The sequence below is a fragment of the Citrobacter sp. Cpo032 genome, assembly GCF_030332975.1.
GTDB lineage: Bacteria > Pseudomonadota > Gammaproteobacteria > Enterobacterales > Enterobacteriaceae > Citrobacter > Citrobacter portucalensis.
The window spans coordinates 459,765-505,136 of record NZ_JAOWGU010000036.1 but is presented as its reverse complement, the minus strand read 5'-3'; the positions used below and the strand labels follow the sequence as shown (position 1 = coordinate 505,136).

The following is a 45,372-nucleotide window of genomic DNA, read 5'->3' as shown; positions in this document are numbered from 1 at the left end:
TGAATCGCCACGGGTTTAACAGACACCTCGGAGTCATTTAAGATGACTTAAAGAGAGGTGCCCATGAGCGGTAAACGTTATCCCGAAGAGTTTAAAATTGAAGCAGTCAAACAGGTTATTGATCGCGGTCATTCTGTTTCCAGCGTTGCAACACGTCTCGATATCACCACCCACAGCCTTTACGCCTGGATAAAGAAGTACGGTCCGGACTCATCCACTAATAAAGAACAGTCAGATGCTCAGGCCGAGATCCGCCGACTCCAGAAGGAGTTGAAGCGGGTTACTGACGAACGGGACATATTAAAAAAAGCCGCGGCGTACTTCGCAAAGCTGTCCGACTGAGGTACGCCTTTATTCGTGACAACTCCCGTTGCTGGCCTGTTCGTCTGCTCTGCAGGGTGCTGGATGTTCATCCCAGTGGCTTTTACGCCTGGTTTAAGCAACCGTATTCTCAGCGCCACCAGGTAGATCTGAGACTGACGGGACAGATCAAACAGTTCTGGCTGGAGTCCGGTTGCGTTTATGGTTATCGCAAGATCCATCTGGACTTGCGGGATAGCGGTCAACAGTGCGGAGTGAACAGAGTCTGGCGACTGATGAATCGTGCCGGGATAAAGGCTCAGGTCGGGTACCGGAGCCCGTGGGCACGCAAAGGCGAGGCCAGTATCGTATCGCCCAACAGGCTCCAGCGACAGTTCAATCCGGATGCTCCGGATAAGCGTTGGGTAACGGACATAACCTACATCAGGACCCACGAAGGCTGGCTGTATCTTGCTGTGGTTGTTGATCTGTTCTCACGCAAAATTATCGGCTGGTCAATGCAATCCCGGATGACAAAGGACATTGTCCTGAACGCACTGCTGATGGCTGTATGGCGGCGTAATCCCCAAAAACAGGTGCTGGTTCATTCGGACCAGGGCAGTCAGTACACAAGCCATGAGTGGCAGTCGTTCCTGAAATCACACGGCCTGGAGGGGAGCATGAGCCGTCGCGGTAACTGTCACGATAATGCGGTTGCAGAAAGCTTTTTCCAGTTGCTGAAACGCGAACGGATAAAGAAAAAGATCTACGGAACGCGGGAAGAAGCCCGCAGCGATATTTTTGATTACATCGAAATGTTTTATAACAGTAAGCGTCGGCATGGTTCGAGCAATCAGATGTCACCGACAGAATATGAAAACCAGTATTATCAACGGCTCGGAAGTGTCTAGATTATCCGTGGCGATTCAGTAAGCATGGATTACATATCCTGCCCTCACACACCTGGGGAACGAAATAACAACTCCACTATTGTTTACCATCAAAATATTGAGATTGAAAATCGTCATGTCATTCTTATTGATGATGCAATAGAATCAGGTGGTACAATGAAGCGCCTTATTAAATATATCTTAGATAATTTCAATCCAGCATCCCTGTCTGTTGCCGTCCTCTTCGTCAAACCTGGAAGAGTGAATATTCCTGTAAAACAGTATTTTGCCTATGAAATGGAGAGTGATGATCTACTCATTGGCTATGGTATGCCATGGGATAATAAATATCGCAATCGGCCCAATATTACTAAATTAATGAAATAACCAGTCGTGCACTTATGTTAAGTGGGGATCGGTTACGGATAAATTGCCTTTAATGGTTAATTTTCTGGATCACTTTTCTGTGTGCTCGCAGATTCAATTCCCGCCAGCCCCACAAAAACAGTCAGTTAAGAAAAGTTACAACACTGACAGTAGACCGAAACAATGTCCGCTGTTGGCACTGAGCAGTCGTATGAGGAGGTACTGTTTTTCACGTGAAATTTGAATAGTTGAAGGCCATAAGTACTGATGATGAGAGGCTTGAATAACCTGTGTGGCTTTGGAGTGGTTTTACCCCACTTGAAGCGTGATTTGGGGGCATCTTTTGGAGCAGGGACATAAAAAGGGACACATTAATAGCTGCTATAACCCGCTATTAACTGTCCCAGTAATTGTTTATCGTAATGATTTATATGTTTTTTTTTGAGTTTTGAAATGATTGTATTTTGTTAATTTTGCAGAATGCTATTTACTCAGGCTGTGCGTCGGGCGAGTCACACCTGATTGTTAAACTGCGTGATGTTTTTACATTTCTACGTGCTGGAGTCACTTAAATAATTACACAGCAACTTCCATAAGTAATGAGCAGCCGGTGTAAAACGATGATCGGAACTACGCAATACATGCCACTGACACTCTCTGGCAATATGATGATCAATCGGTATTGCCGTCAATTCCCCAGGATAAGAATTTGCATTAGCGGTTTGTTCTGTCATAAAAGCAATCCCCAGTCCCGCACGGCACAGGGCTATTGCGCTGGTAAACAAATTACAGCAGTAGGATGGCCTGAACATAATCGCTTCATCGCGAAACATCGCAGTGAGATATCGCTGAAGCCCAAAATTGTCATGCATAGCAATCAGGCGATGCCGGGAAAGTTCCTGAAGCGTTATTTTCTTTAAATCAGAAATAGCATGATCCTTCCTGACAATGGCACAAATGGCTCCCCGATTATAGCTATATCGTTTAAGTGCCGGTTGCCCAACGGGACCAAATCCCACGGCCATATCCACTTCACCTCTTGCAATGAGTTCCATCGACGTTTCCATGTTGCCAGAAGTGATATCTACAAACACATTCGGGTAGATTTGGGCAAAATCGCTCACGACGTGGGTAATGATTTCCTGGACCATCCCTTGTCCAACGCGCAGCGTAACTGTCCCTCCACGCATATGGCGCATATCGCTGAGTTGCCGCTCAAGTTCATTGCGTTTTTGTTGAGTAATGGCGTAGTCATCAGCCAGTAATCTTCCCGCCTCGGTGAGGACAACGTTACGTCCTCTTTTCTCCAACAATGGCAGCTGTATTGTTCTTTCCAGAAGAGAGATTTGGCGACTGACAACCGAAGGGTTAAAGCCAAGGATGTCGGCGGCTCTGCGGATCCCACCGTACAATCCGACCATATATAAATAACGGATCGCTTTTTCTGGATAGGTGCTCAATGTCATGTTTTTTCCATTATTGTTGACCTGAAAGCAACAATAATAGCATAGGAGCCTGATTCTTTTTCAACCGGGATTCATCACATACTAATGCTAAATACCTATGCGGAGAGTGTGGCAATGAAGAGCGTTGTTAATTACTTACAGAAACATACTGACCTTATCATGGAAGATATCAGCGATTTGGTACTGGCTGAGTCTCCTTCAACTGATAAAGCTGCTGTTGACCACTGTGGTGACGTTTTAAAAGCTATTTTCGAAAAGCGTCTGGGTATACAGGCTGAAACTGAAAAACAGACACATTACGGTAACCAGTTAAAATTTGTTCTGGGAAAAGAGGGCCCGCAAACCACAATTTTGGGGCATTTTGATACGGTCTGGGATAAAGGGGTACTCTCACTTCGCGAAGAAGAGGGGAAATGGTATGGCCCGGGGATCCTCGATATGAAAGCCGGGATGATTCAGTCTATCTGGGCGGTTCGTGCGTTAAAAGAGAGCGGGCATCTCGGTGGTAAGCGCATTGTTTTCCTGTGCAATAGTGATGAAGAACTCGGAAGTCCAAGTTCGAAGGAATGGATTATCCGTAATGCTACAGGATCTGAGCAAGTATTGGTTGTTGAACCGGCGACAACTCATGGTGATTTAAAAATTGCCCGTAAAGGCACTGGCCGTTACCGCATTGCTATCACAGGTCTTGCTGCGCATGCAGGCAATAATCCTGATGAGGGGGTTAGTGCTATTGAGGAAATGGCTTTTCAGATCCTCAAATTGCGAGAGTTGAATGATCCTGAGCGCGGTACCACCGTTAACGTTGGTATTGTACGGGGTGGCAGTCGGGTCAATGTCGTCGCGGATTCTGCCGAATTAGAAATTGATACCAGAGTGGAAAATCAGTCAGAAGCTGCACGGATCCATGATGCTATCACCCGTTTGACACCTCATTTGCAGGGTAGCCAACTCAGGGTTGAAGGAGGGCAAACTCGCCCACCGATGGAACGTTCTTCAGCTTCCGAACAGCTATTTGAAAAAGCGCAAAAGATTGCGGAAATACTGGGCATTACGATTACCGCGAAATCGGCTGGAGGTGGTAGTGATGGAAACTTCACCGCGGCGTTAGGTATTCCTACATTAGATGGCCTTGGTGCGACAGGAGCCGGTATCCATGCGCTCCATGAGCATATATTACCCGTAAATATCGTTACCAGAACCGTACTGGTTGCTGGAATGATGCTTAACGATATTAATTCTGATGATGGGGCATAATTTTAGCTAAATACATCATGCACACTCAACGACATTATTGTTTGTTATCCTCATGTAACCACTGTGGCTATATGGATTATTGATATCTTGACGAATAAATAACGGGAAATATCCATGAGTGCTTTTATTATTGCGATAGTTATTACTGTCGTTGCGGCTTGGTTAATTATCAAGAATTACCAGCCGCAAACTGTTTTGCTGTTAGCGGGGCTTTCCTTGTTAACAATTACAGCCATTTTCTACCCTGAAAAAAGTATCTTATATGGAAATGCAAAATCCACAGGGTCTGTCTGGATTGATATATTTGCTTTTGTAAAAGGTTCATTATCAACGCAGGTAGCAGGGATCGGTTTGATTATTATGGCGGCCGGTGGTTTCGCCAGCTATATGGATCATATTAAAGCTTCAAAGGCCATGGTTGATGTCTGCATTCGGCCGCTGGAGGCTTTAAAAGCACCTTACCTGATCCTTGCCATCGGCTACATTTTTGCGCAATTGCTCCATGTTGCCATCTCCAGTGCTGCGGGCCTTGCAATGTTATTGCTGGTGACATTTTTCCCGGTTTTGGTTCGGCTTGGGGTAAGTAAGGCTGCTGCCGCGGCTATGATTGGCATGTGTGCCTTTATGGATCTTGGGCCGGCCGTTGGCACCGCGAACTTAGCTGCTGAATATGCTGGCATGGAAACAGCACTGTATTTTGCTCATTATCAGATGCCGGTAGCTGCGGCGGTGATGGTTGTCGTTTCTATATTAATCTATTTTACGGCGAAATATTTTGACAAAAAAGATGGACATGTTGTTGCGTCACAATGTGCTGTGCAACCCGAGATTGCTGAAAAAGATGACGTGCCAGCACCTAAGTTCTACGGGTTATTGCCCATTTTTCCTGTCGTTCTGGTATTGGTGTTCAGTCCGTTGGTTGTTGATACCATTAAAGTAGATGTCGTGACTGCAATGGTTATCGGAACTATTGTCGCCTTTATTTTTGAGCTATGTGTAAAACGAAACTTTAAAGAGTGCTGCAAAGGAGTACAAGTCTTCTTTAAAGGTATGGGGAGTATGTTTACCAGTATCGTTTCATTACTGGTATGCGCCGAAATTTTCGCACAGGGATTACAAAAAATTGGTGCAGTGGATTATTTACTCGATGCGACACATAACGCTGGCTTTGGTTTCACCAGCATGACGATTGTAATGGCATGTTTGGTCGGGGTAACGGCCGTACTGACAGGGTCGGGGGTTGCAGCCTTCTTTTCATTTGCCGGTATGGCGCAGTCTATTGCAACAAAATTTGGTATGAACGCCGTACATATGCTTCTGCCAATGCAACTGATGGCTGGGATGGGACGCGCAATGTCGCCTGTTGCCGGTATTATTATTGCCGTCAGTAAATCGGGAGAGTGTTCCCCATTTATGATCGTGCGCAGAACGGTCATTCCGGCACTTGGTGGAATCATAACTATGCTAATCGCTAATACGCTAATTTCCAGTATGTAAGAGTAACTGAATACGGAAGGTTTTTATCTGGATGAACACTATGTTAAATGAAAATGTGGATAATTTGCTCTATATTCCTTACTCAGGTTCTGTTCTACTCGAATCTCCTCTTCTTAATAAAGGAAGTGGTTTTAGCGAAGAGGAACGAGTGATATTCAATCTGGAAGGATTGCTACCCAATGCAGTTGAAACAATTGAAGAGCAATCCCATCGAGCATATCGCCAGTTTAGCGATTTTAAGTCTGCTATTGCACAGCATATCTACCTTAGGAACATTCAGGACACTAACGAAACACTATTCTATTATCTGGTGAATAAACATTTAGCAGAAATGCTACCTATTATTTATACACCTGTTGTTGGCCATGCATGCGAACATTTTTCTGATATTTACCGTAGGGCCAGAGGGTTATTTATCGCATGGCCGGATCGCCATAAAATCGATGATATATTGCACAATGCCACGAAACAGCATATTCGTGTCATCGTCGTCACCGATGGTGAACGGATCCTGGGACTTGGGGATCAAGGTATTGGCGGCATGGGGATTCCAATCGGCAAACTGTCTTTGTATACCGTCTGCGGTGGTATAAATCCGGCAAATACATTACCCATTCTGCTGGATGTTGGAACCAATAATTCTCAACTGCTAAATGATCCTCTTTATATGGGATGGCGTCACCCAAGAATTACCGGGGAAGAATATTTTGAGTTTGTGGATATGTTCATAAACGCGGTTAAACGTCGATGGCCTGAGGTCCTACTGCAATTCGAGGATTTTGCTCAGCAAACGGCACTTCCTCTTCTGGAGCGATACAGAGATGAGATGTGCTGTTTTAATGACGACATCCAGGGAACTGCTGCCGTCGCGCTAGGATGTTTAATGGCGGCAAGCTCAGTCTCCGGTCGTTCATTATGCGAGCAAACAGTTGTATTTCTGGGGGCCGGATCGGCTGGTTGCGGTATTGCGGAGCATATTATTCAGCAGATGATCGCTGAAGGCTTGTCTGAAGTGGAAGCTCGCGCCAGAATTTATATGGTGGATCGGTTCGGATTGTTGACTGATGACCAGGCAAACCTTCCACCTTTTCAGCGACAACTGTCACAGCCTCGAACGATCGTCGAAAGCTGGGGTGTGGAAAGCGAAAAAATGACGCTGATGGATGTTGTTTGTCACGCGCATCTTACGGTGTTGATAGGTGTTACCGGCCAACCAGGCTTGTTTTGCGAAGCTATTATTAGGGAAATGTACAATTACTGTAAGCTCCCAATAATCATGCCGTTATCCAACCCAACTTCACGGGTCGAGGCGAGGCCGGAAGATATTATTGAATGGACAGAGGGAAACGCCATTGTTGCAACGGGAAGTCCATTTAATCCCGTAATATACAAAGGAAAGGAGTATCCCGTTGCACAATGTAATAATGTTTACATCTTCCCTGGTATTGGTCTAGGGTGTCTGGCAAGCCGCGCCACACGAATTACAGAAAATATGTTAATAACGGCAAGCCGAACGTTAGCCTCTTTTTCGCCAATGAAAAGCAATAAAGATTCTCCATTATTACCGGATATAAATAATATTCAGGAGGTAACAAAGGCCATTGCCTTTAGTGTTGGTATTGCAGCGCAACGCGATGGCGTAGCCATTCGTATACCGGAGGAATCATTACGAGGCAAAATTGACGAGATTTTTTGGCATCCGCAGTATCGTCAATACAGACGGACCTCATACTGACGCTAATCAACCCCCTCTCTGGAGGGGGATTGACGCCACTCATCGATAGGGAGGTTGGATTTTGACACAATGCATCTTATTCTCAACGCAAGACACCCTTGCTGACCGATGGCGAAGCTCATGGGATATTAACCCGTTACTCAGGGAAGGCGGCAATGACAGATTATTGGTGGAAAGACCTGGTTGATCGTAATAACCAGTGGCAAGGGTTGGAACTGATCTTCAAAGAAAATCAAAGAACTGAGCCAGCGATGGAAATGCTCAGTGGCCATTTTGGGCGTATGGCATTGCAGCTCGCTGGAGAGCCGTTATTCTGGGCTTCAATGCTTGAAGATCATTCCGGCGTTTGGCTGGTTTTTAATGCAGATCATCCACGGAGCCAGGAGATATTACCTGCGGTAACTTCTGAAGATATTGAACGGATAAAAGCCAAAGGCGAGCAGGTGCGGATCGGCGAATGGTGCCGGTATTTTGTTCGTCAGTTAATGAATGCGCCAACACCATTACTCTCACCGCAGCGTTGGTTGATAAGACCGATGTTACCGATTCAATGTTCATCGCGCTATTCCAGTCCCCAACCCATTGCGTTAGAAAACTGGCGTTTCTCAGCGCCAGAAAGCACTGAAAATATTAACTGCCAGTGGACGCTGTACGGTGAAGATTTCCCAGATCTGACGCAGCCGGAAAACGTCAGATTGCTTGACTGGTGGTGGGGCGGTTATTTGCTGCGGGGGCGTTATGCCATTCAACCCAATACGGGGAGATTAAAATGGTGGCGTAAAAAATGCCGAGAGGGGACGTTGCCGCCGATACTGGTCTGGTATATCGCCGGATTAGGATCTTATGTGATCCTTGATGGGCATTATCGATTACAGGCGGCGATTGAAGAGCAGATCCCCCCTTTATTTCTGGTGTTGAGCGAGCTTAATGAAACGGAATATCCTGCCGATGCTGCCCATCAGGCGCGTATCGTTCAGTCGCTGGAAAAGCAGCTGGCTAACAACCCCAATTACAGTGTCAATGCGGTAAATCAGACGCTGATTAGTCTCTATGACAGACGATATCTTTACGCGTCAACGCATAGCCGCGCTACTCTCGGTGAGGGAACCCAATGGGTTACGGAGGTGGAACGTTATCTGCAAAAACATCATCTTGATGCGTATCGGGACAAGATTTTTCAGCGGGTTAAAGGAGATTGATTTTTACCCTAAATTTTTTCGATAAAACGCGAGCCAGCTTCTGATAACTCCCGGCGGTGGCATTCAGACGGGAGTCATCGTTACTTATCGCTCCTGTTGCAACTCGATATCAGAACACCGGCAAACCCAGTCCTTGCTTCACTTCTCTTAATGTCTGCTGCGTAATCTCGTGCGCCTGCTCGCTTCCTTTTTTGAGCATCGCCATCAGCATGCCTTTATCCTGAATGTAGGTTGCACGCCGCTCGCGCATTGGCGCGATGAGTTCTTGCAAGCACACTTCCAGCTCGTTTTTGCATGTCCGGTCACCCAGTCCACCCCGTTGGTAATGCGTTTTCATTTCCGCCACTTTTGCTTTATCCGGATGAAAAGCATCGAGGTAAGTGAATACCATATTGCCGTCTATTTGCCCTGGGTCGGACACTTTCAGATGATTAGGGTCGGTGTACATTGCGCTAACCGCGCGGTGAATGGTTTCTTCGCTGGCTGACAGGAGCAATGTGTTACCAAGCGATTTTGACATTTTGGCATTTCCGTCGATCCCTGGAAGGCGGCTGGTTTCACTCAGCAGCGCTTTGCAGTGCGATAGGACGGGGGCCGGTAACAGGCTATTCATCTTATGCACTATCTCATTAGTCTGTTCAATCATTGGCAACTGATCGTCGCCGACGGGAACGACTTCGGCTTTGAAGGCCGTAATATCTGCCGCCTGACTGATGGGATAAACCAGAAAACCAACCGGTAACGAGCGGGCGAACCCTTTCTGCGCAATTTCGTTTTTGACCGTAGGATTACGCTCCACGCGAGCCACGGTGACGATGTTCATATAAAGCGCGGTTAACTCTGCGAGAGCAGGCAGTGCAGATTGCAGACAGATGGTGGTAAGTGACGGGTCTATTCCTGCAGCAAGATAGTCGGCAAGTACTTCGGGAATATTGTTGCGGATCTTTTGCGGTGTGCTGCCGTTATCGGTTAACCCTTGTAGGTCAGCCACCAATATAAACTGCTGATAATCGTGTTGCAGCGTGGCGCGCTGGCGCAATGACCCCACATAATGGCCAAGATGCAGCGGGCCGGTGGGACGATCGCCAGTGAGGATGATGGTTTTATTGTTCATGTAAGACTCCTTAGTCATAAAACCGAAAGGGGTCTCTAAATGCAAATAACCGCCTTTCGGCGGTTATTTAAAATGAGGAAAACACATTCTGACCGCCTTTAAGAAGGCAGCCACCACAGGTTGTGATTAAAACCGTTGATATCGTGTTTTGTGTTCATCCAATTAACATACCACCTGGCGTAGAGGTAAAGCAATGCCCGAAGTGCTGGCGCATATCAGCTCGCTTCCAGCATGCCAAAGCTCACAATGCGCGAACGACCTAACTCTTTCGCGCGGTACAGTGCGACATCTGCGGCGCGTAACAGGTTGTCGCTCTGGGCATGCTGCGGGTAACTGGCGACACCTATAGAGACATCCACGTGTCCAATATCGGAAACGCCAAAGCGCAGCGACAGTTCGCGTACGCCGTTGTAGATTTCCGTAGCAAAGCGGTTAGCGGCCTGTTCATCCGTATTGGCCAGCAGTACCAGAAACTCTTCACCGCCGTAGCGGAAGGCCATGCCGCTGTCGTGGACAACGCGCTGAATAGTCGCAGCGATACTTTTGATTACGCTATCGCCAGCCTCATGGCCAAAGCGGTCATTAATACTTTTAAAATGATCGATATCGATCATCAGGCAACTGATTGGTTCTTTGTTACGCACTGCCTGGCTCATCTGGGTACGCAGTGTATCTTCAAGATGATGACGGTTGCGCAGTCCGGTTAGCGGGTCGTAGAGCGCTTTCTCCAGCAGGGCGTCACGCAGACGCTGGTTGGCTAATGCGAGGCCGAGTGCTTCTGCCATCAGCTCCAGATATGCACGGGAGGGGGCTGAATCATCGCTAAGGTTCTGGAATGAGAGCAGGCCGATGGCTTCGCCCTGGGCAATCAGCGGGACGCACAGAGTGTGGTGCTGGCATGACTCTGGCAGATGGTAGCAGGCGATATCGGGTTCACCTTGTACCGGAGGATGACTCTGGCCGCGGCGCACAGCCCAGCATTCGTCCGGGTGGAACGCATCCGCTTTACCCTGCGGAGAAAGCCATTGTGCAACGCAGCGCATTTGCCAGGGTTCCTGGTCCAGTATGTAAAGCCGCCCGGCGATACCTGGAGCAATATTCGGTGCAAACAGCTCTGCCACATTGATGACATCGGCAAAACTCTCGCAGCCTTGCAGACGCTGCGTCATACGCGCCAGCAGATCGCGGATTGCCCAGTCGGCATCTCGCTCTTTCTCCAGTCTCTGACGCGCCAGACCGTTCTCGCGAAATATCCGGATCGCCTGCGCCATGTCGCCTATTTCATCTATCTGGTTAAAGCTGGGCGTCTCAACGGCATAATCCTGCGACGCCAGACGGTTTACGACATCGCTCAAACGCACGACGGGACGCAGGACGCGACGCTTTAAAATGAAACCAAGAACGAATAAAAACAGCAGCGCCGTCAGACCGACCATCACTTCAGAGGCCGTCCGCAGTATGCGGGATGACTGGGTTGCATCTTCAATCGTATTACGTACGCGGTTATCGAGCAGTTGGCGGAAATGATCTATCCGGTCCTGGGCGCGTTCCAGTTCCTGTTCATAGCTTTTCCCATAGAGCAGGGCAATAGCCTGCGACTCTTCTGCGCGTGCGACGCTGGTAAGCGCGGCAGCTTGCTCGTCCTGCAGGGCATCAACAATCTGCAGCCCTTCGTGCAATAGCGCCAGCTCTTCATCCGTTGCTCCAAGGTCCTTGAGCTTCGACAGACGATGCTCAACAGCTTTCAGCGTCGCTTCTTTCTGACGGTAGGCGTCAAGCACCTCAGGATCTTTTGCAATAACATAGTCGCGTGCCAGGTCTGACAGCGACCAGGCATCGAGTTCGACTTCTTCGGTAAGTTGATCGAACTGATAACGCTGTTCTACCACCTGGCGTTCTGTGTTATCGGCGCTGGATGCCATCAGCATGACAACGCCTGAAGCGATGGTCAGGCATACCGTCGCGCTATAGGCCCAGTTGGTGATTGTGGCAATTCGCACTGATTAGTTCCTTCTGCGACGATTAATGAATACGCATGATTGCAATTATAGGAAACGCATGATTTTGCGTGAAAATAAAAAAGGCGGTCCAGAAACCGCCTTCTGTTATCGTCCTGCAATCATAAATCTGGAGGATTTTTTCCTTCTTCCATAAAGGCTTCGTCGATTCCTTCCACGTTACCTTCATGGTCACGCCCGGAAAACAGGTTCCAGCAGGTTATGAATAGTGCAGCAATCAGGGGGCCAATCACAAAGCCGTTAATGCCGTAGATCTCCATGCCGCCGAGAGTGGTAATCAAAATCAGATAGTCCGGCATTTTGGTGTCTTTACCTACCAGCAGCGGGCGCAGGATATTGTCCACCAGCCCAACGATAATCACGAAGAAGCCAACGATAAACAGCCCTTGCCATAGCTGGTGGGTGGCGAACAGGAATATTGCTGCAGGTACCCAGACGATCGCTGAGCCCACGGCAGGCACGAGGGAGAGAAACGCCATCAACGCACCCCACAGAACGCTGCCGTCGATATCCACAATTGCAAACGCGATGCCGCCAAGAATACCCTGAACCAAAGCGACGACCGCCGTGCCCTTAACGGTTGCCCGCGTCACGCCGACGAATTTGGCAAACAGGTGCTGTTTGGCAAAATCAGAAAGGGGTAATGAGTCCAGAATCTGGCGCACCAGATACGGTCCATCCTTCAGTAAGAAGAACAGCAGATACAGCATGATGCCAAAGCTGATAGCAAAGCCGAATGTGCCTTTCCCGATCAGAAATGCACTGCCAGCGAGATATTGCCCGCCTTGCAGCACGACATCGGACAGTTTTTTCTGGATCTGCGCGACATCATCCAGATTGTGTTCTGCCAGAAATCCTCTGGCCCAATCAGGAAGGTACGAAAGAATAGAAGTGACGACTTCCGGGAACTGCGTGTCATTCTGTTGCAGTTTGGTGTACACCACGTTCAGTTCAATGGCCAACGATGACAGGATTACCATCAGCGGGATAAAGACAATCAGACAGATAATGACGATGGTAATCAACGATGCCAGCCCGTTGCGTTCGCCAAGCGCGCTACGTAGTCTGTTTTTTACCGGGTTAAAGATAGTCGTTAATATCGCGGCCCACAAAATGGCGGAAAAGTAGGGGGACAATACATCGAAGAACGCCCAGGTCACGAGGGCAAGTATGAAAATGAAGAAACCTTTAGTCAGTCCGTTAAATCGCATTAGTGAACCCTGTAATGAGAAGCAGTCCCGACTATAGAACCGTTCAGGGGATTTACCAACTTTAGCTGCAGATATTTAGAATAAAGATGTTGCACTAAGGCTACATTCTTATTGTCCTTGCTTCACTGGCGGGAGAGCTATCCTCGCCTCAGTTCAAACTTAATCTTAGACATATACGAATTCCTTCTTTTCAACGATACTCTTATGTCTTGACTTCAAATAAGCAGCGTTATTACAGCTCTTCAGACAGATTCAATATCAACGTCGAATAATTTTTCGATATCCAAACTGCACCTTAATCAGTCCGGCGCATGGCAGACCGCCTCAATATTATGGCCATCAGGTGCAATGACAAATGCGGCATAGTAGTTTTCGCTATAGGAACGTAAGCCAGGTGCTCCGTTATCCTGGGCTCCCGTGCGCAAAGCAGCATTGTAAAATTCATCAACTTGCTGCCGGGTTTTTGCGACAAACGCCAGATGCAGAGGAGCCGGCTTGTCATTTGTCTGGAACAGACAAAGTGAAACATTCTCGGAGCCCATTTCAACACCGTAGCTTGGTGTGCCTTCATCGATGAGTTCTACGCCAAGCGGCTGAAGCGCGTTGAGAAAGAAAATTTTACTTTTTTCGTAATCACTTACACCGATTTTCACATGATCGAACATTCTTTATTCCTCATGAAGATATGAACAAATAAAGAGTATATAAAGAGATTGAAGTCGCATTCACGTAAGAACCTGTCAATGTGATGAACATCAATTTAGAGATCTATATATCTACAGTACCTGCCTTTGCTGCTTTAATTGGATTCTTTGATTGCCTGGTTTGTATCCCGCCTAAATATTCATTAGGAATGGCACATCAGTTTTGTTAATTTTTTACTCTTACAACAAGAATGGATTTAAGGAATTGAGTAGATCGTTCCTGGCGTCATTACTGCCGCCAGGTTTCATTGTTGAAAGGTTGAGGTTATTTATTTTCAATTAGATAGCTAACTGTCGCCGCGTACTGATGAACAAAAATATCAAGCGAGCTTGTGTCCATCCCCTGCGGATTCAGCTGATATTTTCCTTTGACGAACATCGCCGGAACCCCTCTAAGTTCAACATCCATGGCCGCTTTCTCCTGCTTAGCCACTAAGGCTTTCACAGCAAAGCTGTTCCACGCACCATCAAAGTCTTCTGCTTTGATACCGGCATCAATAAAAACGCTACGGATATCATCAATATTCTTGATGCTGAGTTTCTTTTGCACCGACTCGAACATAGGGGAAGTGATTTTGTCTTCAACGCCTAACGCGATTGCTACTGCCCAGGCCTGAGTCAGCTCTTTGCCTAATGGCGGAAGAAATTCGACGTGATACTTAACGATCTTCGCGTTTGCCGGTAGTTTTTCAGCGACTTTGTCTGAGACGTGAATGACCTGTTCAAACTGATAGCAATGCGGACAGTTGAACGAAAAAAACTCCATGACTTCGGGTGCATCAGGTACCGTTTTGCTCAAAGAAATGTACTGTTTCCCTTCATTAAACTGCGCTGCATTAACGGCGGTTGTGAGAAAAATGCAGGCAAAAGCTGCTAATAAAATCTTCATGATCCATAACTCCCGTACTGTACTCAGTGATAAGAAAATTTTTTTTCGCGTAATTTCGGTAACTTAGAGATCATTTCAGCACCAGGAAACGATGGCGTTTCATAAAGAGCTTTCTTTTTTGAATCTCATAGTATTATGATCATAATATAAAAGAACCCGCTGGTGCAAACTATGCCCAGCCCAAGGTCTTCTGCCTGCTCAAACACTCTGGAGATTTAAATGAAACCTGACAGTCGCGAGGCGGCCAAACTAGCCCGGCAGGAAGCGATTCTTAACGGGCCAGTCTTTAGCCCAATGATGCAGCTCGCTGTTCCTACGATCCTCGTTTTGATTGCGCAAACGTTAGTCAGCGTAGCTGAAACGTATTACGTATCGTTTTTAGGAACACCAGCGCTGATTGGCGTCGCACTTGTTTTCCCGGTATGGATGCTGATGACCATGATGGCTGCCGGTGGCATTGGTGGCGGTGTGGCCTCAGCTGTAGCTCGAGCAACGGGTGCCGGGAAACATGATGATGTTAATGCACTCATCCTGCATGCGGTTGTGGTAGCTATTGTCTTTGGTCTTGCCTTTACAGCTTTCTTTATCGGTCTGGGCGAACATATTTATGCGGCTATGGGCGGGTCTGGCGAGGCACTCAGTGCTGCACATGAATATTCTGTCTATGTATTTCTTGCATCTGTGCCGATCTGGATCGTCAATCTCCTTTCTGCCGTATTACGCGGTATTGGCAATGTTAAAGTACCTGCGACCGTCACGCTGATAGGCGCCCTGGTGCTGATCCCGCTTTCACCTTTACTGATTTTTGGCCTTGGGCCGATTGAGGGCTTCGGGTTAGCAGGGGCTGGCATTGCAATTAATATTTTTTACTGGGTCGCGGCAATAGCTATGCTGCGTTACATGTCCAGTGGGCGTGCTGGTATCCGGATGATGTTTGTAAGCTTACACTGGCCTCTTTTCCGCGAAATTCTCAATGTAGGTCTGCTTGCTGCACTGGGGACTATTCAGCTCAATGTAATGGTTTTACTGGTCACCGGCGCTGTGGGCGTGTTTGGTGTCAATGCAATAGGTGGTTTTGGTACAGCATCCCGTCTCGACTATGTTCTGATCCCCGTACTGTTCGGGATCGGTACGGCCATTGTGACGATGGTCGGAATTAACGTAGGTGCCCGTCAGATAGACAGAGCGAAACGTATTGCCTGGGTCGGTGTTGCTGTCAGTGTGGTATTCACCGAGGTTGTCGGCCTGTTTGTCGCAGTATTTCTTGGCGTCTGGCTTCGCCTGTTCACGCATGATGAAAGCGTTCTGGTTACTGGCGAGCTGTACCTGCAAATTGTTGCTCCCTTCTACGCAGCCAACGGCATTTTGTTTGCACTCGGGTTTGCTGCGCAGGGCAGCGGTTATATGTGGAAAATGTTCCTGGTCGGAACCGTTCGTTTAATCCTCGCAGCCGGTGGCGGATGGATTGCAGTCGAGTACTTCAATGTGGGTCAGGCCGGACTGTTTATTATCGTCATGGGATCTATGGTGATAGCCGCTCTTATGAGTGTCGTGATCGACCGCTCGGGGGCGATGTGGCCCAAATACAATAAGCAGAACTCGTCCGCGCTCAGGACGGTCCGGTCTTAAGCGGTTGTTGGTTACCAGATAAAGTTATAGATCGTAGTCTTTGCCCTGAATAGCATTATCGCCATAATGCTATTCAGATAATGCAGGATGAGGAACGTAGCATGAGATATTCCAAAGACCGTAAAGAAGAAACGCATAAAAAAATCGTCGAAGCTGCGTCAAAAAGGTTTCGCGCGGAAGGTATCGAAAAGGTAGGGGTTGCAACCCTTATGGCCGATGCCGAACTTACGGTGGGCGGCTTTTATAGCCACTTTAAGTCAAAAGAAGAGCTGATCAAAGAAGCGGTGTGTCTCGCGGCGGATGAAACATTTTGTGCAGCATTTGGCGATCCAAACAGCGATGAAAACCTCAGTATTAAACAGATACTGGACAGGTACCTCACACCCGAACATCGCGACTCGCCAGAGTTTGGATGCGTAATCGCGGCGCTAGCGTCTGAGCTGAGGACTCGGCCGGAAGACACACGTGACATGATGTCTGACAAGATAACCAGGATTATTGCACGTATTTCAGACTGTCTTTCCACAGACGCCGATCCGGCAACTCGTATGCGCGTTGCCGGAGCTATCTGGGCTGTCATGCTTGGAACATTGCAACTGGCCCGCATAATTCCTGATAAAGAGGTGTCGGATCAACTCCTTATCGATGGTAAAGCAAACGCATTAATGCTTGCAGAAAAAATGCCCATACAGGAGGGCAGGTAACAGAATTCATATGCTATTTCGATAGCATTTTAAATCACGACTAGACGACCGGTCTATTTGTTAAACAATAAAAGGAAAGTCCAGTGATCGACTCAACAAACCAACGTATCGTTCTGGCTTCACGCCCCGTCGGCGCGCCAACAGCTGAAAACTTCCGCTTAGAAACTGTTACTAAGCCGGAGCCAACAGAAGGCGAAGTCCTGCTGCGTACTATCTATTTGTCGCTTGACCCTTACATGCGCGGCCGTATGAGCGATGCGGAGTCTTACGCAGAATCCGTTGCCCTCAACGAGGTCATGGTGGGCGGGACTGTTTGTCAAATCGAAGTATCAAACAATCCTGACTTCAAAGTGGGTGAATGGGTGCTTGCGTACACAACAGGCTGGCAAAAGTATTCCATATCCAGTGGTGAAGGCCTTTTGAAGCTTGGTGACAACCCTGCAAATCCTTCATGGGCACTCGGTGTTCTGGGTATGCCAGGATTTACGGCGTATATGGGCTTGCTGGATATTGGTCAACCAAAAGCGGGAGAAACTGTCGTGGTTGCTTCGGCGACCGGACCAGTGGGTAGCACTGTTGGACAGATTGGCAAAATCAAAGGCTGTCGCGTTGTCGGCATTGCTGGCGGTGAAGAAAAATGTCGCTACGCGGTAGACGTGTTAGGTATGGATGCGTGTATTAACCACAAAGCGGATGACTTTGCTGAACAACTTGCAGCAGCATGTCCAGACGGCATTGATGTTTACTATGAAAACGTCGGTGGCAAAGTGTTTGATGCGGTTATGCCTTTACTGAATACTGCCGCCCGAATTCCTGTATGTGGTTTGATCTCTCTGTATAACGCGACGTCTCTTCCTGAAGGTCCGGATCGTCTTTCTCAGCTAATGGTTCAAATCCTGGTAAAACGCCTGAAAGTACAGGGGTTCATTATCTTTGAAGACTACAGCCACCGTTACAACGAGTTTGCAACTGACATGAGCCAATGGGTAGCAGAAGGTAAAGTCAAATATCGCGAGCAAATGGAAACTGGATTAGAAAACGCACCACAGCACCTGATTGGTCTGCTTGAAGGTAAGAACTTCGGTAAGTTAGTCATTGAAGTCGCTAAACCACTTTAATTGTAAAAGAGCGACATACCTGACCATAGGTATGTCTATTCCCAAATAGACGCTTCACTCATGTTTAATTTGCAAACAGACAGGTAATAAAATGAATATTCAGGGTAAAACAATTTTAGTAACAGGCGCCAATCGTGGTATTGGTGCAGAGCTTGTTAATGCTCTCATCTTGAATGGTGCAGGGAAAATTTATGCTGGCACCCGGGAACTGAGTAATTTACCGGATTTCGGTGATGACGGAGTTTTTTTTATCAAGCTTGATATTACCAAAGCCGAAGATGTTTCCGCAGCCGTTGAACAAATTGGCGCAATTGATATTTTAGTGAATAACGCCGGTGCAATGCTTTCTAATAATGCTGCAACTGCCACTCAGGAAGAATTATCTTCGGACATGGACGTTAACTACTTTGGTACCATGAGAGTCATGCAGGCTTTTATTCCTGCGATGGAGAAAAATGGTGGAGGTGTTATTGCCAACGTACTGAGCATACTGGCGCTGGCACCTATGTCATTTACAGCAGGTTATTCGGCATCTAAAGCGGCAATGCACTCAGCAACACAGGCCGCCAGGGGCCTTCTGAAAACAAAGAATATCAAAGTAGTGGGTATTTACCCAGGTCCGGTTGACACCCGAATGTCTTCCGAACTCCAGCTTGAAAAAACCTCAGCAAATAGTGCCGCAGAAGAGATTATTAAAGGACTGATTAACGACCTCGAAGATATTTATCCTGATCCTATTTCACAGCAGGCGTCTGGTTTCTGGGCGAGTAATCCAAAAGGACTGGAACATCACTTCTCTACATTTTGAAAATATTTTTTAGCATTACCATTACGCTAAATCAGAGACCAGATTAGTCTAATTCAATTAGATCTGCATGGCTGCATCTATATTGCCACTCTAATAATGGCTTTTATACTGCCATGCAGATTATAGTTATCTGGAGCAGAACGTAGTAATCCTATTGTTTATACTGAAATAAAAATACAACCATCCGGGAATAGTGCTGTCAGGCTGAAAGTGTCTTTGCAGCGCAAATACCTAATACACGTGAACAATTGAATTGGCGTGGCACTTGGTTTCCGGTATGGATGCTGATGACTATGATGGCCGCCGGGAGGATTGGTGGAGTCGTGGCTTCATCTGCCAGGAATCAGTTTTCCTATCACTTCACGCACTTAATAAAGAGGCATATCAATGACCATCCACCTCCGCACTTTTTTACTGACCGCGGTTGCGGCTTCTGTACTTGCGGCTTCTGCATTTGCGGCTTCTGCACCGACAGCACCGCGAGCTGGAGCCGAGGAAACTGGCCAGATTACATCCCTGAGAAATGGCAACATTGACCTGCGCCTGAAACACCATATAAAGAAAATAAACGGAATAAACATGCATTACGTTGAAGCCGGAGAAGGTCCTCTAGTGGTGCTCGTCCACGGATGGCCAGAGTCATGGTATTCATGGCGGTATCAGATCCCTGCACTGGTAAAAGCTGGATTTCATGTGGTCGTCCCAGACATGAGAGGTTACGGGCAAACGGAGGCTCCCAAGGATACGAAGAGTTATTCTTTGATGCGGATTGTCGGTGATTTAGTTGGCCTGGTGCACGCCAACAACGAAGAGCAAGCATACCTCGTCGGCCATGACTTTGGCGCTAGCGCTACGTGGCTGGCAGCTCAATTACGACCGGACATGTTCCCTGCCATCGCTGCACTTAGTGTCCCATTCACGGCGCGTGCGCCGATGCCGCCCCTTGAAATGCTTCGAAACATCCCTGGCAATAAAATGCATTATTGGACTTACTTCCAAAAAGAAGGTGTCGCTGAAGCAGAATTCGAACGGGATACGCGCGGCACCTTTATTCGCCTCTTCTCTCATGGTAAAGCGGACCCTTCGGGACGGCCGTTCCTGATGAACAAAGGTGATGGTTTTCTTACTTTCCAGTCTGTACCCGACAAACTCCCTAAATGGCTGTCGGAGAAAGACTTAGAGTACATTACGAATGAATTTCGTAAGACGGGTTTTCGAGGTGCATTCAATTGGTATCGGAACATCGACCAAAACTGGTATGACAGCGCCCCGCTGGAATCTGCAAAAATTCAACAGCCAGCCCTGTTTATCGCGGGCAGTGACGATCCCGTCATCGCCAATCCGAATGGCGAGGCCAGCCTGGCTGCTCTTCCGAATTTAGTTCCACAAGTGACACAAGTCATCATTCCACATGGCAGTCATTGGATACAGCAGGAACACAGTCAGGAGGTCAACCAGGCTCTCACAGAATATTTTACAAAGGTTCAGCAAAAATTGAATCGCTCCGAAAATTGAACCGCTTCTCGCACTGCGAGGGCACTTCAAATCATGGAGCGTCGGTGATTCGCAATACCAATGTGCTGGGCGATGCTCGTCGACAGCCAGGCTCTGGTGCAATGTAGATCAGATGAGGATCGGTTTTCCGATCCTCATGATGAGAGACAATCGGAATGTAAGTATCCCTGCAAAATGAACCATCAATGTTTAGAGGACCTCTGGCACCACAGCTTCCGCTCCTGGCACGAAGCGGATAAAGAATAAGAGATTGACAAAATCCTTACATCAATGGTTGCATGGTACAACTATTGTTGCAGGATAATGCTCATGATTTCTGAACTAAGTAATATACAAAACATACGTGCGGCATCACGCTTAATGGTGCGAGAGCTGGGGTTCATGAACCAAAACCTGGCTGCAACTGACTATCCTCCTTCAGCAGTTCACGCCATGCTTGAAATTGAAACTCATGGATCATTGACAGCCGCTCAACTGGTCCAGGTCTTGGGGCTAGAGAAATCCAGCGTTAGCCGCATGCTCGCTAAACTTGTCGAAGCCGGAGAGCTTAAAGAAAGTCCTTCTGCTGAAGATGCGAGGACAAAACGATTAAGCCTTACCGGGAAGGGCATGGAGACCGTACATAACATCAATACTTATGCTGACCAACGTGTCGGAGCGGCACTTGGTAAGCTCGATCCGTTTACACAACAAACTGTATTACAAGGTCTTTCTTCCTATGCCAGCGCGTTGAAAGCCTGTCGTGAAAGAATTGAAGGCAAAGTGTGTAACAGTTTCAAAATAGTAACGGGTTATCATCCCGGTATGATAGGTCGTATTACTGAAATGCATGGTAGCTATTACGCCAGAGAACATAACTTCGGCAGTTTTTTTGAAGGGAAGGTTGCCGCAGGTCTTGCTGATTTTTCTGACCGTCTGGACAAGCCATGTAATCAGATCTGGCTGGCAATGGTGAATGAACGCATAGTCGGCTCAGTTGCAATTGACGGTGAGGACCTTGGGAATAATGAGGCGCATCTGCGCTGGTTCATCCTTGAAGATGGGTGTCGTGGCAGCGGATTGGGTAGAAAGCTTGTTGGAGAAGCGATGAGATTTTGTGATGAGCAGAGATTCTCATCGGTACAATTGTGGACATTTAATAAACTTACTGCTGCAAGACGATTGTACGAATCATTTGGATTTGAATTATCGAAAGAATGGGAAGGCGATCAATGGGGGAATACTATTACTGAGCAACAGTTCACTCGAAAGTCATCTTAAAACCGCTAACCACTTACCCTGGCGGCCAGGATATTTTTGAATACTTGCATCTATCAGTTGAACTCACAGCAGATAACGTACGCTATGATTTAATAGTGAAACCGTCATTTTTTTCCCGAAAAGGGTCGTCAATTAACGAGGGGGTCGCTATGAACACTCAGCCTGTCATCGGGATTAGTGGATGTTTAACTGGTTCAGCCGTGCGATTCGACGGTGGGCATAAACGGATGGGGTTTGTGATGGACGACCTGGCTCAGTGGGTGACTTTCAAACCTGTCTGCCCAGAGATGTCCATCGGTTTGCCTGTACCACGTCCCGCGTTGCGTCTGGTTCAAACCGCCCAAGGGAATGTCCGCATCTGTTTTAGCCATGCGCCTGGTGAGGATGTAACCGATAAAATGTCCGATTTCACCAACTCATATCTTCAGGGACTTGGTGGCCTCTCGGGTTTTATCGTCTGTGCTAAATCACCGAGTTGCGGTATGGAAAGAGTGAGACTGTATGACGAGAAGGGAAATCGTGGGCGAAAAGAAGGGACTGGTCTGTTTACTGGCGCGTTAATGGAAACCTACCCGTGGTTGCCAGTCGAAGAAGATGGCCGCTTGCACGATCCAGTGCTGAGGGAGAACTTTGTCGAACGCGTGTTCGCATTGCATGAGCTTAACAGGCTGCGGGCCAATGGTCTTACTCGCCATGGCTTACTCAACTTTCACAGTCGCTATAAGCTCCAGCTTCTGGCTCATCACCAGGCCGGTTACCGGGAAATCGGCCCATTCGTTGCCTCGCTTCACCAGTGGGATGATTTGGACGCTTTTTTTGTTGTCTATCGTGAAAAGCTCATGACGATCCTGACAAAGCCCGCCTCACGGAAAAATCACACCAACGTACTGATGCATATCCAGGGCTACTTCCGCGAACGGTTGAACACACGCCAGCGCGGAGAGTTACGTGACGTTATCCTCAACTATAGCGGTGGGCTGCTGCCAATATTAGCGCCTCTGACGCTACTCAAGCACTATCTGGCTGAATACCCAGACAGCTATCTGCTTACCCAGAACTATTTTGATCCTTATCCGAATGATTTAGCGCTACGGTTGATGATCAAATAGCCTGGGAGCGATTCAACCGTTTCTGATTTTCTCATCGATACAAGGCTGAGGTTTACCAAACAGATATCCTTGGGCGAAATCGCAGCCCAGCGCCTGAAGGCTTTTTAGTTGTTCCTGCGTTTCAACACCTTCAGCAACAGCCTTCATATTGAGGGATTTCGCCATGCCGGTGATCAGTTTGATGATATTAAGCGCATCTTCCTGTGTGGATATTGAATGGACAAACGACTTGTCTATTTTAATTTTATCGAAGGCAAGCCTGCTCAGGCGCGAAAGGGAAGAATATCCGGTGCCAAAATCATCGATCGAGATTTTTACACCCATGGCTCTGAGTTTATTAAGTGTGTTCATCGGCGTCGTACTCTCAGTGAACAGAGAGGATTCTGTTACTTCCAGTTCAAGACGATCGGCTGGGAGTCCAGTTTCTTTCAGAATAGACAGTACGATACCGACAAAGGCTTTGCTGCTTAGCTGGACTGGAGAGACATTCACTGAAATTTTAGCCGGAACCGCCCAACAAGCCGCTTCCCGGCAGGCAATTTCAAGCACAGCTTTCCCCATCTCATTAATCATTCCGGTTTTTTCAGCAACAGGAATAAAGTTATCCGGTGACAGGAGGCCCTTTAGAGGATGGAGCCAACGAATTAGGGCTTCATAGCTATAAATTTCCTGGCTGAAGGAGTCAACAATGGGCTGATAATAAACCACGAATTCTTTGTTCACTATTGCCAATGCCATATCATGCTCAAGCGTTCTGCTTTCTTGTAGCTTTTCTAACATTCGTTGTCGGAAGACTTTTATCTTACCAGAGCCTTCACCTTTGGCTTCATAAAGGGCCAGATCGGCAAATTTATAAAGATAGTCGGAACGACGTTCAGTGTCTGAGATAACAATGCCAACACAGGTGGTTATGTTGATAATCGTGTTATAAATAGTGTAGGGCTGGCTGATAAACTCACATATTTTCTGGGCGCGCGAAACAGCGTGGCTTTCTGTCAGGCCACTTGAGAGAAACGCAAATTCATCTCCACCCAGGCGATACAGCGTATCCGAGGTAAGGCTCATCGAAACCAGTCGGTCTGATATCTGGCGTAGCAACATATCACCGGCATCATGACCATACGTATCATTTACCTCTTTGAATCGATCTAAATCAAACAACATCACAGTCACAGAATCGTGATTTTTTTCTGCTCTCTCAATTGTTTTATTTAAATCGCTCCAGAATAGCTGACGGTTATTCATCTCGGTAAGAGAGTCATGGTAGACGTCATATTCCAGTTTAGCATTCTGAATTTGCAGTTTTTCTTTAGATTTCTGCAGTTCTTCGGCAAGACTCTTGACCTGCAGGTGCGCCCGCAGAATATTTCTGTTTTGATAGAAAATGAGCACGCCCAGAATCGCACTCAGTATTATCAGCAGCACAGAGGTTGCAGAATAAATATAGTACAGCGTCTGAATTTTTTGGTTGGCGTTATTGATCGAGTTAACATCTTTGTTTAACGCACCAGATGAAAGACGACCCAGTGGCGCATCCAGAGTATGCATTTTTTTCAGATAAGCCTGGAGTGCTGAACGGTTCATTTTTTCTAGATTAACATCCAGAAAACTAAGGGTATTTTCAAGTTTTACCGCCAGCTCGCGGTGGGCTATATTGCTTTCGATGTAGCGCCCCAGGTCACCTTCTTTTATCAAATCACTCTGGCTAAGCATAATGTCGAGGCGCATGCGTACATCATCGAGATTCATCGTATCATCGATAGTGTAAAGACCAAGCAACGATTCAAATCGGTAATATTGTGATACCAGCTGAGCAGCAGACCAGGAATCGGTGTAGTGAGTCAGTTTCTGTAACTCTTGTTGCCGTTCATGCACGAGGAAAGAGATATACCCGGTAGATATAAAAAGAAAAAAGATGATGCCAGCCAGTATTCTGTTCATGATGTTCCTCTGAACGCTTACTCAATATCCATACTACTGACCTGCCATGCAGACCTTGAATAATATATCTGATTATTCAGTTCTGGCATGCTGTCATAGGGGTACACAATGAATAACGGGCCTTTGTCACGGATGCGCATATATTTTCCGTTGATTTTTAACGCAAGGATAGCATTGTATTTTTTGAAATCACTAAGAGGGATAACGGTGGTGTAGTCATTGAGCGCAGTGACCTTAACAACAGAGCCGTTCGCCCCGACATAATCCATGAGCTTTTGTAGCGGAATACCCGTAAAGGTAGTGCGCCCATTATACCAGGGGGAGGTGGTCTGGAAACTGACCATGCCCAGCTTCTCAAGGCTGGCGGTATCAAAAACGGCTTTCCCGTCTGCATTTGTATTTTCAATATTACCCGACAGCGTTAAAAGCACTTTACCGGTGGGCCTGGAAAGTTCACCTGCCCATAGCTGGGTGGAGAGTACAAAGCTTACCAACATGACCATTAATCGCATTCTTACCTCACCAATCAGCCGGATGTTAAAGAATTATAATTTAGATATCACGCTATTTATATATATTGCATGGGTATTATTGGTGTAATAACTTTAATGGCTTTTTAACTCTTTTAAATCAGTTAGTTAGTTGTTACCTGTTCTGCTGTGGTGCATTAAAAATGCTAGTGTGTTATTTGAGTAAAGCTAAATTTCACTATGTATGTACAAAAATAAATCATCTATTTACTCAGTGCCAATAAATACGCACGAAAATAAAGGTTTATTTTTTTCACTGCAGCTGGATTTGGTTGTTTACTGGTGGGTAACTATATCGGGCACGAAGCCGCCTTTAGTGGAGCGGGAGCGCTTCGTGTCGGTAATCAAGGACAGAAATTCTCTACGTGGCAAGTGCGGTCTATCTGAACCCGTTTATTCACCCGCCTGAGCTGACTGGCGGGCATACAGATAGGCGGTGGCCCTCGATACGCCCAGATGCTGTGCAACCGTATCCATAGATTTGCGTACGTTCAGCAAACCGTCCTGGCGTAATTGTTGAATCAGCAGCTTACGGTCTTGAGGTTTAAGGGCTCGGGCCGTCGTCGCGCGTTTAGCGGCAAAGTCATCAATACGCTGGCGGATGACTTCATTACTGCCGGGATCGATATGTTCCTTAATGGGGGAATTTTCAGTTTCAGTAAAACGCGCAAGAGCACTCTGCATACCACGGAACAGCGTCATATCGACATTCAGGCAAAGTGCCGCTACGTATTTGCCGTCTTCGTCCTTGATGCCAATGGAGGTACTTTTCACCGGACGGCCATCGGCAAACTGATTACTGTAGTTCGCAATGATGCTGGGAAAGTCAGGTGATGCGATTCTCGCCAGGCCAAGCTCGGTTGCTGGCTGGCCAGGTTGACGTCCGGAAAGATTATTATGGATGGATAAAATGGCATGTTCTGGATTTTTGAGGTCATGAACCACCACTTCGCAAAACGGAGAGAAGGTCTCACTCAATCCCCTGGCGATAGTATCAATTTGGCTGAGAAGCGAGTTATTGTCGGTTTTTGGCATGCCAGTCTCCTGCGGTGATGTCTGTTGCCATGATTGCGAGCAGTTTACAGTGACCTGGGAGCGTTTTTCCAGACGGGAGTGTACAGACAGTAAAAGTAGGGTATCTGCATGGCAGATACCCTGTTTATCATCCGGCCAGAAATTCACTGTAGCGACTGATATCCACGTTTCCACCGCTGATGATAATGCCGATTTTCTTGCCGCGAAGCTCAGCTTTACGCGCTCTGGCGGCAGCAAAACCCAAACACCCGGTCGGCTCAACGACGATTTTCATGCGTTCAGCGATAAATTTCATTGAGGCGATTAACTCAGCGTCTGAAACAGTCAGAATATCGTTCACGTTTTGCTTGATAATCTGAAACGTATAGTTCCCGAGATGTTGAGTCTGAGCACCGTCAGCAATGGTTTTGGGCGTATCGATATGAACTATTTTGCCGCTACGAAACGACTGTTGACCATCGTTACCCGCCTCAGGTTCGACACCATAGATGATGCAGTCAGGAGACAGATGTCTGGCCGCCAGGGCGGATCCTGAGAGCAGGCCGCCACCGCCCAGACACACGAAAAGGGCGTCTAACTGACCCACTTCTTCAATTAGCTCTTTTGTGGCGGTGCCCTGGCCTGCGATCACGTGCGGATGGTCGTAAGGGGGGATCAGCGTTAACCCCTGTTTCTCTGCCAGGTCCCGACCAATTTTTTCACGATCTTCAGTATAGCGATCGTAAGTTACCACTTTTCCGCCATAGCCTTTCGTCGCCGCAACTTTGGCCGCCGGGGCATCATGCGGCATGATAATTGTTGCTGGAATGCCTAACAACTTTGCCGACAAGGCAATGGCCTGTGCATGGTTGCCGGAAGAAAATGTCACGACGCCCGCAGCGCGTTGTTGTGGGGTGAACTGACGTAGCGCATTCATAGCGCCGCGAAATTTGAAGGCGCCCATTCTCTGGAAGTTTTCGCACTTAAAGAAGACTTCCGCGCCAAATTCTTCGTTAACCGTTCGGGAGGTCATCACCGGCGTTTTGTTAGCATAATCTGCGATGCGCTCTGCCGCAGCGGCAACATCGTAATAATCAGGCAGTGTCATTTCAGTCATTGTTGTTCACCTGTATGTTGTTAAACGTCACGCTTGCGGGGCCAACGCAATAGCTTCAACTTCCAGCGCAAAACCATAATGAAGTTCCGCAACACCTGCTACTGCACGGGATGGACGGAAATCACCGATCCACTCTCCATAGATTTTGTTAAACGTCGGCCACTGGTTCATATCCGTCACATAGACGCGAACAGACACCAGATGCTGACGTGATGCCCCAGCACCAGCCAGACAAGCATCAATATTCTTGAGTACCAGCCGGGTTTGATCTTCAAAAGAGGCATCCGCTTTTTTCTCGCCGTCGAAAGTGACCGGCAATTGCCCGGAAATGAAGACGAATCCTCCAGCCGTTGTACTGTGCGAGTAATGACCTGCTGGCGGGAAGCTTCCAGCAGATGAGTTCAGTGTAATGTCCGCGGTCATATGAGAATCTCCAGTCGCCGTTTGTGATTCATTTTGTATAAAATAATACTGTTTGTATTATTTTATACTCCTTCATAGTGCGTTCGGCCAGCGATAGTTTTCGCTAACGCTGATTTTGTGAACTACTGCAAACGTGGCACAGGCTAAATCACTGTCCTGGAGCGGTGACGGGGATATCGCTGTTGAAAGGGGAAAGCAGGGGGAAATGAAGAAACGCCCCGGGAGGGGGCGTCTAAGGCAAAAGTTTAGCTGATATGACCGTGGTTAATTTTACTTAGCGGTTCATTGATATCGAAGATTTTGAACGTTACTTCCTCCACACCCAGGTGCTTCAGGCGGGCGGTATGCTTTTTGATATAGGTCTGAGCGGTGTCTTCGTCCTGGAACAGGTAGATGCCTCCCGCTTCGTGATTTGCTTCGTTCTCGGTCCAGATTTTCCAGATGAACCCCGGCTCCTGGTTGATTGATTCTGCCAGTTCAACGAGCTGATTCGACATCTCAGCCCCAAACGGACCATGAAAATCAAAGTGTATCTGCACGAGTTTGTTCGACATAAATCCTCCATGGATTGGTTATTTTGGGTAAGGCTGCTAGCGCAACAGCACTTTACCGGTCAGATAAGTTATCGCCTGCCCACTGATATAAACACGGGTTCCTGCTAACTGGCAGCGTAAATCCCCGCCGCGTTCAGAGACCTGGCGTGCCAGCATCTGTGTTTTATTCAGTTTTTCAGCCCAGTAAGGGATCAGCATGCTATGTGCTGAGCCTGTGACCGGGTCTTCCGCGACGGCTTCACCCGGGCAGAAGAAACGGCTGACAAAATCGTATTCCCCGTCACCCGACGCGGTGATGCATACCATTTTCCCCAGCGGAATCATGGCGTGGATGTTGGGGCGAACAGCCTCAACCTGCTGTTGATTTTCCAGCACTACCATGTAATCGCGTGCCACACGCACCTCTTTGTATTCGGTGATGCCTAATGTTTCCAGCAGTAAAGCGGGCGGCATGGCAGATTCGCTTTGCCAGGCTGGAAAATCAAGCGTCAGCCATTCACCGCAGCGCGTGACCGTCAGCGGTCCTACAAAGCGGGTAGCAAAATGGATTTTCGTATCCGGGTAATCCAGATGTTCAAAGATGACATGCGCAGCGGCAAGCGTGGCATGCCCACACAGATTGATTTCACCTTGAGTGGTAAACCAACGCAGCTCAAAGCCATTCTCATTGGCGACAAAAAAAGCAGTTTCTGACTGGTTATGCTGCTGCGCCATCTTTAATAATGTTTCATCGGGCAACCAGTCCGTGAGCGGACAGACAGCTGCGGCATTACCGCCAAATGTCGTGGTGGTAAAGGCATCCACCATGTAAAAATCGATTTGTTGCACAGAGTAACCCTCTCATCGCACTCAGGATAAATCACACTCTACCATGTCAGCCATTGGGTCAATGCTCAGATTCGCCACTGTGGTGAAAATTCGTTATCATCCGTTCCCACACCTCATTCTGGCCGCCTGATGTCTACGATCTTCGATACCTTTATTGCCCCGCCTTGCCATGACGAGATAGAGACCCTCTATCAGGACGAGCATCTGGTGCTCATCAATAAACCCAGCGGGTTGCTTAGCCTGTCGGGCAAAAATCCGCAGAATCTCGATTCGGTACATCACCGGCTGGTACAGATTTACCCTGGCTGCACGCTGGTACATCGGCTTGATTTCGGCACCTCTGGGCTGATGGTGGTCGCTCGTAACAAGGCTATTAACGCCGCGCTTTGCCAGCAGTTCAGCCAGCGGACGGTCACTAAGGTGTACAGTGCGCTGTTATGCGGGCATCTGGAGAACGACGAAGGGGTTATCGACGCCGCGATTGCCAAAGACCCGGCGCTGTTTCCATTGATGTCGATTTGTGCTCTCAACGGCAAACCCGCGCGCTCGCGCTATCAGGTTGTCGAGCGTTTTTATCATCGTCAGGAAGAGGGGACGTTGCTCCCCTTGACGCGGGTGCAACTGACCCCTGAAACCGGGCGCACCCATCAACTACGGATCCATTGTCAGCAGTTGGGACATCCTATTTTGGGGTGCGATCTGTACGGTGGACGTCTGCTGCCGGGGACTGAACAAACGTCACGGCTGATGCTACATGCCAGTGAACTGCATTTCAGGCATCCCATTAGTGAAGCGTGGATGAACGCCAAAAACGCCAGCCCGTTTTGAGGCGAAAAAAAGCCGCCTGGCGGCGGCTTTTATGAGATTATCGCGCAGCGCGTTGTAAAATAACCGCTGACGGCTGGCGTTGTAGAAACCGCATCCGCAGCATCATCAGTACCGCCGCAGAGGTCAGGCCTATAATAAAGCCCATCCAGAATCCCGCCGGTCCCATCCGGTCAACTACCAGATCGGTAAGCGCCAGAATATAACCGCTCGGCAGACCCAGCACCCAGTATGCCGTAAAGGTAATAAAGAAAATGGAACGCGTATCTTTATAACCACGCAGGATCCCGCTGCCAATAACCTGGATAGAGTCCGAAATTTGATACACAGCGGCCAGTAACATGAGCTGAGCCGCCAGGGCGACAACTTCCGGGTTATTGTTATAGAGCAGGGCAATATGCTCGCGGAATGTCACGGTGAAAATCGCCGTTACGACCGCCATGCACACACCAACACCCAGACCCGTTCTGGCTGCGGTTTGCGCATCCAGCGTGGAACCCTGGCCCAGACGATAGCCGACACGAATGGTGACGGCGGCAGCCAGAGACATCGGCAGGACGAACATTAACGAGCTGAAGTTCAGTGCGATTTGGTGTCCGGCTACGTCGACAATCCCCAGTGGAGAAACCAGCAGCGCGACCACCGCAAACAACGTCACTTCGAAAAATAACGCCAGCGCGATAGGTAAACCCAGCTGTACCAGACGCTTCATTACTGCGGTGTCAGGTTTCTGGAAACCACGCTCATTACGGATATCGCGCATTGAACGCGCACGTTTGATGTAAGAGAGCATGGCGATAAACATCACCCAGTAAACCGCTGCTGTTGCCACACCACAACCCACGCCACCCAGTTCCGGCATGCCTAAATGCCCATAGATGAAAACATAGTTAACCGGAATGTTCACCAGCAGGCCGAGAAATCCCATCACCATCGCCGGTTTAGTCTTGGCTAATCCTTCGCACTGGTTACGGGCTACCTGGAAGAACAGATAACCCGGTGCGCCCCACAGCAGGGCACGCAGGTAGCCAACGGCTTTATCCGCCAGTGCCGGGTCGATGTTATGCATGGAGCGAATAATGTACCCCGCATTCCATAGCACAACCATAATCAGCACGGAGACGCTGCCCGCCAGCCAGAATCCCTGACGTATTTGATGGGCGATACGGTCGCGGCGTCCGGAACCATTGAGTTGCGCAATTACCGGCGTCAACGCCAGCAGTAGTCCGTGACCAAACAGAATGGCCGGTAGCCAGATGGACGTACCAATGGCGACTGCCGCCATATCCGTCGCGCTGTATCCGCCCGCCATGACGGTATCAACGAATCCCATTGCGGTTTGAGCGATTTGCGCAAGAATCACCGGAATTGCCAGAGCTAATAACTGACGCGCTTCACTTACATACTTTTGCACGTGTACACCACTATATTGTTGTTATTTGAGAGACTAAAAAAGCCGCCTTATATGGCAGCAAGGAGAAAAAGCAGGGGAAATTTCAGTCTATTGTAGCGAGGAATACGTAATTCTCCAGTGAAAAAACAGGCGCTGGTGGCGCATTGCTGGCAACCTGAATTTCCACCTGCTATTGTGCTGTGCAGAGATGTCTTAATTGAGTTCAGGAGTAGGAAGTATGTTTACGGGTATTGTGCAGGGCACCGCAAAATTGGTGTCCATTGATGAAAAACCGAATTTTCGTACGCATGTTGTGGAGTTGCCTGAATATATGCTGGATGCGCTGGAGACCGGTGCATCGGTTGCCCACAATGGGTGCTGCCTGACGGTCACCGAAATTAACGGTAACCAGATAAGCTTCGACCTGATGAAAGAAACGCTGCGTATCACCAACCTGGGCGATCTGAAGGTTGGAGATTTGGTTAACGTTGAACGTGCGGCAAAATTCAGTGATGAGATTGGCGGACATTTAATGTCGGGCCATATTATGACCACTGCCGAAGTGTCGAAAATTCTGACCTCGGAGAATAACCGTCAGGTGTGGTTTAAAGTCCAGGATCCGTCGCTGATGAAATATATCCTGTACAAAGGATTTATTGGTATTGACGGTATCAGTCTGACGGTCGGTGAAGTGACGCCGACACGTTTCTGTGTGCATTTGATCCCGGAAACGCTGGAGCGTACGACGCTTGGCAAGAAAAAGCTGGGCGCACGGGTTAATATCGAAATCGATCCCCAAACGCAGGCGGTGGTTGATACCGTTGAGCGTGTCCTGGCGGCGCGTGAAAGCGCCATCAGCAACATAACGGGCGAAGCGGGAGCCTAAGCCTGAGAGTAAAGCCCCCGTTGCTACGGGGGCGAAAACGATTAGCGGGGAACGCGCAGACCGTGTTCAACACCGCGGGAAAAGACCACCTGCCATAGCTGAATATCTCGAGCACGAAACGCCCCGGCGCAGGCGTTCAGATAATAGCTGAACATCCGCTTGAAACGTTCGGTGTAGTTATCGGCGATTTCAGGCCAGGAGCTCATGAAACGCTCGTGCCATGCCATCAGCGTCGTGTCGTAATCCGCGCCAAAATTATGCCAGTCTTCCATCACAAAATGCGGTTCGCTGGCGTTGGCAATCTGGCGAACTGACGGCAAACACCCGTTTGGGAAGATATACTTATTGATCCACGGATCAACGTTATTGTCGGTTTTTTTGGAGCCGATGCTGTGCAGTAAAAAGAGACCATCCGGTTTTAAATTACGATCGACCACCTCAAAATAGGTGGCGTAGTTCTTCGGTCCAACATGTTCAAACATGCCGACGGAGACAATGCGGTCGAATTTGTCGTTCAGGTCGCGATAATCCTGCAGCAAAATGGTGACATCCAGCCCCGCGCAACGTTCCTGTGCCATTTTCTGCTGTTCTGCCGAAATGGTCACACCCACCACGCTCACGCCATATTGCGATGCCATAAACTGGGATAAACCACCCCAGCCACAGCCAATATCAAGCACCCGCATTCCTGGCTTCAGTTGCAATTTTTCAGCAATCATTTTGAGCTTCGCCTGCTGGGCAGATTCCAGAGTGTTGGCATCTTTCCAGTAGGCGCAGGAATACTGCATATAGGGGTCAAGCATGCGGGTAAAGAGATCGTTGCCCAAATCGTAATGTTCTTTGCCGACCATCCACGCACGTTTTTTGGTCTGTAAATTGAACAGGCGAGCCGTGGCGATACGTAGCGTATCTTTAAAGTGGCGGGGGAGTTGGTTTTCAAGACCGGCGCGCAAGACTTTACTAAAAAACATGTCCAGCCGGTCGCATTCCCACCAGCCATCCATATAACTTTCACCCAACCCTAACGATCCTTCCTGCAATACGCGTTTGAAAAAATCGGGGTTCTTTACTCGAATATCAGCCGGTGCAGGGCCATTAATAGCAATACCTGCACGGCTCAATAATTCATTGGTAATGCGGTACCAGTCATCATCCGGTACGCTGACGTCTTCTATACATGATGAACTCATAGCTTCTCCATCACTGGTCGGTGATCAGAACCTTAAAACAGCGTAGACGCTTTTTTGGGCTTTGTGAGAAATCTCACGGAATTAATCCGCGAATCTATAATCCGACGTAGAACAGAGGAAGGGAGAAACCCTTGCCGAAAAGGCCATCCGTGGTAAAACGGGAACGTTCTTGTCCCCGTTAACGCATTAAAATTATCGTTTTTTTAACAACTGAAAATCAGTATATGCCTGAATTTTTGACGATTCAACCAATAATTGTTAGCGGGCTAACTAAATGCCCGCAACCATTATTAGTGCGACTCTCCGTGGGCAACTTGCGCACGATCATCTGTTTGCGGGGCGTCAGTTTTCTGCGACTGCATTTTGTAACCCACAGCAGCCAGCAATACTGTTGTCAGCATAACGCTGGTGGTGGTCAGCAGCGGGGTGGCAATCAACCAGGAAACGACAAGGCTTGCCAGGAAGCATAAACCCAGTTGCAGCGTATTCTGCAATGCGGCTGCGCGTCCCGTGGCCTGTGGGAAAGGGCGTAATGCCTGCGCGACAACGATAGGGTAGATCGCGCCGTTCGCAATCGCCATAACGCAGAATGGGATCAGGATTTCAGCCAATGCAACATGATGAATAAAGCCGGTCGCCCAGGTGCCTACAACGCTGAAGGCATACAGAATGAGTAACCAGGGCAGCAGCTGACGACCCTGCCATTTTTGCAGCGCTGCACGACAGCCGTAACCACCAATTAAGAAGGCGATAGTTTGCGGAACATAGCTCAGACCAATTACCGCTGGGCTATAACCCATTTCGCTGAGGATGAACGGGGAACCCGTCAGCCATGCGAAAAAGCTCGCGGAACAGGCGGCATAAATCAGCACGTTTCCACGGTAAGTTTTCGAGCGCAGCAAGGTGGCGAAAGTCAGTTTATCCTGGCTGTCATCGCGCGCTTTAGCCGTTGGCTTTAGACGCAGAGCCGGAAGCATCAGAATCAGAGTAATGGCAAACAGAGTGGCAAAAATGGCCTGCCAGGAAAAATGTACCAGGATCCAACTACCTAATAGCGGGGCGAGTGCAGGAGATAACCCGACCAGCGGCATAATAGTGGCAAAGATGCGGTTTACTTTTTGTGAAGGATAATAATCGGTCACCAGCGCTTGCCAGATAACCGATGCCGCACAGACGCCAACGGCCTGAACAAATCGCAGTACCAGCAGACCAGTGGCGTTTTCAACCCACAGCATGCCCAGACTGCCCAGTGCAAAGATAGATAAACCCAGTAGCAAAATAGGTTTGCGACCGTAGTGGTCGGAAAGTGGCCCCCACAAAAGTTGCGCGACGGCAAAACCGGCTAAGAACAAGCTCAGGCTGGCGCTGACGGCAGATGCAGGTGTTTGCAGATCGGACTGAATAGCAGCAAAGGCGGGTAGATACATATCCGTTGCCAGAAAACCGAGCACGCTAAGACCTGCCAGCCAGACTAAAAACCCTTTCCCAGGTTGCATCATCATTTCTCTTTTTTAGCAGTAGAACAATGCCGCTGAGTGTAGTGAGTGTAATTCTCGCTGTGAAACGCTAATATTTGCTTACTGATTTCAAATTTTTTGCAGGCAGAATATGTGGTCGGAATATTCACTTGAAGTGGTTGATGCGGTAGCGCGTAACGGCAGTTTTAGTTCGGCCGCGCAGGAGCTGCACCGTGTACCTTCGGCGGTAAGCTACACCGTGCGCCAGCTGGAAGAGTGGCTGGCGGTGCCACTTTTTGAGCGACGCCATCGGGATGTGGAATTAACGCCTGCCGGGGCATGGTTTTTAAAAGAAGGCCGCTCTGTTATCAAAAAAATGCAGATCACGCGCCAGCAATGTCAGCAAATTGCCAACGGCTGGCGCGGACAGCTGGCGATCGCCGTCGATAACATTGTCCGCCCGGATCGTACCCGACAGATGATCGTGGATTTCTACCGTCACTTTGATGATGTGGAGTTGTTAGTTTTTCAGGAAGTGTTTAACGGCGTGTGGGACGCACTGTCTGATGGGCGTGTGGAGCTGGCCATCGGGGCCACACAGGCCATTCCGGTCGGGGGGCGGTATACCTTCCGCGATATGGGAATGCTGAGCTGGAGCTGCGTGGTAGCCAGCCATCATCCACTAGCGTCAATGCCTGGACCGTTAAGTGATGACACGTTGCGCAACTGGCCGTCACTGGTGCGCGAAGATACCTCCCGAACATTGCCGAAGCGTATTACCTGGCTGCTGGACAACCAAAAGCGCGTCGTCGTGCCGGACTGGGAATCTTCTGCGACCTGTTTGTCCGCGGGATTGTGCGTGGGCATGGTACCGACGCATTTTGCCAAGCCGTGGATCGATAGCGGTAAATGGGTTGCGCTGCAACTGGAGAACCCCTTTCCTGATGCCGCATGTTGTCTGACATGGCAGCAGAACGATACGTCACCGGCATTGAGTTGGCTGCTGGACTATTTAGGAGATAGTGAAACGTTGAACAAGGAATGGCTGCGGGAGCCAGATGAGACTCCCGCACAACAGGCTTAACGGCGGTAATCGCGGAACGGACCGTCGGCAACGGAGCGACGCTCAACCAGGCGCGGATGCACCTCGATAGACTGTGACTCTTCACGTTTATTCACGATACGGTCTAACAGCATGTTGAAGGCCGTTTCACCCAGTGAATCCTTCGGCTGGTGAATGGTCGTCAAGGCCGGCGTGAAGAAGCGGGCGTTGCGCACGTTGTCGTAGCCGATGAGTGAGACATCCTGCGGTACGCGCAGTCCCATTTCGTCAGCGGCGCACAGCGCACCCATTGCCATAATATCGCCACCGCAGAAGACCGCGGTCGGACGATGAGACTGCGACAGAATTTGCTGCATGGCGCGGTAGCCGGATTCAGGCTCAAAATCGCCCTGGACAATCCAGTTTTCAGGCACTTTAATCAGCGCTTCTTCCATCGCTTTCATAAAGCCAGCCAGACGCCCGGCCCCGGTGTTACGTTCCATTGGGCCAGGGATCACGCCAATCTCACGATGACCGCGTTCTACCAGATACCGGCCCGCCATGTAACCGCCTTCGAAGGCGTTATCAATGACCGTATCAGTAAAGTCGGCTTTTGCTTCGCCCCAGTCCATAACGACCATCGGGATATGGCGATACTCTTCGAGCATCGAAAGCAGCGACTCCGGATACTCAGAACACATCACCAGCAGACCATCAACGCGCTTTTGCGCCATCATCGACAGATAAGCCTGCTGTTTTTCGAGACTGTTCCATGCGTTACCCAGGATCAGGGTATAGCCTTTCTGGAAACAGTTTTTCTCAACGGCTTCGATAATTTCGGCGAAATAGGCCGCTTCGCTGCTGGTCGCCAGCAAGCCGATAGACTTGGTGTGATTTACCTTCAGGCTGCGGGCAACTGCGCTCGGAGAATAGTGCAGTTCTTTGATTGCTGCCCAGACAGCATTACGTGTTTCTTCCGCGACAAAGCGCGTCTTGTTAATTACGTGTGATACGGTTGTAGTGGAAACGTTTGCTCGCTTCGCTACATCTTTAATTGTTGCCATTACATCTCACTCCAGACCATATCCTAAGCTCCTGAGAATACTCCAGGTAAACGTTTGCCTTTACACACCCTTATCGCAACGTAAGGGTTGCGGCACGCCGGGAAAACGACACGGAACGTCAGGAAGGGGTCAATGGCCGGTACGCTAATCAAGTAAGCGTGGAATTTTGTCTGATCTTAACGAAAAGGGGAAGAGTTAAAAGCAGTTATCAATATAAATCGTGAGAGATTTTTGCTTTCAAGTGTGTAAAAATGCGCAATATCACTTTTTGTGTGGGAATAAAAAGGAGAAAACTTGATGAGCACCGATCTGAAATTTTCGTTAGTGACTACCATTATTGTTCTGGGTTTGATCGTCGCGGGTGGTCTGACCGCAGCGCTGCATTGATTTCCCCGAGGGAGTTAGCTCTCCCTCATCCCTTCGACTCGTTTTTCCCCTCTATTGTTTGCGAATAAGCAAAAGTCTTTTGCAGTTTTGTTAACTTTATTAATTTTGCGATCAATGTCATGCTTTTGACTCTTATTTTATGTCGTGCCACGGCTCGACGATATGGAGTCGAAATATGAAAATCAATTACCCTTTACTGGCGCTGGCAATCGGGGCGTTTGGTATTGGCACCACCGAGTTTTCGCCAATGGGGTTGTTGCCCGTCATTGCCAAAGGTGTGGACGTCTCGATTCCGGCGGCTGGCATGCTGATCAGCGCTTATGCGGTAGGTGTGATGGTAGGTGCACCGCTGATGACATTGCTGCTGTCTCATCGTGCGCGACGTAATGCTTTGATATTCCTGATGGCGATTTTCACGCTGGGTAATGTGCTTTCGGCTATCTCGCCGGATTACACCACGCTGATGCTATCGCGTATTTTGACCAGTCTTAACCATGGAGCCTTTTTTGGTCTCGGTTCTGTGGTTGCAGCCAGTGTGGTACCCAAACATAAGCAGGCCAGCGCCGTGGCAACGATGTTTATGGGGTTAACCATCGCCAATATTGGCGGCGTTCCGGCGGCAACCTGGCTTGGTGAAACCATCGGCTGGCGTATGTCGTTTATGGCCACTGCAGGGCTGGGCGTCATTGCGATGGTCAGCCTGTTCTTCTCACTACCCAAGGGTGGAGCAGGAGAGCGCCCGGATGTCCGAAGCGAACTGGCGGTGTTGATGCGCCCACAGGTGTTGTCGGCGTTACTGACTACCGTACTGGGTGCTGGGGCGATGTTCACGCTGTATACCTACATCTCGCCGGTTCTGCATACTATCACTCATGCTACACCGGCATTTGTTACCGGGATGCTGGTGTTGATAGGCGTTGGCTTCTCGATCGGTAACTATTTTGGCGGCAAACTGGCTGACCGTTCAGTCAACGGTACGCTGAAAGGCTTTTTACTGCTGCTGATGGTTATTATGCTGGCCATTCCTTTCCTTGCGCGTAATGAGCTGGGAGCGGCGGTCAGTATGGTGGTCTGGGGCGCGGCGACGTTTGCGGTCGTTCCACCGTTGCAGATGCGTGTGATGCGCGTTGCCAGCGAAGCGCCTGGATTGTCATCGTCAGTCAATATTGGCGCGTTTAACCTGGGGAATGCGTTAGGTGCGGCAGCCGGTGGGGCGGTGATATCTGGCGGCCTGGGCTACAGTTTTGTACCGGTGATGGGGGCGATTGTGGCGGGTCTTGCGCTGCTACTGGTGTTCATTTCCGCAAGAAGACAGCCTGAAGAGGCTTTCACTACCGCGAATTAATGCAAAAACGCAGAAGGAAGTCCTTCTGCGTTATCTTTTTTATGCTGCGAAGTTCTTCGCAACAAATTCCCAGTTCACCAGTGCCCAGAAATGTTCCAGGTAGCCAGGACGGGCATTGCGATAATCGATGTAGTAGGCGTGTTCCCATACGTCAACGGTCATCAGCGGCGTCGCGTCGGTGGTCAGCGGAGTACCTGCGTTGGAGGTGGAGACGATAGCCAGTTTGCCATCCGTTCCTTTAACCAGCCAGGTCCAGCCAGAACCGAAGTTTTTGATAGCGGCATCGGTGAACTGCGCTTTGAAATCTGCAAAGCTGCCAAAGGAGGCGGCAATTGCATCAGCCAGTTTACCGGTCGGTTCACCACCTGCGTTTGGTGCCAGGCAGTTCCAGTAGAACGTGTGGTTCCATACTTGTGCTGCGTTATTGAATACACCGCCTTCAGAGCTACGAACGATCTCTTCCAGTGATTTGCCTTCAAACGCCGTGCCTTTAATCAGATTGTTCAGATTGGTCACGTAGGTTTGATGGTGTTTGCCATAGTGATATTCCAGCGTTTCGGCAGAAATGTGCGGTGCCAGAGCATCTTTGGCATACGGTAATGCAGGTAATTCAAACGACATTGCTTCTCTCCTTATTATTTATATTGAGTACACACAATAGCCTCATTGTGAGTAAGGATAGGGTAGCAAATTGAAAGGTTATGCAAAAGAAGAACTTACCCTACAGCATGTTCTGTAGGGTAAGTTTTTAGCGAATTGTTTTTGGCGTCATTACCCGACGAGCGCCCACATAGTGGCGCTGCCAGTAATCTTCGCTCAGAGAGGTGATTTGAATTTCCTGCCCGCTGCGCGGTGACTGAATAAACTTACCGTTGCCGACGTAGACGCCGACGTGATCGGCTGTTCCGCGACCCTGGGTACGAAAGAATACCAGATCACCATTTTTCAGTTCGCCACGTTCAATTGGTGCGGCATCACGCAGATGGTACATTTCATTCGCGGTACGCGGAATGCGGAACTTCACCAGATCTTTATAGGCGTAATAAACCAGACCGCTGCAGTCAAACCCTGTTCTTGGCGAGGAGCCGCCCCAACGATAAGGTTTGCCGATTTGGTTCATCAAGGTGGACATAGCGGTTTTAGTCGCTTTCTGCACTTTCACTTTATGTGCGTCAGCAAGCGTAGTCGGTGCAGTGGTTTTCACCTTCACGCAGCGAGGTTTATGACCTTTGCGCGGTGTGCATTTTTCCGTCCAGGTAACGGCTGCGGTTTGTGCTGCGGCAGTTTTACCACGGCGATTTGCAGTTTTAGTCGACTTTGCCGGAGTGGCTGTGCGTTTTTTAGAAGAGGAAGCGGTTTTGGTGCTGGTTTTGCTGGTGGTCTTTGTCGCCGTTTTCTTGCTGGTCTTTGTTGTTTTTTGGCTGGTTGTTGCGCTTTTCTTTTTATCTACCGTCTTGAGTGGGTGAGTACTGGTAGGTGTCGTCCTGGCCTGCTTGGAAGCATGAGCCATAGGCGTAAAAGGCAGTGTAGTAAAAAGCAAAGCACAGAGCGTGATCGAGATTCGGTTTATCCGCGCCACTGAGCAGTCCTCTGGTAAGGCAGGTCTATCGTGCCTGCGTGTGATTTTCAAAACTTGATGATTCTAATCTATAGAAAGAGGGAAAGTTAATAGCTTTTTTTGTTTAAAACTATGTTTCGTAACCGACCGCAAAAAAAAACAGCAATTAACGTTTGAGTTGGTGAACGGATAATCAAATCCACATGTTTGAAGGGGATAAGTGAGATTGTGAATGCAACTTTTAGCGTCAGGGGATAAAATAATAACGCGTAATGAAAATGTTATTTTCCGTTGCCTGTCTGACCCGTTACAATGTCAGACTACTGCCGTAAAAGAAGTTTAAGGAAGCAAGATAATGAGCACCACTATCGAAAAAATCCAGCGCCAGATCGCTGAAAACCCGATTCTCCTGTACATGAAAGGTTCCCCTAAACTGCCAAGCTGCGGTTTCTCCGCACAGGCTGTGCAGGCGCTGTCAGCCTGTGGTGAACGCTTTGCTTACGTTGATATTCTGCAGAACCCGGATATTCGCGCCGAACTGCCGAAATACGCAAACTGGCCGACCTTCCCGCAACTGTGGGTTGATGGTGAGCTGGTTGGCGGTTGTGACATTTTGATCGAAATGTACCAGCGCGGTGAGTTGCAGCAGCTGATTAAAGAAACAGCAGCGAAATACAAAACCGAAGAGCCGGACGCTGAGTAATACCAGCAGAAGTAAAAAAGCGACCTGAAATGGTCGCTTTTTTTATGTCGCCGTTACGCTTCTTCAGGCACGGGAAGAGGCCAACCGCCGAGACGTTTCCAGCGGTTAACGATTTCGCAAAACAGCACGGCCGTACGTTCGGTGTCATACAACGCCGAGTGCGCCTGATTCCCGTCAAACTCCATTCCCGCCGCCAGGCACGCTTTTGACAACACAGTCTGCCCCAGAGACAGGCCGCTTAATGCCGCCGTATCAAAGGTGACAAATGGATGGAACGGATTACGTTTGAGCGAGGCGCGTTCTGCCGCCGCCATCATAAAACCGTGGTCGAACGTAGCGTTATGCGCCACCATGATTGCCCGATTGCAGCCGCTGTCTTTAATGCCTTTACGCACCATTTTGAAGATGGCATGCAAAGCATCATATTCGCTGACCGCACCGCGTAGCGGATTGTTAGGGTCAATACCGTTAAAGGCGAGCGCTTCCGGTTGCAAATTGGCACCTTCAAACGGCTCTACGTGGAAATGTAACGTCGTGTCCGGCATCAGCCAGCCTTGTTCATCCATTTTCAGTGTGATGGCGGCAATCTCAAGCAGCGCATCGGTTTTGGCATTGAACCCTGCGGTTTCGACATCAATGACGACAGGATAAAAACCACGAAAACGGTCACACAGACCGGAAAGTTGAGCGTTATCGGACATCTGGGTCTCTTAATACGGGAAAATTGCAGCGCGTATTATGGCAAAATGATGAGTATAAAACTATGGGCACAGACGATCTGCGCCCGAGGGGGTGATTAATCGCCCAGGCCGCGCCCGGCGTCTTTCTCTTCGATCAGCTCAATTTTGTAGCCGTCCGGATCTTCAACGAACGCAATCACTGTGGTGCCGCCTTTTACTGGACCTGCTTCACGCGTTACGTTACCGCCATTCTGGCGAATACGTTCACAGGCTTCAGCCGCGTTGTCTACGCTCAGGGCGATATGGCCATAGGCAGTACCCAGATCATACTTGTCGACACCCCAGTTATAGGTCAGTTCGATTACTGCTTCACTGGTTTCAGGACCGTAGCCGACAAAAGCCAGAGAGTACTTGTATTCAGGGTTTTCGCTGGTACGCAGCAGCTTCATGCCCAGCACGTTGGTATAAAACTCGATGGAACGCTGCAGGTCACCCACGCGCAGCATGGTATGGAGTAAACGCATCTTTTTCCCCTTCGAAAATGGCTAATACATTCAAAATGTTGTTTTAGTATAGCGGCGTTGTTACGCCGCTATCAATGGCAGAACGGAGATTGTGACGTTAGAGGGTAGGATAGTCGGTGTAACCTTCCGCGCCGCCGCCGTAGAAGCTCTCGGCACGTTGCGGATTCAGTTCTGCTTTGCGTTGCAGACGCGCCACCAGATCCGGGTTAGCAATATAGGCGCGACCAAAAGCAACGGCGTCGATCAGACCTTTCTCGATCAGCGCTTCTGCTTTTTCTGGGGTGTAAGCACCAGCACCAATGATAGGGCCGTGGAAGCGCGCGCGCACTTTTTCGCGGAACGCATCGGAATACGGCTCGCCACCGGCCCAGTCCGGCTCAGACATGTGCAGGTAAGCGATTCCACGCTTGCCCAATTGTTCAATCAGATACAGCGCATCGGCTTCTTCGTTTGGACCATTGTCTACGTTCTGGAAAGTGCCAATCGGCGAGACGCGAATACCAATGCGATCGGCACCCCATTCTTTAATACCGGCATCAACCACTTCCAGCACCAGACGCGCACGATTTTCGACGCTGCCACCGTATTGATCGGTACGCTGGTTAGACGTTGGCGACAGGAACTGGTGCAGCAGGTAGCCGTGGGCAGAGTGCAGTTCAACCATATCGAAACCCGCTTCGCGCGCATTGGCTATCGCCTGACGGAAGTCATTAACGATGCCCGGAATCTCTTCAGTTTCCAGCGCACGTGGCATTGAGGTATCGGCACGCGTTGCCAGGCCGTTTTCATCGCGCAGCGAGGTGCGGGTTCCAGCGCTAATCGCGGAAGGTGCAACTGGAGCTTGACCGTTTGGCTGCAGACTGGCGTGAGAGATGCGTCCAGTGTGCCACAACTGGACAGCAATATGACCTTGCTCAGCGTGTACGGCAGCAGTGATTTTCTTCCATGCGGCAATTTGTGCTTCGCTATGTAAGCCGGGTGCTCCGGCATAGCCTTTCGCCTGTGCGGAAATCTGCGTCGCTTCGCTGATGATAAGCCCCGCGCTGGCGCGTTGACGGTAATACTCGGCCATCAGCGGAGTAGGGATGTCGCCAGGCTCAATACTGCGCAGACGCGTCAGTGGCGCCATAAATACGCGGTTTGCTGCCGTAATGGCACCCACTTTCAGTGGGGAAAACAGTTTTTCAGATGACATGTGCACTCCTGAATAGACCGGTCGTCTAGTAATAAAGAAAATAAAAACGCCTGTTAAACGGCAGGCGTTGTGATGATGTTTTTAACGTGCGCCAGCGCATTTTCCAGCGGAGTGGCGCTACGAGAAATCTTGGCCTGCAGGTTGGCGCCAAGCCACAGCGCATACAGTACCTGCGCCTGCTGTAACGGCTCGCCAACAAAAGACAGACAATGGCTGGCCTGACCTTTCTCCAGCGCCTGCGCTAACAGCACAATAATGTGCCGCGCGCCTTTATCCATCGCAGTGCGCATATCTTCTGACAGATCGCACACTTCGGCAGACAGTTTTACTGTTAAACAGCCGCTAATAATGCCGTGCTGACTAAACTGATTCAGGGTTTCCTGATAGTAGGCCAGAATGCGGTCGCGATAGTTTCCAGCTCCCGTATCAAAGTGCGTAGCCAGTCGCCGATGATAGGCCGCATAGTGGCGTTCCAGCATCGCGACACCGAACGCTTCTTTAGAGCGAAAATAATGATAAAACGAACCTTTGGGTACTTCAGCGGTTTTCAGTAGTTCGCTTAAACCCATGCCGGTGAAGCCGCGCTGCATACACAGCAGTTCGCCAGTCGCCAGCAGATGTTCGCGTGTATCGTGTTCAGTGATTTTGTTCATGAAAAGGAGTGTAATAGACCAGTCGGTCTAATGCAATAGCGCTTGCGAGAAATTCAGTTAACGTCTTCAATAAGTATATCAATCTTATTAAAGGAGGGGATGTGGCCGAACAGCTGGAGTTTTTCCCCGTCCAGAGCCCATGCCGTGGAATATGTCAGTCTGACGAACGCGGCTTTTGTCGTGGCTGTTTTCGCAGTCGGGATGAGCGTTTTAACTGGCAAAAGATGAGCGATACCCAAAAGCAGGAAGTGCTGCGGCTTTGTCGTCAGCGCCTGATGCGTAAATTACGTGCAAACAAAGCCAACCCTTCGGAAGAACCGCAACAACCTTCACTCTTTTAAAAGCGTAATTGCGTATACTCGAGGCACATTCACTTAAAAGGAAGCTGCTATGGTTCAGCGTATTACTATTGCGCCGCAAGGCCCGGAATTTTCTCGCTTTGTGATGGGGTACTGGCGCCTGATGGACTGGAATATGTCCGCGCGCCAGCTAGTCAGCTTTATTGAAGAGCATCTGGATCTTGGCGTGACCACCGTCGATCACGCCGATATTTACGGTGGATACCAGTGTGAAGCGGCGTTTGGTGAGGCAATGAAACTGGCTCCGCATTTGCGTGAAAAAATGCAGATTGTGACTAAATGCGGGATCGCGACGACGGCGCGCGCGGAAAATGCGCTGGGCCACTACATCACCGACAGTGCACATATTATTGCCAGTGCGGAAGAGTCGCTGAAGCTGCTGGCGACCGATCATATTGATCTGCTGCTGATCCACCGTCCCGATCCGCTTATGGATGCTGACGATGTCGCCGACGCTTTTAAAAAATTGCACCATAGTGGCAAAGTGCGTCACTTTGGCGTCTCCAACTTCACCCCGGCACAGTTCTCATTGCTGCAATCGCGTCTGCCGTTTACTCTGGCGACCAACCAGGTAGAAATTTCACCAGTACATCAGCCGCTCCTGTTGGATGGTACTTTAGATCAACTGCAACAGCTGCGCATTCGCCCGATGGCCTGGTCCTGTCTCGGCGGTGGTCGCCTGTTTAATGATGATGCTTTCCAGCCTTTACGTAATGAGCTTGCTGTGATCGCTGAAGAGTTGAATGCGCAATCTATTGAACAGGTGGTATACGCCTGGATTTTACGTCTGCCGTCTCAGCCGCTGCCGATTATTGGCTCAGGAAAAATAGAGCGCGTACGTGCTGCCATTGAGTCTGAGTCGCTGAACATGTCTCGCCAGCAATGGTTCCGCATTCGTAAAGCGGCGCTGGGTTA

At 49.0% G+C, this 45,372-nt stretch carries 44 protein-coding genes (1 of these 44 cut by a window edge); 21 read left to right on the top strand and 23 right to left on the bottom strand.

The genetic code is table 11. From position 1 onward, the window contains the following. The first annotated feature begins 63 nt into the window (after window positions 1-63). Both OGY33_RS08670 and OGY33_RS08665 read left to right on the top strand, forming a co-directional pair. Window positions 64-1,211, top strand: a protein-coding gene (locus OGY33_RS08670) for an IS3 family transposase (RefSeq protein WP_191238548.1) whose coding sequence is annotated in 2 segments (ribosomal slippage) — window positions 64-301 and window positions 301-1,211 — 1,149 coding nt in all. Because the reading frame shifts where the segments join, the coding sequence is not laid out codon by codon here. A gap of 24 nt (window positions 1,212-1,235) precedes the next feature. Then, window positions 1,236-1,577 carry a phosphoribosyltransferase gene (locus OGY33_RS08665; RefSeq protein ID WP_191238547.1) on the top strand — a complete coding sequence of 114 codons (342 nt, stop codon included), beginning with the start codon at window positions 1,236-1,238 and terminating at the stop codon, window positions 1,575-1,577. Window positions 1,578-2,107: 530 nt separating this feature from the next. On the opposite strand, the gene OGY33_RS08660 is transcribed toward OGY33_RS08665, so the two are convergent. Continuing rightward, entirely contained in the window at window positions 2,108-3,022 is a 915-nt protein-coding gene (locus OGY33_RS08660) for a LysR family transcriptional regulator (RefSeq protein ID WP_191238546.1), read from the bottom strand. Between the two features lie 114 nt (window positions 3,023-3,136). On the opposite strand from OGY33_RS08660, the gene OGY33_RS08655 reads away from it, so the two are divergent. The 4 genes from OGY33_RS08655 (at window position 3,137) to OGY33_RS08640 (ending at window position 8,710) form a co-directional block, all read left to right on the top strand. Further along, window positions 3,137-4,279: a M20 family metallopeptidase gene (locus OGY33_RS08655; protein ID WP_191238545.1), complete on the top strand. Its 1,143-nt coding sequence runs from the start codon at window positions 3,137-3,139 to the stop codon at window positions 4,277-4,279. A gap of 114 nt (window positions 4,280-4,393) precedes the next feature. Next, window positions 4,394-5,776: a C4-dicarboxylate transporter DcuC gene (gene dcuC, locus OGY33_RS08650; protein WP_149607183.1), complete on the top strand. Its 1,383-nt coding sequence runs from the start codon at window positions 4,394-4,396 to the stop codon at window positions 5,774-5,776. A 40-nt stretch (window positions 5,777-5,816) separates the two neighbouring features. Next, window positions 5,817-7,511 (top strand): NAD-dependent malic enzyme, encoded by a 1,695-nt coding sequence (locus OGY33_RS08645; protein WP_191239021.1) that lies wholly within the window; start codon window positions 5,817-5,819, stop codon window positions 7,509-7,511. Window positions 7,512-7,666: 155 nt separating this feature from the next. Further along, complete coding sequence (locus OGY33_RS08640; protein WP_191238544.1) at window positions 7,667-8,710, top strand: ParB/Srx family N-terminal domain-containing protein; 1,044 nt, start codon at window positions 7,667-7,669, stop codon at window positions 8,708-8,710. A 109-nt stretch (window positions 8,711-8,819) separates the two neighbouring features. On the opposite strand, the gene trpS is transcribed toward OGY33_RS08640, so the two are convergent. The 5 genes from trpS to dsbA form a co-directional block, all read right to left on the bottom strand. Beyond that, window positions 8,820-9,824, bottom strand: a complete 1,005-nt coding sequence (trpS, locus tag OGY33_RS08635) for a tryptophan--tRNA ligase (protein ID WP_048214282.1) — start codon at window positions 9,822-9,824, stop codon at window positions 8,820-8,822. Window positions 9,825-10,039: 215 nt separating this feature from the next. Continuing rightward, window positions 10,040-11,824 carry a diguanylate cyclase gene (locus OGY33_RS08630; protein WP_191238543.1) on the bottom strand — a complete coding sequence of 595 codons (1,785 nt, stop codon included), beginning with the start codon at window positions 11,822-11,824 and terminating at the stop codon, window positions 10,040-10,042. A 119-nt stretch (window positions 11,825-11,943) separates the two neighbouring features. Further along, a complete protein-coding gene (locus OGY33_RS08625; protein ID WP_003832733.1) occupies window positions 11,944-13,053 on the bottom strand; it encodes an AI-2E family transporter in 1,110 nt (369 codons plus the stop codon). A gap of 299 nt (window positions 13,054-13,352) precedes the next feature. After that, window positions 13,353-13,718 (bottom strand): VOC family protein, encoded by a 366-nt coding sequence (locus OGY33_RS08620; RefSeq protein WP_048214280.1) that lies wholly within the window; start codon window positions 13,716-13,718, stop codon window positions 13,353-13,355. A 304-nt stretch (window positions 13,719-14,022) separates the two neighbouring features. Further along, on the bottom strand, window positions 14,023-14,646 hold the full coding sequence (dsbA, locus tag OGY33_RS08615; RefSeq protein WP_191238542.1) for a thiol:disulfide interchange protein DsbA: 624 nt from the start codon (window positions 14,644-14,646) through the stop codon (window positions 14,023-14,025). A gap of 219 nt (window positions 14,647-14,865) precedes the next feature. Between dsbA and OGY33_RS08610 the strand changes: the two genes are divergently transcribed. From OGY33_RS08610 to OGY33_RS08580, 7 genes are all read left to right on the top strand, one after another. Beyond that, window positions 14,866-16,275 carry an MATE family efflux transporter gene (locus OGY33_RS08610; RefSeq protein ID WP_149607188.1) on the top strand — a complete coding sequence of 470 codons (1,410 nt, stop codon included), beginning with the start codon at window positions 14,866-14,868 and terminating at the stop codon, window positions 16,273-16,275. 101 nt (window positions 16,276-16,376) lie between these two features. Further along, window positions 16,377-16,979 (top strand): TetR/AcrR family transcriptional regulator, encoded by a 603-nt coding sequence (locus OGY33_RS08605; RefSeq protein WP_188110079.1) that lies wholly within the window; start codon window positions 16,377-16,379, stop codon window positions 16,977-16,979. Between the two features lie 83 nt (window positions 16,980-17,062). Beyond that, window positions 17,063-18,097, top strand: a complete 1,035-nt coding sequence (gene curA, locus OGY33_RS08600; RefSeq protein ID WP_149607190.1) for an NADPH-dependent curcumin/dihydrocurcumin reductase — start codon at window positions 17,063-17,065, stop codon at window positions 18,095-18,097. 91 nt (window positions 18,098-18,188) lie between these two features. Further along, window positions 18,189-18,905, top strand: coding sequence for an SDR family oxidoreductase (locus OGY33_RS08595; protein ID WP_191238541.1), 717 nt, complete (start codon window positions 18,189-18,191; stop codon window positions 18,903-18,905). A 387-nt stretch (window positions 18,906-19,292) separates the two neighbouring features. Then, window positions 19,293-20,420, top strand: coding sequence for an alpha/beta fold hydrolase (locus OGY33_RS08590; protein ID WP_223123740.1), 1,128 nt, complete (start codon window positions 19,293-19,295; stop codon window positions 20,418-20,420). Between the two features lie 309 nt (window positions 20,421-20,729). Continuing rightward, on the top strand, window positions 20,730-21,680 hold the full coding sequence (locus tag OGY33_RS08585) for a bifunctional helix-turn-helix transcriptional regulator/GNAT family N-acetyltransferase (RefSeq protein ID WP_174770311.1): 951 nt from the start codon (window positions 20,730-20,732) through the stop codon (window positions 21,678-21,680). A 149-nt stretch (window positions 21,681-21,829) separates the two neighbouring features. After that, window positions 21,830-22,789 carry a YbgA family protein gene (locus tag OGY33_RS08580; protein WP_191238540.1) on the top strand — a complete coding sequence of 320 codons (960 nt, stop codon included), beginning with the start codon at window positions 21,830-21,832 and terminating at the stop codon, window positions 22,787-22,789. Window positions 22,790-22,801: 12 nt separating this feature from the next. Here the strand turns inward: OGY33_RS08580 and OGY33_RS08575 are convergent, their stop codons facing one another. The 7 genes from OGY33_RS08575 to OGY33_RS08545 form a co-directional block, all read right to left on the bottom strand. Then, entirely contained in the window at window positions 22,802-24,730 is a 1,929-nt protein-coding gene (locus OGY33_RS08575) for a putative bifunctional diguanylate cyclase/phosphodiesterase (protein WP_048235445.1), read from the bottom strand. A 17-nt stretch (window positions 24,731-24,747) separates the two neighbouring features. Beyond that, entirely contained in the window at window positions 24,748-25,242 is a 495-nt protein-coding gene (locus OGY33_RS08570) for a putative pterin-binding protein (RefSeq protein ID WP_003832739.1), read from the bottom strand. Between the two features lie 411 nt (window positions 25,243-25,653). Next, window positions 25,654-26,295, bottom strand: coding sequence for a helix-turn-helix transcriptional regulator (locus tag OGY33_RS08565; RefSeq protein WP_008784655.1), 642 nt, complete (start codon window positions 26,293-26,295; stop codon window positions 25,654-25,656). A 127-nt stretch (window positions 26,296-26,422) separates the two neighbouring features. After that, window positions 26,423-27,391 carry a threo-3-hydroxy-L-aspartate ammonia-lyase gene (locus OGY33_RS08560; protein WP_149607194.1) on the bottom strand — a complete coding sequence of 323 codons (969 nt, stop codon included), beginning with the start codon at window positions 27,389-27,391 and terminating at the stop codon, window positions 26,423-26,425. 27 nt (window positions 27,392-27,418) lie between these two features. Next, on the bottom strand, window positions 27,419-27,814 hold the full coding sequence (locus OGY33_RS08555) for a RidA family protein (RefSeq protein WP_003832744.1): 396 nt from the start codon (window positions 27,812-27,814) through the stop codon (window positions 27,419-27,421). Between the two features lie 245 nt (window positions 27,815-28,059). After that, complete coding sequence (locus tag OGY33_RS08550) at window positions 28,060-28,368, bottom strand: monooxygenase (RefSeq protein ID WP_008784658.1); 309 nt, start codon at window positions 28,366-28,368, stop codon at window positions 28,060-28,062. Between the two features lie 36 nt (window positions 28,369-28,404). Beyond that, window positions 28,405-29,196: a PhzF family phenazine biosynthesis protein gene (locus OGY33_RS08545; RefSeq protein ID WP_048214274.1), complete on the bottom strand. Its 792-nt coding sequence runs from the start codon at window positions 29,194-29,196 to the stop codon at window positions 28,405-28,407. A 129-nt stretch (window positions 29,197-29,325) separates the two neighbouring features. On the opposite strand from OGY33_RS08545, the gene OGY33_RS08540 reads away from it, so the two are divergent. Further along, entirely contained in the window at window positions 29,326-30,024 is a 699-nt protein-coding gene (locus tag OGY33_RS08540) for an RluA family pseudouridine synthase (RefSeq protein WP_008784660.1), read from the top strand. A gap of 37 nt (window positions 30,025-30,061) precedes the next feature. On the opposite strand, the gene mdtK is transcribed toward OGY33_RS08540, so the two are convergent. Continuing rightward, on the bottom strand, window positions 30,062-31,435 hold the full coding sequence (gene mdtK / locus OGY33_RS08535; RefSeq protein ID WP_003836464.1) for a multidrug efflux MATE transporter MdtK: 1,374 nt from the start codon (window positions 31,433-31,435) through the stop codon (window positions 30,062-30,064). A gap of 217 nt (window positions 31,436-31,652) precedes the next feature. Here mdtK and OGY33_RS08530 point away from each other — a divergent pair, with 217 nt between their 5' ends. Further along, entirely contained in the window at window positions 31,653-32,300 is a 648-nt protein-coding gene (locus OGY33_RS08530) for a riboflavin synthase (RefSeq protein ID WP_003832752.1), read from the top strand. Window positions 32,301-32,341: 41 nt separating this feature from the next. Here the strand turns inward: OGY33_RS08530 and cfa are convergent, their stop codons facing one another. Both cfa and punC read right to left on the bottom strand, forming a co-directional pair. Next, window positions 32,342-33,490, bottom strand: coding sequence for a cyclopropane fatty acyl phospholipid synthase (cfa, locus tag OGY33_RS08525; RefSeq protein ID WP_048214272.1), 1,149 nt, complete (start codon window positions 33,488-33,490; stop codon window positions 32,342-32,344). Between the two features lie 290 nt (window positions 33,491-33,780). Next, window positions 33,781-34,986, bottom strand: a complete 1,206-nt coding sequence (punC, locus tag OGY33_RS08520) for a purine nucleoside transporter PunC (protein ID WP_032943314.1) — start codon at window positions 34,984-34,986, stop codon at window positions 33,781-33,783. A gap of 112 nt (window positions 34,987-35,098) precedes the next feature. On the opposite strand from punC, the gene punR reads away from it, so the two are divergent. Further along, the gene (gene punR / locus OGY33_RS08515; protein WP_003029215.1) at window positions 35,099-36,031 is read left to right on the top strand and encodes a DNA-binding transcriptional activator PunR; all 933 of its coding nucleotides are present in this window, start codon (window positions 35,099-35,101) and stop codon (window positions 36,029-36,031) included. Here punR and purR read toward each other — a convergent pair. Continuing rightward, on the bottom strand, window positions 36,028-37,053 hold the full coding sequence (purR, locus tag OGY33_RS08510; RefSeq protein ID WP_003832757.1) for an HTH-type transcriptional repressor PurR: 1,026 nt from the start codon (window positions 37,051-37,053) through the stop codon (window positions 36,028-36,030). The genes punR and purR overlap by 4 nt on opposite strands. A gap of 297 nt (window positions 37,054-37,350) precedes the next feature. Between purR and cydH the strand changes: the two genes are divergently transcribed. Together cydH and OGY33_RS08500 are read left to right on the top strand one after the other, a co-directional pair. Then, window positions 37,351-37,440: a cytochrome bd-I accessory subunit CydH gene (gene cydH / locus OGY33_RS08505; RefSeq protein ID WP_003029209.1), complete on the top strand. Its 90-nt coding sequence runs from the start codon at window positions 37,351-37,353 to the stop codon at window positions 37,438-37,440. 175 nt (window positions 37,441-37,615) lie between these two features. Further along, window positions 37,616-38,785 (top strand): MFS transporter, encoded by a 1,170-nt coding sequence (locus OGY33_RS08500; RefSeq protein WP_008784665.1) that lies wholly within the window; start codon window positions 37,616-37,618, stop codon window positions 38,783-38,785. 39 nt (window positions 38,786-38,824) lie between these two features. Here the strand turns inward: OGY33_RS08500 and sodB are convergent, their stop codons facing one another. Then, window positions 38,825-39,406 (bottom strand): superoxide dismutase [Fe], encoded by a 582-nt coding sequence (gene sodB, locus OGY33_RS08495; RefSeq protein WP_003029205.1) that lies wholly within the window; start codon window positions 39,404-39,406, stop codon window positions 38,825-38,827. 127 nt (window positions 39,407-39,533) lie between these two features. Beyond that, window positions 39,534-40,364: a C40 family peptidase gene (locus OGY33_RS08490; RefSeq protein ID WP_008784666.1), complete on the bottom strand. Its 831-nt coding sequence runs from the start codon at window positions 40,362-40,364 to the stop codon at window positions 39,534-39,536. Window positions 40,365-40,698: 334 nt separating this feature from the next. On the opposite strand from OGY33_RS08490, the gene grxD reads away from it, so the two are divergent. Next, the gene (gene grxD / locus OGY33_RS08485; protein WP_003832760.1) at window positions 40,699-41,046 is read left to right on the top strand and encodes a monothiol glutaredoxin 4; all 348 of its coding nucleotides are present in this window, start codon (window positions 40,699-40,701) and stop codon (window positions 41,044-41,046) included. Between the two features lie 53 nt (window positions 41,047-41,099). Here the strand turns inward: grxD and rnt are convergent, their stop codons facing one another. From rnt to OGY33_RS08465, 4 genes are all read right to left on the bottom strand, one after another. Then, on the bottom strand, window positions 41,100-41,747 hold the full coding sequence (gene rnt / locus OGY33_RS08480; protein WP_048226615.1) for a ribonuclease T: 648 nt from the start codon (window positions 41,745-41,747) through the stop codon (window positions 41,100-41,102). Between the two features lie 95 nt (window positions 41,748-41,842). Then, window positions 41,843-42,250 (bottom strand): lactoylglutathione lyase, encoded by a 408-nt coding sequence (gene gloA, locus OGY33_RS08475; RefSeq protein WP_003832762.1) that lies wholly within the window; start codon window positions 42,248-42,250, stop codon window positions 41,843-41,845. 97 nt (window positions 42,251-42,347) lie between these two features. Continuing rightward, entirely contained in the window at window positions 42,348-43,445 is a 1,098-nt protein-coding gene (locus OGY33_RS08470; protein ID WP_032943320.1) for an alkene reductase, read from the bottom strand. A gap of 53 nt (window positions 43,446-43,498) precedes the next feature. Further along, window positions 43,499-44,098: a TetR/AcrR family transcriptional regulator gene (locus OGY33_RS08465; protein ID WP_003832766.1), complete on the bottom strand. Its 600-nt coding sequence runs from the start codon at window positions 44,096-44,098 to the stop codon at window positions 43,499-43,501. A gap of 101 nt (window positions 44,099-44,199) precedes the next feature. Here OGY33_RS08465 and OGY33_RS08460 point away from each other — a divergent pair, with 101 nt between their 5' ends. Together OGY33_RS08460 and OGY33_RS08455 are read left to right on the top strand one after the other, a co-directional pair. Further along, window positions 44,200-44,439 (top strand): DUF1289 domain-containing protein, encoded by a 240-nt coding sequence (locus OGY33_RS08460; RefSeq protein WP_003832768.1) that lies wholly within the window; start codon window positions 44,200-44,202, stop codon window positions 44,437-44,439. 49 nt (window positions 44,440-44,488) lie between these two features. Beyond that, window positions 44,489-45,372: the 5' portion of an aldo/keto reductase gene (locus OGY33_RS08455; RefSeq protein WP_048214269.1), read on the top strand. The gene runs 13 nt beyond the window's last position; the window shows 884 of its 897 coding nt (coding positions 1-884); its start codon is at window positions 44,489-44,491; its stop codon lies off the right edge, out of view.

Excerpts from the sequence above, each read along its gene's own strand:
- purR (WP_003832757.1), bottom strand. The coding sequence starts at position 37,053 with ATGGCAACAATTAAAGATGTAGCGAAGCGAGCAAACGTTTCCACTACA.
- OGY33_RS08465 (WP_003832766.1), bottom strand. The coding sequence starts at position 44,098 with ATGAACAAAATCACTGAACACGATACACGCGAACATCTGCTGGCGACT.
- trpS (WP_048214282.1), bottom strand. The coding sequence starts at position 9,824 with ATGAACAATAAAACCATCATCCTCACTGGCGATCGTCCCACCGGCCCG.
- cfa (WP_048214272.1), bottom strand. The coding sequence starts at position 33,490 with ATGAGTTCATCATGTATAGAAGACGTCAGCGTACCGGATGATGACTGG.
- OGY33_RS08585 (WP_174770311.1), top strand. The coding sequence starts at position 20,730 with ATGATTTCTGAACTAAGTAATATACAAAACATACGTGCGGCATCACGC.
- OGY33_RS08665 (WP_191238547.1), top strand. The coding sequence starts at position 1,236 with ATGGATTACATATCCTGCCCTCACACACCTGGGGAACGAAATAACAAC.
- OGY33_RS08655 (WP_191238545.1), top strand. The coding sequence starts at position 3,137 with ATGAAGAGCGTTGTTAATTACTTACAGAAACATACTGACCTTATCATG.
- cydH (WP_003029209.1), top strand. The coding sequence starts at position 37,351 with ATGAGCACCGATCTGAAATTTTCGTTAGTGACTACCATTATTGTTCTG.
- OGY33_RS08640 (WP_191238544.1), top strand. The coding sequence starts at position 7,667 with ATGACAGATTATTGGTGGAAAGACCTGGTTGATCGTAATAACCAGTGG.
- grxD (WP_003832760.1), top strand. The coding sequence starts at position 40,699 with ATGAGCACCACTATCGAAAAAATCCAGCGCCAGATCGCTGAAAACCCG.
- OGY33_RS08625 (WP_003832733.1), bottom strand. The coding sequence starts at position 13,053 with ATGCGATTTAACGGACTGACTAAAGGTTTCTTCATTTTCATACTTGCC.
- rnt (WP_048226615.1), bottom strand. The coding sequence starts at position 41,747 with ATGTCCGATAACGCTCAACTTTCCGGTCTGTGTGACCGTTTTCGTGGT.
- punR (WP_003029215.1), top strand. The coding sequence starts at position 35,099 with ATGTGGTCGGAATATTCACTTGAAGTGGTTGATGCGGTAGCGCGTAAC.
- OGY33_RS08565 (WP_008784655.1), bottom strand. The coding sequence starts at position 26,295 with ATGCCAAAAACCGACAATAACTCGCTTCTCAGCCAAATTGATACTATC.
- OGY33_RS08610 (WP_149607188.1), top strand. The coding sequence starts at position 14,866 with ATGAAACCTGACAGTCGCGAGGCGGCCAAACTAGCCCGGCAGGAAGCG.
- dsbA (WP_191238542.1), bottom strand. The coding sequence starts at position 14,646 with ATGAAGATTTTATTAGCAGCTTTTGCCTGCATTTTTCTCACAACCGCC.
- OGY33_RS08645 (WP_191239021.1), top strand. The coding sequence starts at position 5,817 with ATGTTAAATGAAAATGTGGATAATTTGCTCTATATTCCTTACTCAGGT.
- OGY33_RS08560 (WP_149607194.1), bottom strand. The coding sequence starts at position 27,391 with ATGACTGAAATGACACTGCCTGATTATTACGATGTTGCCGCTGCGGCA.
- OGY33_RS08555 (WP_003832744.1), bottom strand. The coding sequence starts at position 27,814 with ATGACCGCGGACATTACACTGAACTCATCTGCTGGAAGCTTCCCGCCA.
- sodB (WP_003029205.1), bottom strand. The coding sequence starts at position 39,406 with ATGTCGTTTGAATTACCTGCATTACCGTATGCCAAAGATGCTCTGGCA.
- OGY33_RS08575 (WP_048235445.1), bottom strand. The coding sequence starts at position 24,730 with ATGAACAGAATACTGGCTGGCATCATCTTTTTTCTTTTTATATCTACC.
- OGY33_RS08605 (WP_188110079.1), top strand. The coding sequence starts at position 16,377 with ATGAGATATTCCAAAGACCGTAAAGAAGAAACGCATAAAAAAATCGTC.
- punC (WP_032943314.1), bottom strand. The coding sequence starts at position 34,986 with ATGCAACCTGGGAAAGGGTTTTTAGTCTGGCTGGCAGGTCTTAGCGTG.
- OGY33_RS08500 (WP_008784665.1), top strand. The coding sequence starts at position 37,616 with ATGAAAATCAATTACCCTTTACTGGCGCTGGCAATCGGGGCGTTTGGT.
- gloA (WP_003832762.1), bottom strand. The coding sequence starts at position 42,250 with ATGCGTTTACTCCATACCATGCTGCGCGTGGGTGACCTGCAGCGTTCC.
- dcuC (WP_149607183.1), top strand. The coding sequence starts at position 4,394 with ATGAGTGCTTTTATTATTGCGATAGTTATTACTGTCGTTGCGGCTTGG.
- OGY33_RS08550 (WP_008784658.1), bottom strand. The coding sequence starts at position 28,368 with ATGTCGAACAAACTCGTGCAGATACACTTTGATTTTCATGGTCCGTTT.
- OGY33_RS08470 (WP_032943320.1), bottom strand. The coding sequence starts at position 43,445 with ATGTCATCTGAAAAACTGTTTTCCCCACTGAAAGTGGGTGCCATTACG.
- OGY33_RS08530 (WP_003832752.1), top strand. The coding sequence starts at position 31,653 with ATGTTTACGGGTATTGTGCAGGGCACCGCAAAATTGGTGTCCATTGAT.
- OGY33_RS08595 (WP_191238541.1), top strand. The coding sequence starts at position 18,189 with ATGAATATTCAGGGTAAAACAATTTTAGTAACAGGCGCCAATCGTGGT.
- OGY33_RS08660 (WP_191238546.1), bottom strand. The coding sequence starts at position 3,022 with ATGACATTGAGCACCTATCCAGAAAAAGCGATCCGTTATTTATATATG.
- OGY33_RS08590 (WP_223123740.1), top strand. The coding sequence starts at position 19,293 with ATGACCATCCACCTCCGCACTTTTTTACTGACCGCGGTTGCGGCTTCT.
- OGY33_RS08570 (WP_003832739.1), bottom strand. The coding sequence starts at position 25,242 with ATGCGATTAATGGTCATGTTGGTAAGCTTTGTACTCTCCACCCAGCTA.
- OGY33_RS08580 (WP_191238540.1), top strand. The coding sequence starts at position 21,830 with ATGAACACTCAGCCTGTCATCGGGATTAGTGGATGTTTAACTGGTTCA.
- OGY33_RS08540 (WP_008784660.1), top strand. The coding sequence starts at position 29,326 with ATGTCTACGATCTTCGATACCTTTATTGCCCCGCCTTGCCATGACGAG.
- OGY33_RS08620 (WP_048214280.1), bottom strand. The coding sequence starts at position 13,718 with ATGTTCGATCATGTGAAAATCGGTGTAAGTGATTACGAAAAAAGTAAA.